53 protein-coding genes and 6 pseudogenes (1 of these 59 only partly in view) are annotated in these 57480 nt (G+C 66.4%); 26 read left to right on the plus strand and 33 right to left on the minus strand.

Annotation, left to right across the window (positions count from 1 at the left end; all coding sequences use genetic code 11):
- Positions 1–121 precede the first annotated feature (121 nt).
- Positions 122–394, minus strand: coding sequence for a GlsB/YeaQ/YmgE family stress response membrane protein (locus tag A5767_RS17870; protein ID WP_019289453.1), 273 nt, complete (start codon positions 392–394; stop codon positions 122–124).
- A 193-nt stretch (positions 395–587) separates the two neighbouring features.
- Between A5767_RS17870 and A5767_RS17875 the strand changes: the two genes are divergently transcribed.
- The 3 genes from A5767_RS17875 (at position 588) to A5767_RS23420 (ending at position 2848) form a co-directional block, all read left to right on the plus strand.
- Positions 588–1289 (plus strand): SIMPL domain-containing protein, encoded by a 702-nt coding sequence (locus tag A5767_RS17875; protein WP_033098183.1) that lies wholly within the window; start codon positions 588–590, stop codon positions 1287–1289.
- A gap of 208 nt (positions 1290–1497) precedes the next feature.
- A complete protein-coding gene (locus tag A5767_RS17880; RefSeq protein ID WP_082937738.1) occupies positions 1498–2268 on the plus strand; it encodes a helix-turn-helix domain-containing protein in 771 nt (256 codons plus the stop codon).
- Between the two features lie 124 nt (positions 2269–2392).
- Positions 2393–2848 (plus strand): hypothetical protein, encoded by a 456-nt coding sequence (locus A5767_RS23420; RefSeq protein ID WP_197483276.1) that lies wholly within the window; start codon positions 2393–2395, stop codon positions 2846–2848.
- A 66-nt stretch (positions 2849–2914) separates the two neighbouring features.
- On the opposite strand, the pseudogene A5767_RS17890 reads toward A5767_RS23420, so the two are convergent.
- Positions 2915–3679, minus strand: a pseudogene (locus A5767_RS17890) (NRAMP family divalent metal transporter); the annotation flags it as partial.
- A gap of 463 nt (positions 3680–4142) precedes the next feature.
- On the opposite strand from A5767_RS17890, the gene A5767_RS17900 reads away from it, so the two are divergent.
- Both A5767_RS17900 and A5767_RS17905 read left to right on the plus strand, forming a co-directional pair.
- Entirely contained in the window at positions 4143–5627 is a 1485-nt protein-coding gene (locus A5767_RS17900) for an adenylate/guanylate cyclase domain-containing protein (protein WP_064852838.1), read from the plus strand.
- Between the two features lie 24 nt (positions 5628–5651).
- Entirely contained in the window at positions 5652–6935 is a 1284-nt protein-coding gene (locus A5767_RS17905) for a competence/damage-inducible protein A (RefSeq protein WP_064852839.1), read from the plus strand.
- Positions 6936–6962: 27 nt separating this feature from the next.
- On the opposite strand, the gene A5767_RS17910 is transcribed toward A5767_RS17905, so the two are convergent.
- The gene (locus A5767_RS17910) at positions 6963–7610 is read right to left on the minus strand and encodes a pyridoxamine 5'-phosphate oxidase family protein (RefSeq protein WP_231780628.1); all 648 of its coding nucleotides are present in this window, start codon (positions 7608–7610) and stop codon (positions 6963–6965) included.
- Between the two features lie 130 nt (positions 7611–7740).
- Here A5767_RS17910 and A5767_RS17915 point away from each other — a divergent pair, with 130 nt between their 5' ends.
- The 3 genes from A5767_RS17915 (at position 7741) to A5767_RS17925 (ending at position 10218) form a co-directional block, all read left to right on the plus strand.
- The gene (locus tag A5767_RS17915; protein WP_064852840.1) at positions 7741–8424 is read left to right on the plus strand and encodes a TetR/AcrR family transcriptional regulator; all 684 of its coding nucleotides are present in this window, start codon (positions 7741–7743) and stop codon (positions 8422–8424) included.
- A complete protein-coding gene (locus A5767_RS17920) occupies positions 8421–9320 on the plus strand; it encodes an alpha/beta fold hydrolase (protein WP_064255629.1) in 900 nt (299 codons plus the stop codon). Before A5767_RS17915 ends, A5767_RS17920 begins: the two co-directional genes overlap by 4 nt.
- Positions 9321–9459: 139 nt before the next feature.
- Positions 9460–10218, plus strand: a complete 759-nt coding sequence (locus tag A5767_RS17925; protein WP_019289445.1) for a cutinase family protein — start codon at positions 9460–9462, stop codon at positions 10216–10218.
- Between the two features lie 248 nt (positions 10219–10466).
- Here A5767_RS17925 and A5767_RS17930 read toward each other — a convergent pair whose 3' ends face one another.
- Complete coding sequence (locus tag A5767_RS17930) at positions 10467–11948, minus strand: glyceraldehyde-3-phosphate dehydrogenase (RefSeq protein ID WP_071934991.1); 1482 nt, start codon at positions 11946–11948, stop codon at positions 10467–10469.
- Between the two features lie 588 nt (positions 11949–12536).
- Positions 12537–13013: a 5' nucleotidase, NT5C type gene (locus A5767_RS17935; protein WP_064852842.1), complete on the minus strand. Its 477-nt coding sequence runs from the start codon at positions 13011–13013 to the stop codon at positions 12537–12539.
- A 205-nt stretch (positions 13014–13218) separates the two neighbouring features.
- Between A5767_RS17935 and A5767_RS17940 the strand changes: the two genes are divergently transcribed.
- Complete coding sequence (locus A5767_RS17940) at positions 13219–13500, plus strand: hypothetical protein (protein ID WP_064852843.1); 282 nt, start codon at positions 13219–13221, stop codon at positions 13498–13500.
- A gap of 219 nt (positions 13501–13719) precedes the next feature.
- Here A5767_RS17940 and A5767_RS23425 read toward each other — a convergent pair whose 3' ends face one another.
- The 9 genes and pseudogenes from A5767_RS23425 to A5767_RS17985 all read right to left on the minus strand — a co-directional run bounded on the left by A5767_RS23425 (position 13720) and on the right by A5767_RS17985 (position 23780).
- Positions 13720–13923, minus strand: a complete 204-nt coding sequence (locus tag A5767_RS23425) for a hypothetical protein (RefSeq protein ID WP_197483273.1) — start codon at positions 13921–13923, stop codon at positions 13720–13722.
- 47 nt (positions 13924–13970) lie between these two features.
- Entirely contained in the window at positions 13971–14411 is a 441-nt protein-coding gene (locus A5767_RS23430; protein ID WP_197483274.1) for an ATP-binding cassette domain-containing protein, read from the minus strand.
- 361 nt (positions 14412–14772) lie between these two features.
- Complete coding sequence (locus A5767_RS17950; protein WP_064852844.1) at positions 14773–15903, minus strand: carboxylate-amine ligase; 1131 nt, start codon at positions 15901–15903, stop codon at positions 14773–14775.
- Positions 15904–15982: 79 nt separating this feature from the next.
- A complete protein-coding gene (locus tag A5767_RS22780) occupies positions 15983–16393 on the minus strand; it encodes a LapA family protein (RefSeq protein WP_024100963.1) in 411 nt (136 codons plus the stop codon).
- A 56-nt stretch (positions 16394–16449) separates the two neighbouring features.
- On the minus strand, positions 16450–17343 hold the full coding sequence (locus tag A5767_RS17960) for an ABC transporter permease (protein ID WP_064852845.1): 894 nt from the start codon (positions 17341–17343) through the stop codon (positions 16450–16452).
- 365 nt (positions 17344–17708) lie between these two features.
- The gene (locus A5767_RS17970) at positions 17709–18488 is read right to left on the minus strand and encodes an enoyl-CoA hydratase family protein (RefSeq protein WP_064852847.1); all 780 of its coding nucleotides are present in this window, start codon (positions 18486–18488) and stop codon (positions 17709–17711) included.
- Entirely contained in the window at positions 18485–20521 is a 2037-nt protein-coding gene (locus A5767_RS17975) for an acetyl/propionyl/methylcrotonyl-CoA carboxylase subunit alpha (RefSeq protein ID WP_064852848.1), read from the minus strand. Before A5767_RS17975 ends, A5767_RS17970 begins: the two co-directional genes overlap by 4 nt.
- Before the next feature lie 7 nt (positions 20522–20528).
- Positions 20529–22127, minus strand: a complete 1599-nt coding sequence (locus A5767_RS17980) for an acyl-CoA carboxylase subunit beta (RefSeq protein WP_064852849.1) — start codon at positions 22125–22127, stop codon at positions 20529–20531.
- Positions 22124–23780 (minus strand): annotated as a pseudogene (locus A5767_RS17985) (acyclic terpene utilization AtuA family protein). The gene A5767_RS17980 and the pseudogene A5767_RS17985 overlap by 4 nt, the downstream one beginning before the upstream one ends.
- A gap of 184 nt (positions 23781–23964) precedes the next feature.
- Between A5767_RS17985 and A5767_RS23195 the strand changes: the two are divergent.
- From A5767_RS23195 to A5767_RS18010, 5 genes and pseudogenes are all read left to right on the plus strand, one after another.
- Entirely contained in the window at positions 23965–24231 is a 267-nt protein-coding gene (locus A5767_RS23195) for a hypothetical protein (protein WP_138941536.1), read from the plus strand.
- A gap of 277 nt (positions 24232–24508) precedes the next feature.
- Positions 24509–24931: pseudogene (locus A5767_RS24205) on the plus strand (amphi-Trp domain-containing protein); the annotation flags it as partial.
- 353 nt (positions 24932–25284) lie between these two features.
- Positions 25285–26093 (plus strand): IS5 family transposase gene (locus A5767_RS22790; protein ID WP_371683064.1). Its coding sequence is split into 2 segments (ribosomal slippage): positions 25285–25632 and positions 25635–26093, totalling 807 coding nucleotides; the frame shifts between segments, so codons are not numbered across the junction.
- A gap of 109 nt (positions 26094–26202) precedes the next feature.
- Positions 26203–26550, plus strand: a complete 348-nt coding sequence (locus A5767_RS18005; RefSeq protein WP_019289432.1) for a hypothetical protein — start codon at positions 26203–26205, stop codon at positions 26548–26550.
- Positions 26551–26616: 66 nt separating this feature from the next.
- Complete coding sequence (locus A5767_RS18010) at positions 26617–27642, plus strand: hypothetical protein (RefSeq protein ID WP_231913216.1); 1026 nt, start codon at positions 26617–26619, stop codon at positions 27640–27642.
- 212 nt (positions 27643–27854) lie between these two features.
- Here A5767_RS18010 and A5767_RS18015 read toward each other — a convergent pair whose 3' ends face one another.
- Positions 27855–28331 (minus strand): hypothetical protein, encoded by a 477-nt coding sequence (locus A5767_RS18015; protein ID WP_231913217.1) that lies wholly within the window; start codon positions 28329–28331, stop codon positions 27855–27857.
- Positions 28332–28535: 204 nt separating this feature from the next.
- Here A5767_RS18015 and A5767_RS18020 point away from each other — a divergent pair, with 204 nt between their 5' ends.
- Entirely contained in the window at positions 28536–29108 is a 573-nt protein-coding gene (locus A5767_RS18020; RefSeq protein ID WP_039587306.1) for a hypothetical protein, read from the plus strand.
- Positions 29109–29347: 239 nt separating this feature from the next.
- On the opposite strand, the gene A5767_RS18025 is transcribed toward A5767_RS18020, so the two are convergent.
- The 3 genes and pseudogenes from A5767_RS18025 to A5767_RS18040 form a co-directional block, all read right to left on the minus strand.
- Positions 29348–29569: a glycosyltransferase gene (locus A5767_RS18025; protein ID WP_039587304.1), complete on the minus strand. Its 222-nt coding sequence runs from the start codon at positions 29567–29569 to the stop codon at positions 29348–29350.
- A gap of 69 nt (positions 29570–29638) precedes the next feature.
- Positions 29639–31573: pseudogene (locus tag A5767_RS18030) on the minus strand (SIP domain-containing protein).
- Between the two features lie 43 nt (positions 31574–31616).
- On the minus strand, positions 31617–32060 hold the full coding sequence (locus A5767_RS18040) for a hypothetical protein (RefSeq protein WP_231913218.1): 444 nt from the start codon (positions 32058–32060) through the stop codon (positions 31617–31619).
- 227 nt (positions 32061–32287) lie between these two features.
- On the opposite strand from A5767_RS18040, the pseudogene A5767_RS22795 reads away from it, so the two are divergent.
- Positions 32288–32404: pseudogene (locus tag A5767_RS22795) on the plus strand (VOC family protein); the annotation flags it as partial.
- Positions 32405–32481: 77 nt separating this feature from the next.
- Complete coding sequence (ppnP, locus tag A5767_RS18050) at positions 32482–32805, plus strand: pyrimidine/purine nucleoside phosphorylase (RefSeq protein ID WP_064852852.1); 324 nt, start codon at positions 32482–32484, stop codon at positions 32803–32805.
- Positions 32806–32901: 96 nt separating this feature from the next.
- Here the strand turns inward: ppnP and A5767_RS18055 are convergent, their stop codons facing one another.
- The 3 genes and pseudogenes from A5767_RS18055 to A5767_RS23825 all read right to left on the minus strand — a co-directional run.
- Entirely contained in the window at positions 32902–34389 is a 1488-nt protein-coding gene (locus A5767_RS18055; protein WP_064852853.1) for a DHA2 family efflux MFS transporter permease subunit, read from the minus strand.
- A gap of 77 nt (positions 34390–34466) precedes the next feature.
- Positions 34467–34907, minus strand: coding sequence for a hypothetical protein (locus A5767_RS18060; protein WP_231913220.1), 441 nt, complete (start codon positions 34905–34907; stop codon positions 34467–34469).
- 9 nt (positions 34908–34916) lie between these two features.
- Positions 34917–35186 (minus strand): annotated as a pseudogene (locus A5767_RS23825) (PadR family transcriptional regulator); the annotation flags it as partial.
- Positions 35187–35564: 378 nt separating this feature from the next.
- Between A5767_RS23825 and A5767_RS23435 the strand changes: the two are divergent.
- Positions 35565–35861: a hypothetical protein gene (locus tag A5767_RS23435; RefSeq protein WP_064852854.1), complete on the plus strand. Its 297-nt coding sequence runs from the start codon at positions 35565–35567 to the stop codon at positions 35859–35861.
- Positions 35862–36363: 502 nt separating this feature from the next.
- Here the strand turns inward: A5767_RS23435 and A5767_RS18070 are convergent.
- Genes A5767_RS18070 through A5767_RS18085 form a run of 4 tightly spaced genes read right to left on the minus strand, consistent with a single transcriptional unit; the run spans position 36364 to position 39507 of the window.
- Complete coding sequence (locus A5767_RS18070) at positions 36364–36627, minus strand: WhiB family transcriptional regulator (protein ID WP_006552065.1); 264 nt, start codon at positions 36625–36627, stop codon at positions 36364–36366.
- Entirely contained in the window at positions 36624–37247 is a 624-nt protein-coding gene (locus A5767_RS18075; protein WP_064060998.1) for a LutC/YkgG family protein, read from the minus strand. The genes A5767_RS18070 and A5767_RS18075 overlap by 4 nt, the downstream gene beginning before the upstream one ends.
- Positions 37244–38746 (minus strand): LutB/LldF family L-lactate oxidation iron-sulfur protein, encoded by a 1503-nt coding sequence (locus A5767_RS18080; protein ID WP_006552063.1) that lies wholly within the window; start codon positions 38744–38746, stop codon positions 37244–37246. The genes A5767_RS18075 and A5767_RS18080 overlap by 4 nt, the downstream gene beginning before the upstream one ends.
- Positions 38743–39507 carry a (Fe-S)-binding protein gene (locus tag A5767_RS18085; protein ID WP_024100947.1) on the minus strand — a complete coding sequence of 255 codons (765 nt, stop codon included), beginning with the start codon at positions 39505–39507 and terminating at the stop codon, positions 38743–38745. Before A5767_RS18085 ends, A5767_RS18080 begins: the two co-directional genes overlap by 4 nt.
- A gap of 200 nt (positions 39508–39707) precedes the next feature.
- Between A5767_RS18085 and A5767_RS18090 the strand changes: the two genes are divergently transcribed.
- Entirely contained in the window at positions 39708–41453 is a 1746-nt protein-coding gene (locus A5767_RS18090) for an L-lactate permease (protein WP_024100946.1), read from the plus strand.
- A 26-nt stretch (positions 41454–41479) separates the two neighbouring features.
- Complete coding sequence (locus tag A5767_RS18095) at positions 41480–42190, plus strand: FadR/GntR family transcriptional regulator (RefSeq protein ID WP_006552060.1); 711 nt, start codon at positions 41480–41482, stop codon at positions 42188–42190.
- On the opposite strand, the gene A5767_RS18100 is transcribed toward A5767_RS18095, so the two are convergent.
- The 4 genes from A5767_RS18100 to A5767_RS18115 all read right to left on the minus strand — a co-directional run bounded on the left by A5767_RS18100 (position 42163) and on the right by A5767_RS18115 (position 46476).
- Positions 42163–43431, minus strand: a complete 1269-nt coding sequence (locus A5767_RS18100) for a glycosyltransferase family 87 protein (RefSeq protein ID WP_064852855.1) — start codon at positions 43429–43431, stop codon at positions 42163–42165. The two genes, A5767_RS18095 and A5767_RS18100, sit on opposite strands and share 28 nt — an antisense overlap.
- Positions 43428–44654 (minus strand): Na+/H+ antiporter NhaA, encoded by a 1227-nt coding sequence (gene nhaA / locus A5767_RS18105; protein ID WP_019289414.1) that lies wholly within the window; start codon positions 44652–44654, stop codon positions 43428–43430. The genes A5767_RS18100 and nhaA overlap by 4 nt, the downstream gene beginning before the upstream one ends.
- 428 nt (positions 44655–45082) lie before the next feature.
- Positions 45083–45787, minus strand: coding sequence for a universal stress protein (locus A5767_RS18110; RefSeq protein ID WP_006552057.1), 705 nt, complete (start codon positions 45785–45787; stop codon positions 45083–45085).
- Positions 45788–45984: 197 nt separating this feature from the next.
- Positions 45985–46476 carry a MarR family winged helix-turn-helix transcriptional regulator gene (locus tag A5767_RS18115; RefSeq protein ID WP_006552056.1) on the minus strand — a complete coding sequence of 164 codons (492 nt, stop codon included), beginning with the start codon at positions 46474–46476 and terminating at the stop codon, positions 45985–45987.
- A 162-nt stretch (positions 46477–46638) separates the two neighbouring features.
- Between A5767_RS18115 and A5767_RS18120 the strand changes: the two genes are divergently transcribed.
- Together A5767_RS18120 and A5767_RS18125 are read left to right on the plus strand one after the other, a co-directional pair.
- Entirely contained in the window at positions 46639–47865 is a 1227-nt protein-coding gene (locus A5767_RS18120) for an MFS transporter (RefSeq protein ID WP_024100943.1), read from the plus strand.
- A gap of 39 nt (positions 47866–47904) precedes the next feature.
- Positions 47905–48735: an aldo/keto reductase gene (locus A5767_RS18125; protein ID WP_019289411.1), complete on the plus strand. Its 831-nt coding sequence runs from the start codon at positions 47905–47907 to the stop codon at positions 48733–48735.
- Positions 48736–48798: 63 nt separating this feature from the next.
- On the opposite strand, the gene A5767_RS18130 is transcribed toward A5767_RS18125, so the two are convergent.
- On the minus strand, positions 48799–51126 hold the full coding sequence (locus tag A5767_RS18130) for an arylsulfatase (RefSeq protein WP_064852856.1): 2328 nt from the start codon (positions 51124–51126) through the stop codon (positions 48799–48801).
- An 88-nt stretch (positions 51127–51214) separates the two neighbouring features.
- Positions 51215–52150, minus strand: a complete 936-nt coding sequence (locus A5767_RS18135; RefSeq protein WP_064852857.1) for a formylglycine-generating enzyme family protein — start codon at positions 52148–52150, stop codon at positions 51215–51217.
- Between the two features lie 105 nt (positions 52151–52255).
- Between A5767_RS18135 and ligD the strand changes: the two genes are divergently transcribed.
- Positions 52256–53224, plus strand: coding sequence for a non-homologous end-joining DNA ligase (gene ligD / locus A5767_RS18140; protein WP_064852858.1), 969 nt, complete (start codon positions 52256–52258; stop codon positions 53222–53224).
- Between the two features lie 22 nt (positions 53225–53246).
- On the plus strand, positions 53247–53648 hold the full coding sequence (locus A5767_RS18145) for a TIGR03668 family PPOX class F420-dependent oxidoreductase (RefSeq protein WP_064852859.1): 402 nt from the start codon (positions 53247–53249) through the stop codon (positions 53646–53648).
- Positions 53649–53652: 4 nt separating this feature from the next.
- Here the strand turns inward: A5767_RS18145 and A5767_RS18150 are convergent, their stop codons facing one another.
- Positions 53653–54498, minus strand: a complete 846-nt coding sequence (locus A5767_RS18150) for an alpha/beta fold hydrolase (protein ID WP_064852860.1) — start codon at positions 54496–54498, stop codon at positions 53653–53655.
- A gap of 299 nt (positions 54499–54797) precedes the next feature.
- Between A5767_RS18150 and A5767_RS18155 the strand changes: the two genes are divergently transcribed.
- Complete coding sequence (locus tag A5767_RS18155; RefSeq protein WP_033098161.1) at positions 54798–55097, plus strand: helix-turn-helix domain-containing protein; 300 nt, start codon at positions 54798–54800, stop codon at positions 55095–55097.
- 367 nt (positions 55098–55464) lie between these two features.
- Here A5767_RS18155 and A5767_RS18160 read toward each other — a convergent pair whose 3' ends face one another.
- Positions 55465–56343: a LysR family transcriptional regulator gene (locus A5767_RS18160; RefSeq protein ID WP_006552047.1), complete on the minus strand. Its 879-nt coding sequence runs from the start codon at positions 56341–56343 to the stop codon at positions 55465–55467.
- 138 nt (positions 56344–56481) lie between these two features.
- On the opposite strand from A5767_RS18160, the gene A5767_RS18165 reads away from it, so the two are divergent.
- A protein-coding gene (locus A5767_RS18165; RefSeq protein WP_064852861.1) for an MFS transporter crosses the window boundary here: on the plus strand, positions 56482–57480 show its 5' portion. It continues 366 nt past the right edge of the window; the window shows 999 of its 1365 coding nt (coding positions 1–999); it begins with the start codon at positions 56482–56484; its stop codon lies beyond the right edge, outside the window.

The raw sequence follows: 57480 nt of genomic DNA on the forward strand, positions 1-57480 counted from the left end.
GTCTTATAAAACCACGCCCGCTCCCTGTGGGTTCCGCTACCTTTGTTATTTAGGCCCCCCCCCCCAAACACCCGCGGGAGCGGTCGGGGGTTGTATCGGGGACCTCGTTGATGCAGAGCGGTCAGCGGCGCACGCCTCGGCCGGTGACGGCCTTGACGAGGAACAGCAGGATGACCGCGCCGAGGAGGCAGGTCAGGAAGCTGAAGATCAGTCCGCCGCCTTCGACATCCACCCCGAAGACCTTCAGCAGGAAACCACCGATCAAGCCGCCGATGACGCCGACGACGATGTTGAGAAGAATGCCCTGCTGGGCGTCGGTGCCCATGATCTTGCTGCCGATCCAACCGGCGAGACCACCGATGATGATCCAACCGAGGATTCCGAGTCCGAGCATGTGCAGTCCTTTCGTGAACACTGGCTAGTTCGACCCAACTCAGATACCCAGTCGTCCCACCAGTCACACCTCTCACTTCTGACAAGTTCAGAGTGGCACGAATGCGACGCCCGGAAGGTCGGATTCGACGGCTCCGACCGTGGCACGTGCCGTCTGCCCGACGGGGACGGCTCGCGCTGGCACACTCGTGCGCATGACCCAGCCTCCCGTCACGATCACCGTCACCGGCCACGCCGAGCGCACCGTCGCACCCAACCGGTGCACGGCGGTGTTGCGGGTGCACGCCGACGGCTCGTCGCGCAAGCAGGCCGCCGAACCGGTGACCGCGGCCGTCGCCACCATCACCGATCTCGTCACCGAACTGCACAAGCGCACCCCGAACCCGGTGAAGCGGTGGACCTTCGATCGGGTACGCCACAGCCGGCGGCGCCCGTTCAACCGCGAAGGCAAGAACCGGCCGTGGGTGTACAACTCGTCGGCGTCGATCACCGTCACCTTCCACGAGTTCGACGCTGTGGGTGCGTTCGTCGAGCAGGTCGCCGAACTCGAGGTGGTCACCGTCGCCGATCTCCAGTGGTGGATCACCCGCAAGGCGCGAAAGAAGCGACTCGCACAGGTCCGCGACCTCGCCGTCCGCGACGCCCTCGACAAGGCGAAGGCGTACACGACGTCCTTGGGTCTCGACACCGTTCGTGCGGTGGCCATCGCCGATCCGGGCATGCTCGGCTCCCAGCCCTCACCCGTCCACGCGGGCGGCGCTCCGATGATGCGCACCGCGATGCTGCGCTCGGATGCGATGAGCGCACCCGAGTCCGCCGAACCCGCGCTGGTCTTCGAACCCGACCGCGTCACCCTCACCGCCGACGTCGAGGCGCGGTTCGAAGCGTCCCCCTAGCGCCGATGAAACTTCGGTGTTCCGGACCCCGCTCAGCGAGGTCGAGAACACCGAAACTCGAGCACCCTCCGCTCGATTCCTTGCGCGCCTTGTACAGACGGTGGCACGATGCCAGCACGCCGCCGATCCGCGCGGCCACAATCGAATAAGGCCCGCCAGGAGTTGCAGCTCCCGACGGGCCGGATGTCCGACTGTAAGGGAGTCGAACGTGGGTCAGAATACCCTGGCCGGCGGGGTGCGTCGTGGACCGCGCCTTGCCGCCAACTTCACCGTCCTCAGCAATGCCGTCATCACCGACGAGCGGCTGTCCTTCCGCGCGCGGGGTGTGCTCGTCTGGTTGCTGTCCAAGCCCGACGACTGGCGCACCCGCGCCGACTCGATCGCGGCGCAGTCGCCCAAAGAAGGTCGCGACGCCATCCGCTCGGCATTGCGCGAGCTCGCAGACCTCGGCTACCTGGTACGCGAGAAGATCCAGAACGAGCTCGGCCAATGGATCACCATCCAGACCATCTACGAACGTCCCGCCACCGACCCGGCGCCTGAGAATCCGACCCGCGGCAGCGCGGACATCGGAGACCCAGGCGCTCTTTCAAGTACCGATACACCAAGGACGGAAACCAACCGCACACCGCGCGTCGCGAAGACACCGCTCGGTCCCACGGTGGTCGAGCTTGCGGCAGCATGCAGGCAGGCCGGACTCACCGCGACCTTCGTCTACCTCAAACCCGATGCGGCAGCGGCGATCGAAGCACTCGTCGCCACACACGGCGTGCCGGCTCTGGTTGCGGCAGCGAAATCCGTGCACAGACCGGGCAATCCGATGCGACTGGCGCACGGATGGTTGCCGTTGTGGCGGTCGCTGTCGACGCCCCGTGTCCTCCACCCGAAGTGCGGCGACTGCGACGAGTACGGGTGGCTTCCCGATGACGAGCAGGGGCGTGCCGTGCGGTGCGGATGTCGCGCGCCTGTTGCGGCCTGAGATCCGATGCAAAGGCGCTCGGCCGAATTCCGTTGACCGATCGGATGGATCGGTTGTCTCATGAGGGGGAGGTGACGTTCTGCGGTAGACAGTCTCGCCGAGCTATCGACGGCGAGGGATGGTGATGGTGTCGGGAACCCGTATCGAAGTGCCCGTCGACGACGGCGTGCTGTCGGGACTCGGTTTCGGTGGCCGTGGGCCGGAAGTGCTTTTGGTCCACGGCAGCGGACACAACGCCGTCACTCGTGATCGCCTGGTGTTCATTCGTGCTCAGCAGAATGGCGTAAATTCCATTGCCCCAGCACTTGTCGAGGAGTACTACTGGGCGCTGGCGAATTTCGAGATCCTCGAGGAGAAACACGGCGATGGCCACCACGATCGAACGGCCGGACGGCACGAGCATTCATGGTCCGGGCAAGCTGTCTGCGGAGCGCTTGCAGCACGAGCTGGCGTTGCGTCGACGTGCGCAGCGGATACCGGCAAGGCGACGTCACGACGGAAGAGGCGGGCGTCGGCAGCAGCGACGTGCCGCCGCCGGAGCGTGGTAACTCTGCCCAGCATCGTCGAGGCCGCGGCGTGATCGGTCAGCGGCGCGCCGGCGAGGCGAGAGGAGAATCCCGACGACCTCCGGCGACGGCACTCCCCCACTGGCCGATACAACCGGACGAGCAGGGGGCATCAGCACGATCGCCGACGGTGCGGCGATGGCCACCGAGAGGATGCCGCCGAGGGGAAATCCGACCAGAACGTTGAGCCGGGACTTCGCGAGATCCCGCACCGTCCACTTCTCTTCCACCGCTCCGGAGGAGAAGAAGAACACCTCGTACGGAGTCCTCGCCGCACCGAACAACGCGATCGCGTAATACCGATATGCCGCCAGGTTTTCGCTGTCCGCCAGGGATGGAGTGAACATCTGGTTCGCGAGCTGCCTCCCAATCCGGGCCGATAAGGAACACCGCCACTGCGAACATGACCAGGCACAGTCCGACCACCCCGGTGACGTTCTCCATCACCGAGAACTTCACCCGCCAGATCACCAGCCACACCGCCAGGGCGGCTACCGGAATCCACATCTTCGGGTTCACACTGCTCGCCAACTGCAACGCCAGCGCGATACCACCGATCTCGGCGGTCCACGTCGACAGGTTGATCAGAAGCGACGCGCTCAGATTCGCCACTGCGATGCGCGGCCCGAGAAGTTCGCGAATGATCTCGAAAGTGGCTCGGCCGCTGACCGCAGCGACGCGGCCGGACATCTGCGGAAGACACAGATTCCCAGCACGCCTACCGGCACCACCCAGGACAACCCGAAACGCGCGCCCACCACGGCATTGGTGACCAGATCACCGATGTCGAGAAATCCCCCGATCGCGGTGAGGATTCTGAGAGCGACGGCGAAGAGACTTTTCATCTAACCGTGTTCGCCGCCTGCAGGACCTCGGCGCGCAGGGTTCCCTGGCCGGGGGTGTCCACCTCTCGATCCGCGGTTGCCGAGACGGCCTGGTCGACCTCTTCGAGCATGTCCGACAGGGCGGTGTCCGTGGCGGCGGTGGTGTTGTGACCGTCGGCGAAACCTGCAGGCTCAGCTGAGCCGAGACCGCCGCCGAACCGATCTGCTGCGCTGCCCGACCGAAATTGCCTTCCACCCCGCCGCGCATCGAAGCGCACCCTGATGCGAAGACACCCAGGAGCAGCGCTGCAGCGACCACAGAAAGCAGCACACCCCTGCTCCGGCGTCCACCCGTCTCATGCGAGACGCGCCGTGAAGACCACGCTTTCCTCAGCAACCTCACGATAGAGGCCGGTTTCCGTCGCCGGTCGGTTTCGACAGCCGACACTCGCCGCGCTGTCGACCGGCGCCTATCGTTGTTCCCATGGATCCGCCCGTGACGCGGTACATCCAGCGCGACGGCGCCGCACTGGCGTATCAGATCGTGGGTGAGGGGCCACATCCGATCGCGTGGTTCTTCGAAGACATGATGCATCCGGATCTGATGTGGACCGATCCGCACTTCCACTACAACTTCGAACGTTGTGCCCGCTTCGCGCGTTCGCTGTTCTTCCAGCGACGCGGATTCGGACTGTCCGATCCCGTCGAGCACGTCCCCACGCTCGAGGAGCAGGCCGACGACGTCGTCGCGGTGCTCGACGACGCCGAGGTCGATCGCGCCACGCTCGTCGGCGCAGCCAGCACCTGCGGGCCCCTTGCCCTGGTAGCGGCTCGGCACCCCGACCGCGTTTCCGGGCTGGTCCTCGCCGAACCCTGGTCCGATACCCTGCTGTCCGACGGTGATCCGCCACCGGGATGGACTGCTGACGAGCGAGACCGGTTCGTCGAGTCGTATCGGGATGCGTACGCATGCTGGGGTCAAGGGAAGCTCACGTCCCTGGCGCACCCGACCCTCGATGTCCCACACAATCGACGGATCATGGCGCTGCTCGAACGCTGCTCCGCCACACCGAGAACTGCCCAGAAACATCTCGAGTGGGCTCTCCGCGCGAACTACTCCTTGATTCTGCCGGCAATCCAATGCCCGACGAAGGTGTTGCATCAGCCGGACACTCTGTTCGCTCGAGAGGCCGGCCGCAGGATGGCCGCGCAGATTCCGAACGGCCGCTTCTACGAGCTGCCACCGATCGCCCTCGGCGCAACCCTGGGTGAAGTGCTGATTCCTGTTCTCGACCACGTGGAGGAACTCGTCAGCGGCACGGACCATCCGGTCGAGGCCGATCGGTTCCTGGGCGCGGTTCTGTTCACCGATGTCGTCCGCTCCACCGACCTGCTCGCTGAGGTCGGTGACAACCGGTTCGCGAGGTTGCTGGGCGCGCACGACCGACTCGTGCGTGCGGAGGTCGAGGCCGGCGGAGGCACGCTGGTGGGCATCGCGGGCGATGGGACCCTCAGTGTCTTCGACGGTCCAGTGGCCGCACTGCAGTGCGCGCACCGGATTATCCGATCGACATCGACTCTCGGATTTTCTGTGCGCTCCGGCGTGCATGTCGGGTCGGTGACCCGCGCCGGTCCCGGGTTGACCGGAATGACGGTCCATATCGGAGCGCGGATCGCTGCCTCCTCCGGGCCTGGCGAGGTGCGATGCTCACAGGCGGTGCGCGAGCTTGCGGTCGGCGGAGATTTCGATTTCACCGACCTGGGCAGGCATCGGCTCAAAGGTGTGCCCGGTCAGGTCCAGGTGTTCAGGGCGACGGTCGGGGCCCGTCCTGCACAGCCTGCGCTGCCACCACGCCCGACCGTCTCGGACCGGGCAGTATTGACCATGGCGCGCCGGGCTCCCGGCATGCTTCGTGAGCTCGCCCGCCTCGCAGACCGTCGCAACAAGGCAGTGAGGCGTCCACGATGATCGTCGCCGACTAGGCTCGGCTCCGTGAGCGTGCGTGCAGGAATCATCGTGACCGGGACCGAAGTGCTAACGGGGAGGATCTCCGACCTGAACGGACCGTGGTTGTCCGACCAACTCCTGAAACTCGGCGTCGACGTCGCCCACATCACGATCTGCGGTGACCGGCCCGCCGACCTGACCGCACAGCTGCGTTTCCTCACCGAGCAGGGCGTCGATCTCATCGTCACCAGCGGGGGTCTCGGTCCCACCGCCGACGACCTCACCGTCCCCACCGTCGCCGAGTACTGCGATCGCGAACTGCTGCTCGACCCCGAACTCGAAGAACACATCGCAGGTGTCATCCGCCGGTTCCGCCCGGACACCCCCGATCTCGACACCGGGCCGACGCGTATCGGGATCCGGAAGCAGGCGCACGTGCCCGCCGGTGCCACCGCCCTGCCGCCCACCGGTACAGCGCCGGGCGTGGTCATCCCCGCGGTCACCGGCGAACGGCCGGTACCGACCATCGTCATCCTGCCCGGCCCGCCCGGTGAGCTGCAGGCGATGTGGCCGAGCGCGGTCGCCTCCCCCGCGGTCGCCGACGTGTTGGCGCGAGCCGACGACCTGCAGCAGCACACCGTGCGCGCCTACGGATTGCACGAGGCACAACTCGCCGAGACGCTGCGCCGGGCCGAATCAGAGATCGCCGGCCTCGAACGCCTCGAGATCACCACCTGTCTCCGACACGGCGAACTCGACATGGTGACGCGAGTCGCCTCCGGTGACGCGGATATCTACCATCGCCTTCTCGACGTCCTCACCGAACACCATGGACGCGAGATCTTCTCGACCGACGGTTCCACCATCGACGACCAGCTGATCGCCGTCCTCGACGGCCGCACGATCGCGACTGCGGAGTCGTGCACCGGCGGACTCGTCGCCGCGCGGCTCACCGACCGTCCCGGGTCGTCGGCCTATGTCATGGGTGGCGTCGTCTCGTACTCCAACGACGCGAAGTCCGATCTGACCGACGTACCGGCCGAGATGATCGCGGAACACGGGGCGGTGAGCGAGCAGGTCGCCGCAGCCATGGCCGAGGGTGCCCGACGGCGCCTGAAGGTCGACGTCGCGGTCTCCACCACCGGGGTCGCCGGCCCCGACGGGGGAACCGAGGCCAAGCCGGTGGGCACGGTGTGCTTCGGCGTCGCGATCGAGGGACGGCCGACGTACACGGTCACCCGCCGCTTCCCCGGAGACCGCGAACGGGTCCGGACTCTCACCACCACGGCGGCACTGCATCTGGTTGTCGGACAGCTCGGCCGGGATTGAGCCTGCACGCGCGCCCCTCGGCGGCCGTCAGTTCTCCCCCACCGCCTTCAGCTGTGCCCGAAGAGAATCCACTTCGGCTCGGAGGTCGTTGATCTCGTCGATGTAGGGACGGATCCGGGCGCGGACCGCTTCGTCGGTGTACTGCGGGATCAAGCTCCGTGAGCAGTTCCAGTCGAAGGCCTCGACATCGATGACGATGCTTCGCTCACATCGCGCCGAGATTCTCCGACCGTCACCGAGATCGCGCAGCCGGTCGAGAAGCTGCGGGTCGTCGTCCGCATCGACCACCCGCGCGGTACCGAAGACCTTCAACCGCCTCTTCAGCGGAAAGTCGGCGAGGAACAGCGCGACCCTCCCGTTGTCCGCGATGTTCCCGACCGAGACGAACTGCTGGTTGCCTCGGTGATCCGCAAACCCGATCGTCTGCCCACCGAGGTGGTGCAGGAACCCGACGGGTCCGCTGCGGTACTGGACATAGGGCCATCCGCTCGGGGTCACCGTCGCCATGTGGAACTGGAAGCTCTCGCGTACGAGAGCGAGTTCCCGGTCACCCAACGGCTGAGGTCCTCGGTCGGGTTCGTCGAGGTCGGCACCATAGGCAACGATGCTGCCCGCAGCTTCCTGACGAGCGACCGCCTCCGGGCCGAACGCCAGATGGTGATACCTCGATCCCATACCGATCTCCTCGCCGATGTCCGTTATGCCGACAGCGAGACAGTGCATCACAATCGACCGCGACCGGAAAGACGCGGGTGTCGACCCTGCAGTTCGCCGAACAGCGGCCGTCTGGTTTACGATACGGAACGTGTCGTATCTGAATGAGCCGCCTGCGCAACGCGGACGTCCACGCGACGCCGAACTCGAGCGTCGGATCACCACCACCGTTCTCGAACTACTGGCCGAACAAGGCTACGAGGGCGTGACGTTCGAAGCGGTCGCTCGACGTTGCCAGGCGTCGAAGGCAACGCTGTATCGACGTTGGCCGTCCAAGCGCGACATGGTGCTCGCAGCAGTGAAGGACGCCCCTGCGCATCCCTCGGCGGTTCCACTCCGGCGCGGCGACACACTCCGCGACGATCTGCTGATGCTTGCGCAACGCCTCAGCCTCACCATGTCCGCAACCGACAGCAACGCCGCCTTCATGCTGCTCCACGCGGGACTCGAAGACCCGGAGTTGTGCGACGCCATCGAGGAGACCGTCGGCCCCACAGGCGCACGCCTCCCCCAGGCGGTCCTCGACGATGCCGTTGCGCGAGGCGAACTCCCATCGGGCGCTCAACCATTCGCATACGAAGAGGTCGTGGGCACAGTCCTGCTCCTGCGACGAGCGAACGGTCTCACCGTCGACGACACCTACCTCGAAGCCCTCGTCGACACCGTCATCATTCCCGCGCTCACCGCGTCCGCCGGCCGAACGGACCTGCCCGCCGGGATCTTCTCCGGCCACCCCGAAACCTCCACCACGACTACGACTACGGAGACCCCATGACCCGCTGCACCATCGAGGACTTCACCTACCGCACGATCACCGGGGACGGCGGCGTGAAGCTCAACGTCGCCATCGGCGGGCAAGGTCCGGCCGTCGTCCTGCTGCACGGTTTCCCGCAGACCCACTACATGTGGCGCCACGTCGCCCACACACTCGCTGACGACCACACCGTGATCGTCCCCGACCTGCGCGGCTACGGCGCCAGCGACCAACCCCCGGCCGACAATCCCGAGTCGTATTCCAAGCGCACCATGGCGAACGACATCGTCGCGGTCGCCCGCGAGATCGGTTTCGACCACTTCGGGCTCGTCGGTCACGACCGCGGTGCGCTCGTCGCCGTCCGTGCGGGACTCGACCACCCCGACGCCGTCGACTACCTCGGCATCCTCGACGTCCTTCCCACGATGGACACCTGGGCCGTACTTCAGGGCGTGAACGCCAAGGTTGCCTGGCACCTCTACCTCATGGCCCAGCCCGCAGGGATGCCCGAGAAGATGATCGCCGCTGTCGCCCCGGAATTCTTCGGCTCGTTCCTCGATGCGTGGGACCCCACCGGAACCACCTTCACGCCCGAGGAGCGCGATCACTACGTCACCAGCTCGATCAACTCTGTCGACTCGATCGTGGCCGACTACCGCGCCACCGCCGGCATCGATCTCGACATGGACCTCGCCGACCGCGAACGCGGGGCTCGGCTCACCATGCCCGTCGCGGTCATCTCCCAGGACTGGGGCTCGCAACTGGGCTTCGACGCCTCGGCCCTCTGGCAGGCGTGGGCACCCGATCTCACCTACCAGGGCACCACCAGCGGCCACTTCATGGCCGAAGAGAACCCCGACGAGATCGCCGGCTTCATCACCGAGCTGGCCGCCCGCATCCCGGCCGACCAGCCCTGACGGACATGCCACCGGAGTCACCGGTCGGGGGTGACCACGATCACCGAAAAGCACGCATCCTTAACATGACGAACAAACGGGACATCGATATCATCGACCTCAGTTATTGTCTGGCGGGGGCACACGAGGAGAATCGCGCATGTCCCGGATCGATCGCAGACGCACACGCACCGTCGGCCTGCTCGCCGCAGGTCTGCTCACCGCAGGTCTGAGCGTCGCGGGTCCGGTCGGTTCCGCGTCCGCTGACCCGGTCCGCAATTGCCCTGAACGGTACGTCCTCGCCGTCGACGGAACCCGCGGCTTCGAAACCCGCGACTCGATCGACCCGGCATCCCCCTTGGCGAAGATCTCCGCTCGGTTCGAGTCTCCCGGCACCGTGGTCGAACACATCCGCTACCCCGCAGTGGTTGTGCCGTTGCCCGGGACCGGCTCGCACGACGATTTCGACGGCATCGACGACGACGGCACCATCGCCTACGACAGGTCGAAGCAGATCGGGCATCAGCGACTCCGCCAGACCATCACCGTCCGACACAGCACCTGCCCCGACTCGGACCTGTTGGTGCTCGGCTACTCGCAGGGCGCCTCGATCGCGGGCGATGTTCTCGCCGAGATCGCAGCCGACGGGTCCGTTCCCCCCGAACGGATCTCGGGCGTCCTCTATTCCGACCCCCGCGACGACCGCGGCGTCGAGACCCTGTTCCCGGGTCCCGTCGCTCCCGGTGTGACGCTCGGCGGCGGCCGGAACGACTTCGGTGAGATCCACGTCGAACGAGTCTGCATCGAAGGCGACGCGATCTGCGACGGTCGCACACCCGAGGACGGCAAGGACTGGCTCCGCGAGAACGTGACGGGGTACTTCCAGCTGCACACGAAGTACCCCGACTACCAGCCCTGACCGAGTCGGGCCGGAGAGTTCGCCGACCGCGCGGTGTGCATCAGTTCCAGAGTGACGAACTCGGGGGAGGTTGTGTGCGTGTTCTTCGCCGGAACCGCACACAACCTCCCCCGAGTTTCGACGGCCGCTACTCCTCCTCGACGCCACCAATGGCCCAACGCAAAAGGGAACCCATCCTCAGGTAAGGATGGGTTCCCTCGTCGGCGGGTCCCTAGCGGACTGTCGTTACTGCAGTCTGCGCAGGACTGTTATGCCTGTGCAGCGGCAGGTTCCTCGACGTGCTCCACGGGGCCGGCTTCCGTGACGGGATAGACGGGGTATTCCACACCCGACAGGTACTGGACCGTTCGCACGACCTGGCACGAGTAACCGAACTCGTTGTCGTACCAGACGTAGAGGATGGCGGTGTCGCCATCCACGATCGCTGCATTGGCGTCGATGATGCACGCCGCGCGCGAGCCGATGAAGTCGCTCGACACTGCGTCGGTGGCCGAGGTGTAGTCGAGGTTGCGGCGCAGCGCACCGGTAAGCGACTCCTGGTGCAGGTGCTCGAGCACCTCTTCCTTGGTGGTCTCACGAGTCAGCTGAAGGTGAAGGATCGCGACGGACACATCCGGCGTAGGAACGCGGATCGAGTTGCCGGTGATCTTCGCCTTCAGATCGGGAAGCGCCTTCGCGACCGCCGAAGCGGCGCCGGTCTCGGTGAGCACCAGGTTGAACGGCGCGGAACGTCCGCGACGGTCGGCCTTGTGGTAGTTGTCCAGCAGGTTCTGGTCGTTTGTGAACGAGTGCACCGTCTCGACGTGACCACGCACCACACCGAATTTGTCGTCCATGGTCTTCAGCGGCGGAACGATGGCATTGGTGGTGCAGGACGCGCACGACACGATCGTCTCGTCCGGGTCGAGGTCGCGGTGGTTGACACCGTGCACGATGTTCGGGAGATCACCCTTACCCGGTGCGGTGAGCACCACCTTGGCGATACCGGGGCGGAGATGCTTCGACAGACCGTCGCGGTCGCGCCAGATTCCGGTGTTGTCGATCAGGATGGCCTTGTCGATGCCGTACTCGGTGTAGTCGACGCTTTCCGGATCGTTGCTGTAGATGAACTTGATGACATTGCCGTTGGCGACCAAGGCGTTGTTCTCGGTGTCGACCTTGATCGTGCCGTTGAACTGTCCGTGGACGGAGTCGCGACGCAGCAGAGAGGCACGCTTGGTCAGGTCGTCGTCACCTCCCTTACGGACCACCACAGCACGCAGGTTCAGCCCATTGCCCGAGCCTGCCTTCTCGATGAGCAGACGGGCGACGAGCCGGCCGATTCGCCCGAACCCGTACAGGACCACGTCCTGCGGTTTCGCGGGGCTCGTCTGCGCGCCGCCGACCAGATCCGCGAGGCTCTCAGCGACGAAATCCGGGATGGATCGTCCGGCACCCTGGGCCTGATAATCCGTCACCAGCAGGCCGAGGTCGATCTTCGACGGCTGCAGGTCGAGGTCGGTCAACGCCTGGAGGAACGGGAAGGTTGCCTCGACCGACAGCTCGTCGCCGCGGATCTGACGCGCGAAACGGTGCGTCCGCAGAATACCGATCACCGACTTGTTCACGAGGGAGCGGCTGTGAAGCAAGATCGTGACCGAATGCCGGCGGTGCAGACCGCCGATGATCGGGATCATTGCTTCCGCAATAGCCTCTTGCGAGTTCCACTGTGCCAATTCCGGGGTGCTCACTGCGCTCCTCTGCCTTTCCGGCTCGTCTGACACGTCGCAGGCTGTTGGGTGCAGCCCAGACGAGACGCACGTCACTCGCCGGTCGGTGTCCGGATCGGTGGAACCGTACGCGACCGACGCCGATTACGGCGTGCGTACCGCCAAGCATATGAAAGAGCTCTCACGGTTCGACGCCCGGTAGGCGAATCGTGCCCGCGCGTGCGTGAAGCTGATCGTCTCTCCCCCGATAGGAAGACTTCGTCGGCACCCTGAGCTGTAGAAGAACCGGCGAGCTGCGTGTGTCGCCGGTCACAACACCTGTGGGGGTATGCGGGAAAACAGTTGCGACCTACTCGGATGGGAGCACTGAAACTCCGGCCTTTTCAAAACCTTCGAACCGCCAACAGATCTACTTGTCATTTCACACAACCGGGGCAGAGCCCAGGACTTATTCCGAGCTGCGAAAATCCGCTGCTCGCGCATGCCGATGCCAAGACCCTGCTGCACATGGCAAACCCGTGAGAAATGACGACGCCGAGGAAGACTTGCTTAGTGGGCGTTGCAGGTTTTTTGATCGTTTCGACCCAGTCCGCAGCCTACGGGATGGCGCTAGTTCCTGACTGCAGCCAGAAGATGGGCGGTTACCGCATCCCAGTCGGGAAACTCGGCGCTGCCGAATTTGACCAGTTCACCCGTGAAGTCCTTCGCGCCATTGTGGTCGCGGTCGTCGACCAAGAAGTCTCCGTGATTGAGGTTCTTGTGGTGCGACAGGATCAATCGCTTGTAGGCGACGGAGGTGGGCTCGATGCCGAAATGCTTCTGCACCCACAGCAGCTTGTCCGACCACGCTGACGGGTTCTTCCACGGAGCAGTCGAGAGTATGTACGCATCGAAGTGTTCGGCCAGCAGTGTGAATGCTTCGATCGCACCGTCGACGGGATCCATCAGCGCGAAGATCCCGGGTGCCTCGTCATAGCGGTCCTGGTATTCCTGGAAATCGGCAGCGCCGAGCCGATCGATTCCGGACTTGAAGTGAACCAGCGTGTTGTCGAGGTCGACGTAGAGGATCTTTCGACGATCAGTCACGTCGTGACAATACCTGCGGCATCGTGAGGCGGTGCGCTTACGCCCTGCGTTTCAGCGTGAGTTGAGCCCATTGGTTCACAGGGGCCCGTCCGTCATAGGCCGGCATATCGACGCGGAGGCAGTCCGCCGAGTGGGACGGTTCGGTGTACTGGCTAGTCGGGTCGACCCCTGTCTCCGGGGCCGCCTGCGACCTACTGTCGAGGCCATGAGCGACAACACCCTGCCTCCCATGGCCACCTCCGATGGCGTCAACATCCCACACCGGTGGAGTGAAGACCTCATAGGAGATCCCGTCGCACTCTGGACCCTGGTCGACCTCATGAGCCACGGGCCGGGGTACCCGGCGACCGTCGACGGACTACGCACCCACCCGGACACCAGCCGGGAGGAGTACATCGAGGCGCTCCAGACCCTCGAACATCGTGGATACGTAGTCAACGGGCAGCTGCGCGACTTCACCCCCGAGGACTTCGGCGAAACACCGTGACCAGGGGCGATCACGTATTTCTCCGGATGAGAACCGCTCCGAGGATGTGCGTTTCCCAGCGCCGGCAGTGAGGCTACCCAGACCGGAGGACGTGCCATCGCCCCAGTTCAGGACCGGTGTTAGACCCGTCCGGGCATCTCGGTACTCCCGACAACCGACCGGACCTTCGTAGCCTTCGGACGGGGTCCTGTCGGCAGGGCACCCGCCGTTCGGAACATCTCAGAGTCCCGGCCGGAAGTACGACTGCACCCGCGGGCTCGCGGAATCTGCTAGTTCCTCCATGGTCCCCATAGCGAGCAACCGTCCCTCTTCGACGATCGCGATCAGATCTGCGTAGCCGGTGGCAGTGAGCATGGGGACATCGCCGGTGACCACGAGCAGAGCCGTCCCGCTGTCAGCACACTCGCGAAGCGATGTCCACACGCCGAATGCGGTCCCCCGGTCCAGAGAGGCGGTCGGACCGTCCGCAATCAGAATGTCGGGAGCAACGAGCAGGCCGCCGCGAGGGCCGCGCGCTGAATCTGCCCAGCCGAATGGTGTTTCGGCAAAGACGCGAGAGCGTCCACCGGATAGTAGACCGCCTCACACGCTCGAGCGACGGTCCGCTTGCCCTGCGGCTGCTCGAGCTCCCGCAGTTGCTCACCGACGGTGCGGTCGGGGACGAAGGCGTCGATGCCGTCCTGGGGTATGTAGCCGACGGTGCCCTCGATCAGCACCTCGCCGGTGATCTGCGCGGTCACGGGCAGACGATCGGTGAGGACATAGGTGATCATCGTTTTCCCGGCACCGGGACCTCCCAGCAGGGCGGTGATACACCCGGCCGGAACCTCCAAACTCACCTCGGTGAGAACCGTCTCGCTCCAACGACCGGTGTCGATGTGCACGGTCACAGAGCGCAGTTCGGCTGGCATGAAATCAGTGTCGAGCCTGGTGCTCTGCTGTCAACAACGTCGAATCTCCGCCAGCTCGGCCCTTCGCATGTATGCGACCGACGCGCGCCGTGCCGTCGACGGCGGGGCAGATGGTGAGTTCGTAGTCGTCACCCTCGGACTCGACGAACGGTGCGGTGACATGACAGTCGGTTAGGAGCCGTTGCGCATGCTCGAGTGCGACCGGCGTCGCGGTGCCGATGCATCGACCTATCGAAGGCTCGGCCGACGCAGCAGGGCGAGAACCATCCCTCACTCGGGGGGTAATTCCATTTGATTCGAACTCGCGCCACGGTGTAGCAACAGGTGCGTTCCAGGCGCTGCCGGCAACCACGGCCGAGGGTCAACCCCCCACAGTGCGTCGCGCCGCGTCGGCAACCACCTCGGTGAAGGAACCACCGCTCTCGAGGACACGACGTTGCCGGATCGCGCCGTTGCCTCGGTCCAGGGTCACCGCCAGAGCGTCGTGCACGGAGGAATAGACGCCGAGTTCCTCGAGGACGGGCCGGAGCTGAGCGAGCAGGCGTCGGATCAGGTCGACAGCCGGAACCAACTGCGCAGAGCCGAGATCGACGCCGTGCCCCGCCAGACCGTCCCGGGCCGCTCTCCAGCACGCCGCGCGCAGCAGCTCCTGATCGACCGAAGGCGCCGCCTCACCGCGTTCGATCGACGCCGTCGCCTGGGCGACCAATGCATACACCAAGGTGGCCAGCGTGACGGTCTCTTCGACGGTCGCGGGCACGTCCGCGATGCGAATCTCGAGGGTCGGATGACGCGCGGAGATCCGCACATCCCAATAGACCATTCGAGGATCCAGGATCGTGCCGGTGGTGAGCAGCGATTCGACCGCCGCGTCGTATTCCGCGGCCGAGGCGCACTGCGGGGGCAGTCCCGCGCTCGGCCAGCGCCCCCACCGCAGGTATCGCCAGCTGGCATATCCGGTGTCCCGGCCGTCGGTGATCGGCGAGTTGGCGGTCAGCGCCAGCAGGGCGGGAAGCCATGGGCGCAGATGGTTGATGAGCTGGGCCGCGCGGTCACGATCGTCGACACCGATATGCACGTGGCATCCGCAGATCACGCCGTCGGTGACGCCACGATAGTGCTGTGCCATGCGTTGGTAGCGAGGCGTGACGGTGACCGATCCGCTCGGAGGTTCGAAGATCGGTGTGCCGACCGCTACGAGCCGGCATCCTGCGCGCGCTGCGGCGTCGGCGGCCGTCGCGCGGGAGCGGCGCAGCTCTTCGCGTAGGTCCTGCAGGTGTGTACATACCGTGGTGGCGGTCTCGACCTGACACGGGGAGAGCTCGACCTCGAGCTCGATGCCGAGTGTGCGTCCGGCCGCGAGCACGTCGAGACTGCGCAGGAGGGGACGACCGGTACGGGGATCGACCAGGACGAATTCCTCTTCGACGCCGATCGTGGCCGCCGCCCCGCCGCGCACAGGAGAGGTGTCGGTCGGTCCTGTGGCGGCCATGGCGTTCTCCCCACTCGAGATCTTTCACTCTACGAAGGAAGAGCGGCCGGCGTGGGTGTACTGCAGTCGGAGATCTGTCTTACCGGACGGTGCGTGCGCGTTGCCGGTTGGCGGCGTGGCGGAGCTGCAGAATCCGCAGACCCCCAGCGAGGCCGACGATCACCGCTCCGGCGATCGCAGCGAACAGCAGTGCCACACCCAGCGGCAACGAGAAGTCCCACGCGAACAGTTCGAGGGTGACGCTGTCCAGGTTCTGCAGGATGAACACCAATAGCAACAGCAGGATCAACACACCGACGATCAGGGCAGTCCACAACGCCCCGGTGCGGGTGCCTCTGATGCCTTTGCCCCGGGCGACGTCGGGATGCAGCCTGCTGGGAGCGTCCGGATCCGGTGTCGCCCCGGATGGCGGTACCGGAGTATCGCTACGTCGCGCGGGCGGCGAGAAATCGGGGTTCGAATCGCCAGGGCCCCTCGAGCTGGTCGTCATGTTCGATCGGGTACCCCGGCCCTGTTCCGGTTATCCCACCGGCAGAATCTTTGCGGTCAGTTCACGTCCCGGCTCCGCACCAGAATCCCGGTGGCGACCACTGCGACGGCAATGTAGGCGGCGACGGTGATGAGCGCCCTCGGTCCCGAGATCACATCCACCACCCCGGGTGTGCCCTCCCCTCCCCCGGTCACCGCGCCGACGAGCGATCCGGCTGCGGTTCCCGACAGGAAGGCCGTCACGTCCTCGACGAGCTGCAGCGCGGAGCCGACGCCTCGCAGCAGATTCTCGACGACAACCGTCCATACCAGCCCCAGGCCGACCGACAGCGCCGCACTGCGGGCGTAGGTGCCGAGGGCGAAGCCGATCGTTCCCCACATCATGAACACGAGGTACGCCGCACCCGCGGAGCGAAGAAGTGCGCCGGCCGACGGCATCGTGAGCGGTTGTGTTTCGATCGTGGCGAGCGAGACAGACACGACCGTGCACAGCACAGCGGTGACGACCACCATCGCGGCAACGATCACCGCAAGAGCGAGCAGGGCACCGATTGTCGGGCGCAGACGGCCGTGAGTGAACACGGTCTTCCACGTTCCCCAGCTGTACCCGTTCCCGGCAATGAGAGCACCCAGGACGAGCACGAGCGCACCACCGAACAACGGTGTGCCCTGGACCAGGAAGTCAGGGATCGATTCGGGCAGGACGCTCTGCAGCAACGCTTCGGTCGGCTCCCCTTCCGTGGGGAAGCCGGCCGTTCGGGTCGTGTAGGAGACGTACGGGAATACGTAGCCGAAAACCATCGCGAGCAGGAACCACGTGCCGACCGTCGTCCACATCGCCGGCCACGAACGCAACCGGTACAACTCGGCACGCAAGCTCCGAGCAACGGTGTTGTGCCGTTCGGCAAGTGAGGTGGAATCGGAGTGCGAGCGGAGTGTCGAGGCGGACATGTCACGCCCCCTTCGTGGGTGTGGAACGAGTGGTCATTTCGAGGAACACGTCCTCGAGGATGCGTTCGGCCGGTCCGACCGACAACACATCCACGCCGTCGGCGACGAGCGCGCGGACGACGTCGGGCCGCGATCGGGCGGCAGATCCAGCAGCACCGAGTCGCCGTCGATTTCGAACCCGTTCTCTCCGGCGAGATCCGATGCGATCGAGACCACCCGATGCCCGGGCGTGCCACGATCTTTCAGCACCGCGTCGCCGAGCAGGGTGGAGACGGTCGTTTCGCGCACCCGGCGCCCGGTGACGAGATCGGCAGGATCGGTATTCGCTCCGCACAAAATGACGCAGGGCCTCGGGTGACACCCTCTCACCGAATGTCCCACCACGGGCGCCGCTTCTGTAGGAACGCCGTCATCCCCTCCGCGGCTTCCTCGGAACCGAACATCCGCGCCGAACGTGCTGCCAGGTCGTCTCCGTAACGATCGAAGTCCTCGAGGATCCGCTGCGTGACGAGGCGTTTCGATTCGGCCAGACCCTGCGGTGAGCAGGCACGGATCTCCGCGAGCAACTCCACCAGGACAGCGTCGGTATCGGACACCGACAGGGTGACGAGACCCTCGGAGGACGCCTCCTCGGGACCGAACCGTTCGCCGGTCAGGAAGTACCGTGCCGCTGCGCGCGGCGACAATCGCGGGAGCACGGTCAAGGAGATGATCGACGCGGCCAGACCGAGCCGTGCCTCGGTAAGTGCGAACGTCGACGCCGGCCCGGCGACCACGATGTCGCAGGCACCGATCAGACCCATGCCGCCGGCGCGGACGTGCCCGTCGATGCGGGCCAAGACCGGCTTGGGGAGCTCCAGGATCTGCCGGAGCAAGGCCGTCATGTCGCGGGTGTGTGCGGCAGCCGTTTCCTGCGCGGATCCGGAAGATCCGCTCAGATCCGCTCCGGCACAGAATGTTCCACCGGTATGGGTGAGGATGACCGCGCGGACGGCGGGGTCGGCGGCCGCGTCGACGAGTCCGCGGCTCAGTTGGGTCAGCAGCGGTACGGACAGGGCGTTGCGGTTGTGCGGGGAGTCGAGGGTCAGTGTCGCAGCGCCGTGGTCGACGACGTAGCGCACCACCACCGGATCGGGTTCGGTCATGACAACTCCTCGATGTGGTGGCCCCCTTCGCTGTCGGGGCTCTCGACCGGTGCGGACACGTCGTGCGGGGTGAGGACAGCGAGGACGGTGCCGACGGCGACCTGATCGCCGACTTCGACGGCGAGCGTCGTGAGCGTGCCGGCAGTGGGTGCGGTGACGGTGTGCTCCATCTTCATCGCTTCGAGCCACACGAGCGGCCTCCCCGCTTCCACCACATCGCCGACGGCAGCGCCGAGCCGGATCACCGATCCCGGCATGGGTGCGAGCAGTGATCCTGCAGCAATTCGGGCGGTGGGGTCCACGAAACGCGGCACCGCAGTCAAGCGCACCGGTCCGAGCGACGAGTCGACGTGCACCGCGTCGCCGTATCGCGCCACCACAAAATGCCGGCGGACACCGTCGACGTCCAGAACCACGCGATCCGGGGCGAACCCGACGACACCGAGGTCGTCACGGCCGTCGACGTGGACACCGTCGCGGGTGACTCGGTAACGCACCACGTGGTCATTGTGGACGCCCGTGAATCGTGTGGCCTGCGGCTGCGAGGGCAGATTCCGCCATCCCGAGGGCAGTCCCGCATTCACCGTGGCAGCGGTGCGATTGGTGGCCGACTCCGCCAGAGCAGCGGCGATCGCGGACACCGCTTCCGCGTGCGCTGAGGCGAGCGGTGCCGACAGTTCCGTGAGTCCGTGGGTGTCGAAGAAGGCGGTGTCGGTCTCCCCCGCACGGAAGGCGGGATGTTTCAGCACCGCGACGAGGAGGTCGCGGTTGGTGACAATGCCGTGGATCTCGGTGCGCGTCAACGTCGATGCCAGCAGCCGCACCGCGCGGTCACGGGTCGGTGCGTACGAGATGATCTTGGCGAGCATCGCGTCATAGTGGACCCCGACCTCCGATCCCGCGAGGACACCGGAATCGACGCGCACACCGGTGTGCCGGAGCACGTCGAACTCGCGTGCCTCCTGCGGCAGCGCGAAACGGTGCACGGTGCCGGACTGCGGTTGCCAGTCTCGGGCCGGGTCCTCGGCGTAGAGCCTGGCCTCCACGGAATGGCCGTGTACCGGGGGTGGTTCGGGGTCGAGGAGGTCACCGTCGGCGATGCGGAACTGGAGATCGACGAGATCGAGCCCGGTCGTGCATTCGGTGACGGGATGCTCGACCTGCAGGCGCGTGTTCATCTCCAGGAAGTGGAACCGCCCCGAGCGGTCCGCGAGAAACTCGACGGTGCCGGCGCCCTCGTACCCGATGGCCTGAGCGGCGCGCCGGGCGGCGTCGAACAGGCGTGGGCGCATCCCCTCGATCGCGTCGACGAGCGGCGAGGGGGCTTCCTCGATCACCTTCTGGTGGCGACGTTGGATCGAGCATTCGCGTTCGCTCACCGCCCACACCGTGCCGTGGCGGTCCGCGAGGATCTGGACCTCGATGTGCCGCCCGTTCTCGAGATACCGCTCGCAGAACACCGTCGGGTCGCCGAACGCCGACGCGGCCTCCCGGCGGGCCGCGTCGAGTTGCCCAGGCAGGTCGGCCAATGTCCGCACCACCCGCATTCCGCGCCCACCGCCGCCTGCGGAGGCCTTGACGAGCACCGGGAGGTCGGCGTCGGTGATGTCGGCAGGGTCGAGTTCGGCAAGAACAGGGACACCGGTGTCGGCCATGATCTTCTTGGCCTCGACCTTCGAGCCCATCCGTTCGATCGACTCCGGGCGCGGTCCGATCCAGATCAACCCCGCCTCGAGCACTTCGCGCGCGAATCGTGCGTTCTCGGAAAGTAATCCGTAACCCGGGTGGACCGCGTCGGCGCCCGTCGCCAACGCTGCCGCGACGATCTTCTTCCCGTCGAGGTAGGCCTCGGAAGGGGTGACTCCCGCAAGTCGCACGGCGGCATCGGCGTCGCCGACATGCGGACTGTTCGCGTCGGCATCGGAGAACACTGCGATCGCCCCCAGTCCGGCCCGACGGCACGACGCGAACACGCGGCGGGCGATCTCCCCGCGATTCGCCACGAGCACCGTGGTGATGGTCGATTCGGTCACGGGAACCTCACATCCGGAAGACGCCGAAGGATTCGGCACCTGTGATCGGGGCGGTGGCAACAGCCGACAAGCACAGTCCCAGCACAGTGCGGGTATCGCGGGGGTCGATGATGCCGTCGTCGTAGAGACGACCGGACAGGAACATCGGCAGCGATTCGGCTTCGATCTGGTTCTCGACGGCCGCGCGCATCGCCTCGTCGGCGGCCTCGTCGAAGTCCTGGCCGCGTGCCTGCGCGGCAGCGCGTCCGACGAGAGAGATGACCCCGGCCAGTTGGGCACCGCCCATGACCGCAGACTTGGCGCTGGGCCACGCGAACAGGAACCGCGGTTCGAAGGCACGTCCGCACATGCCGTAGTGACCGGCGCCGTAGGACGCGCCGATGAGGATGGAGATGTGCGGCACCGTGGAGTTGGCGACCGCGTTGATCATCATCGCCCCATGCTTGATCATGCCGCGTTCCTCGTATTCCCGACCGACCATGTACCCGGTGGTGTTGTGCAGGAACAACAGCGGCGTATCGGCACGGTTCGCGAGTTGGATGAACTGGGCTGCCTTCTGCGATTCCTCGTTGAACAGCACGCCGCGCGCGTTGGCGAGAATCCCGACCGGATAGCCGTGCACCTGTGCCCAGCCGGTCACGAGCGACGACCCGTAGAGCGGTTTGAACTCGTCGAAGTCGGAATCGTCGACGACGCGGGCGATGACCTCACGCGGATCGAAGGGTTGCCGAAGATCCTCAGGGACGATCCCGAGCAGCTCCTCGGCGTCGTACCGCGGTTCGCGTACGTCCGTCGGGGGTGCAGGGCCGGCCTTGCGGTAGTTGAGGCGCCGCACAATGCTGCGACCGATGCGCACCGCGTCCTGTTCGTCGACCGCGAAGTGGTCGGCCAGACCCGAGATACGCGCGTGCATCTCGGCGCCGCCGAGCGACTCATCGTCGGATTCCTCACCGGTGGCCATCTTCACCAGCGGCGAGCCGGCGAGGAACACCTTCGACCGCTTCTCGATCATCACGACGTGGTCGGACATGCCGGGGATGTATGCGCCGCCGGCGGTCGAATTGCCGAAGACCACCGCGATCGTGGGGATACCTGCCGCCGACAACCGGGTCAGATCGCGGAAGAGCCGGCCACCGGGAATGAACACTTCTTTCTGCGTGGGCAGATCCGCGCCGCCGGATTCGACGAGGGAGATCAGCGGCATCCGGTTCTGCAGGGCGATGTCGTCGGCACGCAACGTCTTGCGGAGCGTCCACGGGTTACTGGTTCCCCCGCGCACGGTGGGGTCGGTGGCCACGATGACACATTCGACGCCTTCGACCACACCGATGCCCGTGACGACGCTGCCGCCGACGGGAAACTCGGTGCCCCAGGCCGCGAGCGGTGAGAGCTCGAGGAACGGCGAGTCGGGGTCGAGGAGCAGTTCGATCCTCTCCCGCGCAAGCAACTTGCCTCGGTCGTGGTGTCGCCGGACGTACTTTTCTCCCCCGCCGGCGAGGGCCTTGCCGTGTTCTGTGTCGAGTTCGGCCAGGCGAGCACGCATTGTATCGGCGGCTGCGCCGTATTCGGTGGAGCCGGCATCCAGGGTCGAGATCAAGGTGCTCACGTGTGCTTCTCCAGCAGGACGGTGGGGATGTCGAGGTATCGGGCGCGCAACCATTCACCGAGGCCCTTGGCCTGGGGGTCGAAGCGGGCACGGGAGGCGACGCCACGACCGAGGATTCCCTCGATTACGAAGTTCACGGCCCGCAGGTTCGGGAGCAGATGACGTGTGACAGGCAAGGGTTCGATCTCGGGGAGCAGGTCCTTCAGCGTGTCGACGGTGAGAGTGTTTGCAAGCCATTGCCATTCGTCGTCGGATCGGACCCACAACCCGATGTTGGCGTCACCGCCCTTGTCGCCGCTGCGGGCACCGGCGATCGTGCCGAGCGGAACGCGACGAGTCTGTCCGGGCGACAGCGGCGCGGGCACACTCGGGTCCGGCAACGGTTCGAGGGTCCGGGTGGTCGCCGCGGCCGGGATGTCGACGCGGGTGCCGTCGGGCAACACTGCAATGTGCGGCACGCGGGTCGCCTCGACGTACTCGGCCGTGTAGACACCGTAGGCGGTGCCCGGGCCGGGCGGAGCGGTGACGAAGAACCCGGGAGAGCTTGCAAGGGCGAACTCGACCGCCGTGGAGGTGAATGCGCGTCCGACGACGTCGGGATCGGGATCGCGCGCAGTGCAGCGCAGCAGAGCGCTCGCGGTTTCCTCCGTGTCGGCATCGGCATGGTCGGTGCGAGCGAGAGTCCATTCGAGTTCGGCAGGCCGCCTCGGCAGATTCGATTCCATCTGAGATCGCACCAACTGGGCCTTCGCGTCGATGTCCAGTCCGGTGAGGACGAAGACGACCTCGTTGTAGAACCCGGCGAGCGCGTTGAGGCACACCTTCAGGGTCGGTGGGGGCGGCTCGCCCTTCACGCCGGTGATGCGGACACGATCGGGTGCTTCCCGGCTCAGCGTGGCGGTGTCGATGCGCGCGGTGACATCGGGGTTCGCGTAGCGTCCGCCCGTCACCTCGTACAGCAGTTGTGCGGTGACCGTGCCGATGGTGACGGCTCCTCCCGTACCCGGGTGCTTGGTGATCGTCGCCGCGCCGTCCGCCTCGATCTCGGCGATGGGAAATCCGGGGGCGGACGAGGTCGTCGAGTTCGACGAAGAATGCATAGTTTCCGCCGGTCGCCTGGGTACCACATTCGATGACGTGCCCGGCGACAACAGCACCCGCGAGTGCGTCGAAGTCATCGGGTGCCCAACCGAAGTGGGCGGCGGCGGGACCGACGATCACCGAAGCGTCGGTGACGCGTCCGGTCACGACGATGTCGGCTCCGGCATCGAGGCACCGCACGATGCCCCACGCACCGAGATATGCGTTCGCGGTGAGCGGGCGCGGGTCGGCGACGAAACCGAACTCGTCGATGCGAGTGAGGAGATCGTCGCCTTCGACGTGGGCGATGCGTGGTGACAGACCGAGCCGATCCGCAACCGTGTGCAGCGCCGCAGCCAGACCCGCGGGGTTGAGACCACCGGCGTTCGCGACGATCCGCACCCCCTTGTCGAGAGCGAGCCCCATGCAGTCCTCGGCCTGCCGCAGGAACGTCTTGGCGTAGCCGAGTTCCGGATTCTTCAGACGGTCGCGACCGAGGATGAGCATCGTCAGTTCGGCGAGGTAGTCACCGGTCACATAGTCCAGTTCGCCGCCTTCGAGCATCTCGCGCATCGCCGACAGACGGTCGCCGTAGAAACCGGAGCAATTGGCGATTCGCACGACGCGGCTCACGCGATCCGCTCCTGAACCGTGCGTCCTGGCCGCTGAGGAACGAGCGGACAGAGATCGTCGAGAAGCTCACGCGACTCCACCATGTGGTCAGCGTCACATGTCGCTGCTCTTGGAGCAAGCACTCATGACTGTTTCACGCGGCCCCTGGTCGTACCCCTCACCGCCGATAACGGGCTCACCGCTGTGCGCGGCGACGACGCCTCCCATCCGGCACGTCGGATTGCCCGGCCGGCTCTGCGGCTCCTCGACTGCTCCCGAACTCGACGGCATCTGCGTCCGCACCTCGGCCGGTCAGTGCCTGCACCACCATCTCGAGGTCGTGCAGCGTCACCTCATCTGCCGACGAACGGCCTTCTTCATCTCGAACGGAACGGGCCATGACAACTCCTGACAGAAGAACCACCGACCGCACCGTCGACCGTCGCAACACGAACAGAACCATCGCCACACGAACCGGCACCGGCAAGGCACCGGGCCCGACATCATCGGCAGGCCTGCGACACCGGCAAGTCTAATCGCGCCCGGAAGTACTTTCGCCGCGATCGGTCGCGCGCACGTAACTTGCCAAGACGGCGAACCTCGAAATCGTCACGACTCCTCGTTCACGACTCCTGCCTACCCCGCGGCAGATACCGTGGATGCATACTTCACCGAGGTCAGGAGTTGCCGTGCCGGAGCTGGAGATCAAGCAGAAGGCCGAACTTTCCCGCAAGCAGGCATCCGAGCGGTTGATTGCACTCGGCCGCGCCTTGGCGACGGGATCCGAAGTGGAACTGGACTCGGGCGGTGACACCATTTCGCTCGTCGTCGCCGACCGACTCGAATGGGAACTCGAGATCGAGGTGGACGGCGACCAGGTCGAGATCGAGGTCGAATTCAGTTGGCGCGACGCACCATCCGACAGCCCAAAAGCCGATGCGGACGAGGAGGAGGACGAGGAACCGGACGAGGAAGCGGACACCGCCGAAGGTTCGGATGAGGACCCGGGTGAAGACGAGGACGAAGGCGAGCCGCAGCAAACCGAGCCGCGACGAAGAGCCCCGGTCAAGAAGACGGCGCGGCGTGGCCGGCCACGTAAGCGCGCCGCCGACCGATCGATACACAGCCCCCGGCGTCGCTCCTACCCTCGCGAACACCTCGGGGCCGACACCGCATTCCTTCCTGCCGCCCGACAGCGTCGGATCTTTTCGGGCACTCGACCCCGTCACTGCGGTCGGTCACCCGCTCGGACTGAGCGCTTGGCGCGCTCACGTACCCCCACTACCGCCCAGAACACAGCCGCCACGCGGTATGTTGTCCCTGGTCGAGCCCGGCGACCGATGCGTGCCTAGCGAGCTGAAAGGGATCTATGCGATGACGGTCCAGCGACATCGGGCAGTCATCGAGACCGACTTAGAGCATGTCTCTTATGGCCTAGATCGTTTGTGCGGCATAATGCACTGCCGTGGTCGATGCGTTGTCTTCCCGGCTGGTACCGGATGCGTTGTGGGAGATCGTCGAACCGTTGCTGCCCGGATTCCGGGCGCGGCCCCAAGGCGGCGGCCGGGCGGCGATCGATGATCGGGCGGTGTTCACCGCGATCGTCTACGTGCTCACCAGCGGCTGTGCCTGGCGGCACCTGCCACCGTCGTTCGGGGTCAGCGTTCCGACCGCACACCGCCGCTTCACCACCTGGGTTCGGGCCGGGGTGTTCGACGAACTGCACCGCCGGGTCCTCGATCGGCTCGGTGCCGGTGGGGACCTGGACTGGTCCGCCGCGATCCTGGACGCAGCGCACGTGCGGGCGAAAAGGGGGGCTCTCTGACCGGTCCCAGCCCGGTCGATCGAGGCAAGAACGGCTCGAAGATCCACATCCTCTCCGATGCCGACGGCATTCCCCTCGTCACGGCGGTGACCTCGGCGAACACCCACGACAGTGTCATGCTGCAACCCATGGTCGCTGCGATTCCGGCGGTGCGCTCACCTCGCGGTCCGCGGCGCCGCCGACCCGGCCGGTTGCGGGCGGACAAGGGTTACGACTATCCCGTGCACCGCCGGTGGCTGCGGGCCCGGGGCATCGTTCCGCGGATCGCCCGCCGCGGCGTCGACAGCAGCGAACGCCTCGGTCGTTACCGGTGGAAGATCGAACGCACCCTGGCTTGGCTGAGCGGCTATCGCCGGCTGACGATGCGCTACGAACGTCACGGTGAGAACTTTGCTTCCTTTCTCCAACTCGCCGCTGCGCTGACCTGCTTCAAGAAACTCACCAAATGAGACGTGCTCTTATCACCAGTTCCTCATCGAGGCCGGTCCACCACGTGAACCCATCCACGGCCGATACCCCGAACTCCCCCTCGCATCCTTCGCCGAGGACACGATCAGCGTGAAAGTCGGCATCAAGGCCGGACCGGTGAACGTCGCGGTGGAACCCCATGACACGCCAGCGGTATTCGACGGCACCGAGTGGGAGGATGTCGCCGAAGGCGATCTCCTCGCCACCGCAGACCACGCTGTCAACGTGCTCACGTTCTGGGACGACGAACCCGAGGCACCCAGCATCCGCGGCATCACCGAGACCGGCAACCATCGATACCGAGTCCGTATCTGCGCCCGCGGCAGCGATACTCGCCTCGACGGTGACCCCGTCGAGGACTACCTGATTCAGCCGTGGCCGACGACGGACGTGGCAACCCCGCGACAGATCAAACACACCTCGGGGTCGGTGATCTGACGCCGCGCCCCGGCATCGACATCTTCCACCCGTCACGGCCACGCCGGTAATGATCTACTGGACGCCATGAGCACGACACCGGACCCTCCGGCGAACCCGACCGAGGCACTGCTGGCGGGTCCACGCGGTCGTCGTCTACTCCTCGAATACGCGCAGATCGCCGACAACAATACGGGTGACGAACACACCCGGGAGTCGTTCTCCTCGGCAATTTTCTACGCCGCTTACCAGCTCGACGTGGCGCGCGGAACCGCAGGCGTCCTCTACGGGCCCGGCGCCGACCGACCCCTCCCGAACATCACCCCCGACGACGTAGCGCGACGGTTGGCGGACGTGCCGCTGCCGGACGTGACAGAAACCGACCTTCGCGCCGTGCTCGCCGCCACCACCGACTCCGCCCGATACTGGCAGCCACCCGACGGCGACGACATTCTCGCTGCGACGGAGCCGATGCGCCCGCACCTGCGCCGCATCGCCGAGCACCTCGCCGGATCGGAGCACACCTGGTGGTGGACCACCGAGATCGCGCGGGACGCACAGTGGTCACTGGGCTGGACCGAGCGGCAAAGTAGTGTTCCCCGGGTCGGTCCCGCGCTTGCTACCTGGCGGGACAAGGTCGTCGCCGAGGAACAGCGAGCCGCACACCAACGCCCCACCGATCCGACAGCCCACTGGTCCGGGGTGTGGTGGTCGGCGCCACTCGGCGTCCCCTGCTCCACACGGACACTGGTCGGCGGCTCACCCGCATGCTTGTGGTTCGTCGAAGACTCCGGAGGCGACAACCACGCCGGGGCGCGGCGGCATCTCGTTCCTGACACCGTCGACGTACTCGAGATTCACGGCCTCGACGACTGGGCGCAGCTCTGCCGGCGGTTTCCGCTCGAGGTCACCGCACAGAAACGCCACGACTGGTACCGCACCACCGGTCGCGACGGACGATGGGTTCTGCCCGACTGGCAGGCTGTGGCCGAGGTGTACGGCGGAGTGCACCTCACGGTCGCCGGTTATCTCACCGCAGCGGGCACTGCCATCGACGTCGACGGTGACGCGGCGTCGATGATCGCGGGATGGGCACCCGACGAGACATTCTAGCTCACCGATGATGTCCACGCCGATGGCGAGATCATTGACTGGATACGTGACCACCACGACAACACCTGGTCCAGGATCTGATTGCTCGGTTCGAATGGTGAACCGCCTCACGGCGATACCGGATCGCGACACGAACCGCTGACAGACCAGCCCGCCGTAGGGTCGACGTCCGGTCATCACCTCAGCGCGCTACCGCCGCCTACGGGCAGAGCTCAGAAACGTTCCACGAATCGATACCAATCGCCGCTGTACTGCTCGTACCCGATGTCGCCGTCGTGGCGGGGCTTACCCAGATACGGCGCGCCATCGGGCAGATACGCAAGTCCGATCGGGTCGATCAGCCCACCTTCGATGTAGAACAGACACCCTCCGTCGACGGGTTGAATCCGCCACACCTGATACACACCGATCCGCCGACCGTCCCAGGACGGCGCACATTGCGCCGACGCTGCGACCAAGGACCCCTTCGACACCGCAAACGCCACCGTTGACGGAACCGACAAAACTACCAGCACCGCGGTGGCAAGCACCAACGCCGGCGCGATCGCGCTCATGCGCAGAGCGCGAAACTTGAACCAGCCGAACAACCCGACCACCAACCACACCGCCCCCAGGATCAGAAGAACCCAGGACGCCAGAGCAAACCACGGGAAGAACACCACCGGCGGGGCGAACGTCCACACGATCACCCCGCACACCAACCCGACAAGGACCGCGGTCACCCCCGACAGCACAGTCCACCAACGAGCCGGACGCCCAGCGACAGTCATAACTCACCTTCGCACGAACCCTCGCACCAGAGCGCAACCACCGGACTGTGTCGGGCGAGCGGACCCCCTTCGGAGGATCCACGAAAAGCCGGCATCACCTCGGCAATCGGTACCATTCGAACCATGAGCCTTCGAGCGGCGACCCTCTCGGGGATCCTTGCTGCCATCCTGGCCGGCTGCTCGAGCACCGACACCGACGCGGGCACCGATCAACTCGACCCGTCCACGAGTCCCCCGCCACCCAGCGAGCAGTCACAGCTCTATGCCGCCGCCCTGCACCACCTCATCCTCGTCGACAATCCCTTCGCGACAGCACCGACCCCGATCGGGTCCGTCTACATCGTCGACGGCGCTGCCTCACGCAGCGCACACATGTTCACCGTCGCCGACGGGCCACCGTTCGACACGGAACTGAAGAACGAGATCACCGCGCAGTCCGCGGATCTGCCGCCGGTCGAGTTCACCACCGACCCACAGCAGTACGCAGATCGCGCACGGCAGGGCCTGACCGGGGTCGCACACGACGGCGTCATCGTCGGCCTGTCCCCCACCTGGCCGCAGGACGACGGAACAGTCCATATCGGCGCGGGACTCTGGTGCGGCATCGACTGCGGACTCGGCCTCACCTACGTCCTCGACCAGGTCGACGGACAGTGGACCGTGACCGGCACAACCGGACCGCTCTCCATTTCATGACCGAAGTTCACCTCGGGCAAGCGCGACCTCACCGCTATCGACGTCGACAGCGACATTGCCTCGGCGGGCGCCCAACTAAACGCGATATGCGCAGTACTTGTCGATCCGGACATCGACCAACGCTTCCGCCACTATCCCCAGCTCTACAGCCGCCTCGGCTTCTTGCACCGCTACCGGATTCTCGGGAAAGATGACTGCTCTTCGATCCTCGATCGCCGCGCAACACAGAAAACCGACGATCAGGCGTGATGCAAGGATGACCGCATGTCCTCGCAGCCGAGCATCGACCGGTTTCGTGTCAACTCGCGAAATGCGATACCGCAGGATTCGACGAACGAGCGGAACCGAGAACCGGTGAGGACAGTGACCTCGTGCCCTCGATCGCCGAGTGCGGATGCGACCGCCAGGATCGGAGTGACATGCCCTCCCGCGGGAGTGGCACACAGTAGATAGCGGGCCATCCTGGTCAGCCTATCCGCACCGCACTCGCCGGTGAAGACCGTCGGGGTCCCGGCTGTTCGTTCCCGCGTTCACGGCCTCCACGCGTGCCTCCCACCCGATGCCGCCGCTCCGATCTGCCACGCCGACGCCAAATCCCGCTGCGTCCAAAATTCCGCGAAACAACCACCCGCAGAAAGGAATTCGTCGACCGTTCCGCCCTCCGCGATCCGGCCGCGCTCGAGGAACACCATCCGATCAGCGGTCCGGATGCTCGCAAGCCGGTGCGCGACGATCACCCGCGTGCGCGACACCGGATCTGCCCCGAGCGCCTGCACGACCGCCGTTTCGTTCTCGGTGTCCAGCGCACTCGTCGCTTCGTCCAGGAGCAGCAGCGTCGCCGGCGCCATGCTTCCCGCGGTGATCAGCGCGGTGCCGAGTGCGGTGAGCAGCAGCAGGAACGTCGCGGGTCGGGTGGCGAGGTCGATGAGGGTCTTCTTGCCAGCCATCGGTCGCTGCCAGTCCACGAGGAACCGCACGTACTCCCCCAGCCGCGCGCGGAAGGTCGACGCGGCCGCGCCTCCGAAGACCCGGATCACGGGCTGCCCGTCCAGGTAGGCGGCGGCTTCGCCGTCCATGCGTTCGGCCCACCGCGCGGATTGCACTGTGCGCGGCCCGGACTGCGACATCATGACGGTCATCAGCACGAGGTAGACGAGGATCGGGAGGAACAGCACCAGGGCTAGTCGCCAGTCGACGGCGAACAGGTAGACGAGCACCGCGACGACAGCGGCGACCGCATCGGACACGGCATGGGTCACCAGGTAGTGCAGCGACAGCGTGTCGTTCTGAACGACGCGCTTGACCTGCCAGGAGTCGCGGGCGGTGAACCAGCCGAGGGGGATGGCCGACAGCGTACCGAGCAGACGGTGCCGCAGGTCGCGTTCGAAGCGCGCGTCGACGAGGTGCAGCCACTGGCTCAGGGCGGCCGCGAGCAGGGTGCCCACCGCGGTGAGTCCGATCGCCCAGAACCCGACGGACCACAGTTCCGAGTTCGGAGCTTCGGCGAGCAGGCGGCGGGCCAGTTCGGTGAGCAGCACGAACGGCACGAGCTGGATGAGGGTGATGACGGCCTGCAGCACCTCGGCGGCGATCAGTGTCCGCTTCAGTGGCGCGAGGAGCCGACCCCCACCCTGGGCCCGCCACGTGCCGCGTGCGGGTGTGGTCTCGGGTTCAGGGACCGGCGGAGCGGTCTCCGCCGGGTCCGGTTCGGCCTCGTGAGTGCGCTCCTTGCCCATGGCGCGTTCGTCGTGCCAGTACGCCTGGGCGTAGACCTCGGACTTGGGGAAACCGAACTCGTCGCGCAGACGGGTGCGCAGGTGTTTGAGCGAGTTCGATTCCGGCGCCACCCATGCGTACCAGTTCGACCAGTCGCGGTCCTCGACGGCGGCGGCGAACGATTCGTGGTCGCGGCGCGGCACCCAGTGCTTGCGCAGCAGCGGGTGGTCCGGTATTGGGATGAGTTCGTCGTTGTCGTCGCACTTCTCGAGATACAGCTCGATCGCGACGTCGCGCGGTAGTGCTTCGATGATGCTGTTGATGCCGGGGATCGACGCGGAATCGCCGATCAGCAGGTAACCGGCGGGACGTTCGTCGGGGATGTCGAAGCCGCGCGACCCGAACGAGGTGACACTGATGACATCACCGGGTTCGGCTCGCTGCGCCCACGTCGACGCCGGCCCGGCCGGTTCGTGCAGGACGAAATCGACGGCGAAGTCCCCGGTCTCCGGATCGCATTCCGAGAAGGTTTATCCGCGTTGGCATTCGGTGTCCGATCCGTCGGGGTCGGGAAACCAGATCCGGATCCACGCGGTCGGTCCGGGAACGACGTCCTCGAACAACGACGGGGACGACATACGCACCCGGCGGAAGTGCGGCGCGATCTGTTCGGTGCCCGTGACCACAGCGTCGTGATCACGGGCATCGAACCCGCGCATCATCATTCCCTGAAATCCACGGCGAGCCATCACTTCCCCAATCCTGTCGTCGCGAGATCGGCGACCACTTCTTTCAGGGCCGCCCCGGTGGAGGGACCGCTACGAGTCCACGAATCGTGGTGGCGAGAACGAGCTTGGAGAACTCCCCGGCGTCGACGGCGGGTAGTTCACGGTGGGCCTCGGCGGGCCGGTCGTCGGTGTCGAGTTGCTCGCTGACGGCGCGGCGCCGTTCGTCGAGGCCCTCGACGCGCAGCCGCTGGGTTTCGTCGGCGACGGTGGTGTTGATGGTCGATCCCGCGACGACGCTCGCGACCGACACTGCGACGTCCGGGTTGTATCCGGCACGGCACAGTGCCACGATCTCGTCGGCCATGAGGCGACGTCCCGCGTCGCCGCGTGGGAACAAGATCTGCATGTAGGTGCCGAGACCGGGGTGGTCGAGCACGAACGCCCGCAGTTGCAACCCGAAGGACAACAGGTGCCGTTCGACCGTGTGGTGGGGATCGTGGTGGAGCACGAGGTCGCCGAGGATGTTCTCCCCCGCGAGCCGAGCGCGCGACCGACCCGGACGATGTCGTCGAGGTCGATCTTGCGTGCGCGTCTGCCCAGCTGAGCCACCCGATCCCCTCCCCCGAAGCGTTTAAGTTATACCTCATAACTTAGGTGAGTCCAGCAGGCCTTCTCGTTTCCGGATGCAAGACGTATCGCGCGGAAGGTCCACAACCGAAAAGCGAGGCTCACATCACCGAACGCGGCCCCGGGTTCGTCACCGCCTCGGTCGTCGACCCGTTCGGCAACGTGCTCGCGGTGATGTACAACCAGCACTATCTCGACATCGTCGATTCCGTGAAGGTTGTCTGAAATACACCTCGCGACGGACGTGCGCACACCGACCCCGGCGACCGGCGACCTGCACCCGCCTCGCTACGCTCCAGCTCATGAGTGAGCCGACTTCGACCTACGCCAACGTGACGCTCGACCCGCGTGCCAACGTCTACTTCGACGGCAAGTGCGTCAGCCACAACTTCCACCTGGCGGATGGAACCCGCAAGTCGGCCGGCGTGATCCTGCCCGCGACCCTGAACTTCGGCACCGTTGATCCCGAGGTCATGGAGCTGCACAGCGGCGCGTGCCGCGTCCGGCTCGCCGGCAGCGAGGACTGGACCTCCTACGGCGCAGGCGACTCCTTCTCGGTGCCCGGCGACTCGTCGTTCGACATCGAGGTCACCGAAGCCGTCAGCTACGTCTGCCACTACGGCTGACCACACCCTCAGCATGCGAGAACGCTCCCACCGAGTCCTGCTCGGTGGGAGCGTTCTTCCGTTCGTGGCGACCGGGCCACTACATACGAACCCGACTCAGCCGGTGACCTCTGCGCGGTCGGCCGAAGTGCCGGCCTGCGCCTTCCGCTGCGACGAGGCGTGGCCGACGAACATCGCCGACGCCACGATCCCGATGATCAGGACCGAGGCGGGCAGGAGCATCGACTGGCTCAGCACGATGCTGAACTTCTCGGCGATCTGCTCCGGGAGACCGGCTCCCATCGCGGCTCCGCCGCCCTCACCGGCCTGCACCTCACCCAATCCTTGGACGGCCATCCGCGACGAGATCAGAGCACCGATCGCGGCGCTGCCCAGCACCGAACCGACCTGGCGGGTGGTGTTGTAGATGCCGGCACCGGCGCCCGCCTGGTGGATCGGCAGGTTGTGCGTGGCGGTGGAGGCCAGCGGTGCCCAGATGCACGAGTTGGACATGCCGGCGATACCGGCGATGAGCAGGAACAGCACGATGGGGCTGTCCGGCGTCATGAGCACCGCGAAGCCGAAGATCGTCGCGGAGAAGAGCGTGAAGCCGACGGTGGGCAGCACCCGGGGCGGCATCCGGTCGGAGAACTTACCGATGAGCGGTGCCGTCAGACCGGTGACGATCGCCATAGGGGCGAAGATCAGTGTGGCTTTCGTGGGCGAGAATCCGCGGACCGTCTCGAGATAGAAGTAGGCCGGAACCATCAGGGCGGTCATGGCTGCGCCCATCGACGAGATCGCGATGTTCGACATCGAGAAGTTCCGGTCGCAGAACAGGGCCAACGGCACGAGGGGTTCGCCCTTGTTGCGCGCCTGGTTGAAGACGAACAGCACCATCACCGCGATACCCGCGAGGATCATCGTCCAGGTCCATACGTCCCAGTCGCGGCTGGAACCTTCCTGGATTCCGAAGACCAGCAGGAACAATCCGACGCCGCTGAGGATCACGCCGACGACGTCGAACTTGTGCGGTTGGGTCTCGAGACTGGGCACCAGCCATGCCGCCAACACGAAGGCGATGATGCCGACCGGGACGTTGATGTAGAAGATCCAGTTCCAGCCCTGCCAGTCGACCAGTACACCGCCGACGAGGGGCCCGAGCAGCGAGGCCAGTCCGGCGACCGCGCCCCACAGACCCATGGCGGCGCCACGCTTGTCGGGCGCGAAGGTGCGGGTGATGATCGCCATCGTCTGCGGCGTCATCAGCGCCGCGCCGAGTCCCTGGACGGCGCGGGCGGCGATGAGCATCTCGATGGTGCCGGAGGTCGCGCACCACAGCGACGCCGCGGTGAACACCACCAGGCCCGCGAGATAGACGTGCTTGGGTCCGAACCGGTCGCCGAGACGACCGGTGAACAGCAGGGGCACCGCATAGGTGAGCAGATAGGCGCTGGTCACCCAGACGACCTGATTGATGTCGGCCTGCAGGTCGGCCATGATCGCCGGGTTGGCCACCGCGACGATGGTCAGATCCAGCAGGATCATGAAGAACCCGACCACCAGGGCCGACAGGCCCCACCACGGATTACGTTCGGTTTGCATCGATTTCGTTCCTGTTCGTACCGGTCGAGCACGACCGGCGATCTATTGGGTCGAGGTGTCCCGGTTCGGTCGTTGCGTTACGACCGACCCGGACCGCTACTTTCCGCACTGCTCCTCCGCAGTTCGGCGAGAGTCTCGTCCGTCAGCGCCGCACCCCAGTCGCGGCCGAGATCACGGGGCGGGTCCGGAAGTCGTCGATCGGCGGCATCGACGCTCTGCCACACCAGGGAGCCGTCGCGGATCTCCTCGATCAGTCCACGAAGCCACTCCGATTCGTGGGCGGTCCTGTCCCGGAGGAAGTCGACGGCCACCCAGTAGCGACGCGGCACGCCGTTGTCCGCGGCCCACGTGCGGATCGCGTCGAACTCGACAAGTTCCTCCTCGAGCCTGTCGATGCGCTCGCCGAGGAGGACGACGACCTCGTCGGCCGGAAGGTTGTGCGATTCGGCGAGGCCGAGGGGAAAGATCGGATACTCCCGCACCGGGCGTCGGATGATCTCGGCGAGGCGGTCCCGCACGGTCGCGGCACCGGCCTCGGTGATGCTGTAGGTCGTCCGCTCGGGCCGATTACCTGCGCGTTCGGTGCCCTCCTGCCGGATCAGTCCGCTTTTCGCGAGACGGGAAACGGTGTGGTACAGCGAGCTCGGCCGGAGCTTGATCAGGTTGTCCTCGCGGCGCCTGAGCAGAAACTGGGTCGCTCGACATCGGCACGCTCGAGCGACCCCGGAATCGGCGCGTCCGGGTGGCAGAATGCCTGGGGGTGGAGGCCGATTCGCCGACGCACACCTGATGGGCACGTCCGAAGGAAGGACTTTCGAGTAGTCCGATACGCATGATTCCGCAGCACCGAGGGTGATGCTTCATTCGATGCCGCTTCCGGAGCAGGAGAGGATCCGTCATGGCCGACCTGGACTCCCCATCGACCCGCGAGGTCTGCGGAACGCCGGACAGGACAGCGCGCACCGGCCCCGACAGGTGTCGGGAGCATTCCGGTCGTCGTTCACGTCGCGCATGATCCCGCGTCGCCGTCCCAGATCCTCAACTACGCCCAGTTCCCCGGCGGACCGGCAGCCACCGACGGTGTCGTCATCGCCCACTCGTGCTTCGGGACCACCGGCACAGCGCGACCTCCCTTCCATCTCGGTCGCACCGCGACATACGAGATCGGTCGCTGGTTGAGCCTGCGCCCCATCTGGGGCGACGACGGCGATGCGATGCTCATGTTCACCGCCGGGCAGTCGCTCCGCATGCGGGCGTACCTGGAAGGACCGCGTGCGCCGTTCCTGCTCGGGGCGATGGACCCGGCCCAGACGGCCCCACTCGCGCTCGGTCCGTCCGGCAACGGCGGGACACGAGCCGATACCTCGGCACTTGTGTCACTCGACGGCGAGGTGGACGAGCTGCGACGTCAGATCGCCTCGCTCCGGTCGCTTCTCGATCAGATCGGCGCAATCCTGGACCGCGTCGGCTGATCACCCACCACGGACCCGTCAGGACGCACTGTGAGCGAACCGTCGTCGATCATCGGTACCTGGTTCCATTCCTACGAGGAGGACACCGACACCGCGAGGGTCTACCGCCCTCGCGGGTTTCCGTTTCCTCGCTCACGAGGTCCTCACGTTCGAATCGGGGCAACCATGAACCTGAGATGAGCGGTTCCGGCCGATGCGACGCACCGGCCGGAACCCGTCGTTCGAATACGGTCACGATCTGTGCAGCCACACATCGACGCTGCCGAACCCCATGTGTCCGCGCGACCGTCCCCGGTTGTATCCACCAGGAACCGCGGGGATGCCGATCGATGCGCCACGATCCGGCGTTGTACCCGAAAATGTTGACGGCGAGCTGCGGCACCCATACGAGGTGCCCGCGAGTGAAGCCGCAGACAGTGAACGTGTTGCCCTTCATCAGGCACGGGACGCCACCTGCGGCCGCGCAGTTCTCGAGGTCGGAAAGACCGAAGATCGTGTGCGGTCAGTGGTTGAGATGTTGCAGCCGTTCGTGTTCCGACAGTCCACCCCACACTCCGTGCGGTTCGCCGCTGAGTATCGCGTGGGTGCGGCACTCGGCCAGCACCGGGCAGTTCGCGCAGATGCGCTTCGCGACGACCTCGCGCCGCCTGCGGATGTTCGGTGGTTCGCCCTCCGGGGCGAAGAAGAAGTACTCGTCGGAGGTCCGGCAGTTGGCATGCTGCTGCCATCCGAGTCGCGGCCGGACACGCTCGGTCAGCATGGTCATCCGACCATCACCACCTCCAGTGTGCGGGGGCCGTGCACGCCCTCGACGCGTTCGAGTTCGATGTCCGACGTCGCGGACGGTCCGCTGATCATCGTGATCGGCCGCTCCGGGACGAGCCGGGCCAGCGCTTCGGGCACTCCCACCTCGACGTCGCCCATCGCCACCACACACACGTGCAGGTCGGGGACCAGTGTCAGCGCGCGTCGCCCCTGGTCGGGGTTGCCGTCGAGGAAGATCGTGCCCGTCTCGGCGCAGGTGACCGCAGAGCCGGTGACGACCCCGTCGAGATCACCGAGGTCGGCTGCAGGTCGGTCGGTGGAGTCGACCACCACCTCGCCACCGAACTCCGCCATCCACGAGCGTTCCAGGCCCTCCGGGATCCCGACGCGGCGCACCCCGCGATCCGTGAGAATCTTCGCCAGCACGACGGGTAGATCCTCCGGCGTGCTCTGGTGCACGTGGGCCTTGTAGTCGACCAGTCGGTCGACCAACAGCTCACGGCGTTCGGCGTCCGGCAGGGTGCGTCCGAGACGGTAGTCGCGCGGTACCTCGACCGGTACCGGCGGTGCCAGGGTCTGCGCCGAACGGATCCGGCCGAGAATCGCGTCGCGACTGCTCATCGCTGCTGTCCTTCCTCGCGTGCCTTCGCGAGCGCGGCACGTCCTTCGTCGGATGCCCACCATTGCCGGAAGGTCTGTTTCGGCGGGGCCGGCATGTCGCGGGCGTCTGTCCAGCCGGCCAGTGGACCGGGAAGATGGGTGATCTTTCCCTTTTTGCCGGCGAGGACGCGGCCGAGCCCGGCGGCCTTCTGCGCGGCCGTCCAGCGTCGTGAGGTCGACATGGCCAGCGAGGCGGCCTTCATCGCCGCGGCCTCGGGTCCGAAGCGGGCGTGTTCGACCTTCTGGTGGCGCAGTTCCACCAGCAACGAGGGGATGTCGATCTTGACGGGGCAGGCGTCGTAGCAGGCACCGCACAGGCTCGATGCGAACGGCAGGCTGGCGTTGGGGTCGTCGGGTTCGTCCATCCCGGCCAATTGCGGGCTGAGGACGGCGCCGATCGGGCCCGGATAGGTCGAGCCGTAGGCGTGGCCTCCGGTGCGCTCGTAGACCGGGCACACGTTCAGGCAGGCCGAGCAACGGATGCAGTGCAGTGCTTCACGTCCGATCTCGTCGGCGAGCGCGGCGGTGCGGCCGTTGTCCAGCAGTACGAGGTGGAATTCCTGCGGGCCGTCGCCGGGGGTGACACCGGTCCACATCGACGTGTAGGGATTCATGCGCTCTCCCGTCGACGAGCGCGGCAGCAGCTGCAGGAACACCTCGAGGTCGCGGAAGGTGGGCAGCAGCTTCTCGATACCCATGACGGTGATGAGCGTCTGCGGCAGCGTCAGGCACATGCGGCCGTTGCCCTCGGATTCGACGACGGCGAGGGTGCCGGTCTCGGCGATGCCGAAGTTCGCGCCCGACACCGCAACCGGCACCGTCATGAACTTGTGTCGCAAGAATTTTCGTGCCGCGGCTGCGAGATGGCGGGGGTTGTCGTCGAGGTCGGGGTCGACGTCCGGCATCTCACGCAGGAAGATCTCGCGGATCTCGGCGCGGTTGCGGTGGATGGCAGGCACGAGGATGTGCGAGGGCTTGTCGTGGCCGAGCTGGACGATGAGCTCGGCGAGGTCGGTCTCGTAGGCCGCGATCCCTTGTTCCTCGAGGTGCTCGTTGAGTCCGATCTCCTGGGTGGCCATCGATTTGACCTTGATGACCTCGTCGGATCCCGTCTTCCGGATCAGGTCGGTGACGATGGCGTTGGCCTCGGCGGCGTCGGCCGCCCAGTGCACCACGCCGCCGCGCGCGGTCACCGCCTCCTCGAGCTGGGTGAGCAACTCCGGGAGGCGGTTGAGCACGTCGGTCTTGATGGCGGCGCCGGCGTCGCGCAGTTGCTCCCAGTCGGGCAGTTCCCCGGTGACGTCCAGTCGCTTGGCACGGATCGTGTGGGTGGCCTTGCCGATGTTGCGGCGCAACTGCGGGTTCGCGAGTTCCTGGTGCGCTGCGTCGGGAAACTTCCTGATGCCGCGCAGATTTCCGGATCCACGCGGCGGGACGACGGGCATACCGAGTGCGGTCACGCGGGCACTCCCTTGGGGGCGACGGCCGGTTCCACGGAGGCGAGGATCTCGGCGAGGTGGATGGTGCGGGTACCGGTGCGCAGTCGTGTGAGACCGCCACCGATGTGCATCAGGCACGACGAGTCGCCGGCGCTGCAGTATTCGGCACCGGTGGCGGCGACATTGTTCAGCTTGTCGGCGAGCATCGCGGTGGAGGTCTCGGCGTTCTTGATCGCGAAGGTGCCGCCGAATCCGCAGCACGAGTCGGCCTCGGGCAGTTCGACGAGGTCGATCTCGCGCACGGCCCGCAACAGCTGGAGCGGCTTCTCCCCCACTCGCAGCATCCGCAGCGAGTGGCAGGTGGGGTGATAGGTCACCCGGTGGGGGAAGTAGGCGCCGACGTCGGTGACGCCGAGGACGTCGACGAGGAATTCGGACAACTCGTACGTCTTGGCCTTGACGGTGTCGACCCGCCCGCACAACGACGCGGAACCGTAACGGGAGGCGACGATTTCGTGCTGATGGCGAACGGATCCGACGCATGATCCGGAAGGGGCGACGACGGCGTCGATACTGGTGTCGTCGAAGGCGTCGACGTAGTTCTCGACGAGCGGCAGCGCGTCGGGTTGGTAACCGGTGTTGACGTGCATCTGGCCGCAGCAGGTCTGGCGTTCGGGGAAGACGACGTCGTGCCCGAGCCGGGTGAGGAGCAGGGCGGTGGCCGAAACGGCTTTCGGGAACATCGTGTCGCCGAGGCACGTCGCGAACAGGGCGATTCGCATGGAGATCTCCGCATCGGGGGTGTGGTCTGACCACATTGAACCACACGTTCCGGAGATGCGCCGCACATTTTCGGATATCGACCGCACATTCCGTCAGGGGGTCGACTGTGACGCGGACCATGGTGTACCTTCACGTGGTCTGACCACATCGGTCGAAATCACATCCGCCGCCGACAGCGGCGCAACCACAGGAGTTTCGTGTGGCAACCCGTATATCGGCGGTGACATTCACTCCCGCCACTGACGCCATCGCAGGCAGCCTCACCGCATCGGCTCTCGTGGGCCTTGCGCCGCTGCTGACATTCTTCGTCCTACTCGCCGGCTTCAAACTCAAGGCCTGGTATTCCGGACTCGGTGCCCTCGTCGTCGCGCTCGTCGTCGCGATCATCGGTTTCGACATGCCCGCGCCGCTGGCCGGCCTGTCCGCCCTGCAGGGCATCACCTTCGGGCTCTTCCCGGTGATGTGGATCGTGATCACCGCGATCTGGTTCTACGAACTCACCGTCGTCAGTGGCCGGTTCGAGGATCTGCGGCGCATCTTCAACTCGATCGGTCACGGCGACATGCGGATCCAGGCGATGCTCATCGCCTTCTGTTTCGGCGGCATGCTCGAAGCACTCGCCGGATTCGGCGCACCCGTCGCGATCACCGGCGCCATGCTCGTCACCCTCGGTATGCCCGCCCTGCGGGCCGCGGTCACGGTCCTGATCGCCAACACCGCACCGGTCGCCTTCGGCGCCATGGCCATCCCGATCACCACCGCCGGCGCCCTGACCGACATCCCCGCCACCGAGATCGCTGCCGTCGTCGGCCGTCAGACACCCGTCCTGGCGCTCTTCGTGCCGCTGTTGCTGCTCTTCCTCGTCGACGGTCGTCGCGGTGTCCGGCAGGCCTGGCCGATCGCACTGGTCACCGGCACGACCTTCGCACTCGCCCAGTTCTGGTGCTCGAGCCACTTCTCGTACGAACTCACCGATGTCGTCGCCTCGCTCGCCGGCCTCACCGCAGCCGTGCTCATGCTCCAGGTCTGGAAGCCGCGGACCCCCGAGGACCAACTATCACGCACCCGCACCCGCACCGATGCCGTCGCGGTCCAGGCCGGCAAGGAGGGACCCGGAGGCGCTCACGCTCCGCAGCGTCCCGTCGCCGACGAATCGCTGACCGCTTCGCGCGTCGTCATGGCCCTGTTCCCGTATCTACTGGTCATCACGGTGTTCGGTATCGCGAAGCTGTGGACCGTCGGTGTCGATCTGCCGGAGCGTCTCGCCGCCACCGACGTCAAGATCGAGTGGCCCGGCCTGTACGGCAATCTGATCACGGGCAACGGCGACGCATCGAGCAGCGCGGTCTACACGTTCTCGTGGCTGTCGTCGCCGGGAACACTGCTGCTGCTCAGCGGCGCGATCGTCACCCTCGTCTACGCACGGTGGGACAGCGGTGGCATGTTCCCGCTGACCGTCCGCCGGGCCGCGGCCACCTTCGGCACCACCGTCGTGAGGATGAAGCTCGCCATCGCCACGGTGGCCACCGTCCTGGGTCTGAGCTACGTGATGAATCAGTCCGGCCAAACCGTCGCGATCGGCACGTGGCTCGCCGGAACCGGCGCGATCTTCGCCCTGTTCTCCCCGATCCTCGGTTGGCTCGGCACCGCCGTCACAGGCTCGGACACCTCCGCCAACGCCCTGTTCGCCCGCCTGCAGCAGGCCGCCGGGCAGACCGCCGGCATCGACCCGACTCTGCTGGTCGCGGCGAACACCTCCGGTGGTGTGGTCGGCAAGCTGATCAGCCCGCAGAATCTCACCATCGCTGCCACCGCAGTCGATCGGCCGGGCAGCGAATCGGTGTTGCTGCGCAAGGTGATCGGCTACAGCGTCGCGATGCTCGTCATCCTCTGTGTGCTGGTCTACCTGCAGTCCACCCCGGTGTTGTCCTGGATGCTTCCCTGATCCGGAATCGATTAGGCTCTGAAGTCATGTCGTCGTCCGAGGGTCGTGCGTGGGAGCAGGTGCTCAACCACTTGGAGCAGATGCTGGTCACGGGAGAACTCGGCCCGGGCCAGCGTCTGCCCCCGGAGCGCACGCTCGCCGCACAACTCGGCGTCGGCCGGTCCTCTGTTCGTGAGGCGCTGCGGGTGATGGAAGCCCTCGGTCTGCTCAGCACCCACACCGGATCCGGGCCGAACGCCGGCGCGATGATCGTCTCGCGACCCACCGGCGGGATGTCGATGCTCATGCGCCTGCAGGTCGCCGCGCAGAACTTCCCGGTCTCCGACATCGTCCGCACGCGCCTGGTGCTCGAGACGGAAGTGATGCAGACTCTGGCCGACCGGACCCCGGCACCGGAACTCATCCAGGCCGAGGAACTCTTGGACGCGATGGACGATCCGGAGTTGGCCGCACCCGAGTTCCTGGTTCTCGATGCCCAGTTCCACGTCGCGATGGCCGACGCGGCGGGCAACCTCGTCGTCGCGGCGATGATGGCCGGTCTGCGCGACTCCATCGAGAGCTACGTCCTCGCGGGCGCACCAAGTACCGACTGGCCCATGACCTGCGTGCGGCTGCGTCACGAGCACCGTGGTCTCGTCGACGCGGTCCGCGCCGGCGATGCCACGCTCGCCCGCAAGCGCATCGTCGAGCACATCCGCGGTTACTACACTCAGAGTTTCGGCGCCGACGCGTTCTGACGTCCGACTCGGGCGATGTCCACCGAAGGGTCTGTGACCGGTTCGGGGACGCGTGTGGATCGTCGGCGATCGACCAGCACCGCGAATACCACGATGAGCAGCAGCGACCACCCCCAGGTAGGGCGCATGTACTCGGCATACCGTCCCGCCTCCACCCATCTGCCCGAGTACCATTCGTCGGCACTGAGGAAGCCGTACACCGCCAGCCAGGCCGGCCAGCTCCGCATCACGGACTGTGGGAGGACCACGCTCATGAGCAACGGGAACAGGAGCATCGAGTAGTACATCTGCCCGAGCGAACCGAGCAGGAACGACGCGGTCATCAGCACGCCGGCACCGGTGACGACGAAGAACACCTCGTCGTGCCGGTGGTAGCGGTGGAGCAGATACATCGTGGCCGCGGCGAGGAACGCGAAACCGATGCGCAGCGCGAGGATCAGTGGTTCGGGCAGACCGTAGTAGGTGCCATTGCCGGTGATCGAACTGTTGAAGTAGTCGCGGGACTGCAACAGATACGGAACGGTGCGTTCGACGAACTGCCACGGATCCGCAGCCCACGGCCACGCCAATGCGGTGAGCCCGACCGGCACCAATGCGGCGGTCAGGAGAACCTTGCTCTGGCGGCGCAGCACGGGAAGCAACAGCAACGGCGCGAGAATCGGTTTGATCGCGAAGGTCACCCCGATCGCCGCGCCCGCCCAGAGGTCCCGCCGCGCCAGCAACAGCGTCAGGAACGCCACCTGGCCGAGCAGGATCACCCCGTTGATGTTGGTGAACACCAGGGTGTTGATCAGCGATTCGGACGCGAAGGCGACCGTCACCGCGATCGGGAACACCGCCGATCGCGCCGTGTACCCGAACATCCGCACGACGAGATACACGGCGACGAGGACGGCCGCCGCGTTGACCCCGATGAACGCCCATCGCGAGAGTTCGTGTTCGAGGACCGCGAACGGTGCGATCAGCAGCGAACCCGACGGCGGGTAGAGGTAGTGCGGGTCGACGTGTTCGTACGTCGCTGTGTAGACCGGTTCACGGTTCCAGAAGGCGACGGCTGCGCGGTAGACGCCAGTGAAGTCGTCCGTGCGCGCACCGTCCACGGCGCGGATCACCGTGCGATGGACGACGAGCATCACGGCGACCGGCCAGAAGACACACTTCAGCAGAGCCTGCGGTGACCGCACGGTCGGCTGGACCCACCACGGCCCACCGTCCCGACCGCGATCCGAGCTCTCGCTCATCGCTGATAAACGTCGGGAATCCCGTCGCCGTCCTCGTCGACCCGCTCGGCTGCCGTGATCCTGCGGTAGGCACGGTTACGGGCGACGAGAACAGTCGAGGCCAGAGCGGCGCTGAGCAACGATCCGCACAGCACGGCCACCTTCACGTGATCGGCTGCGACGGTGCCTGCACCGTAAGCGAGGTCGCCGATGAGCAGGGACACCGTGAAGCCGATACCGCCGAGCAGGGACACACCCAGCACGTCCACCCAACTCAGCTCGTCGTCGAGATGTGCTCGGGTGAAGCGCGCCACCAGGTAGCTGACCCCGAAGATTCCGACGACCTTGCCGACGACCAGACCGGCGATCACCCCGGCGGAGATGGGATCGGTGAGGGCGTTCGCCAGGCCGGTGAATCCGCCGACGGTGACGCCGGCGGCGAAGAAGGCGAAGACCGGCACGGCAATTCCGGCGGACAGCGGCCGGATCCGGTGTTCGACGTGCTCGGCGACCGGAATCGTGCGGTCCCCCACCTGCCGGGCGACGGGAACCGCGAAGCCGAGCAGTACACCGGCGATGGTCGCGTGCACACCGGATTCGTGGACCAGCCACCAGGTCACTGCCGCCAACGACGCCAGGAGCCACCAGGCACCGAAGCCGCGTCGGAGCGCGATGCCGAACAGCGCCAACGGGATCAGCGCCCCGCCCAGGTAGAGCAGGTTCACCTCGTCGGTGTAGAAGACCGCGATCACGGTCACGGCGAGCAGGTCGTCGACCACGGCGAGGGTGAGCAGGAACGTTCGCAGCGCCGACGGGAGATGACTACCGATGACGGCGAGAATCGCTACGGCGAACGCGATGTCGGTGGCCGTCGGGACCGCCCATCCGTTCAACGCGTTGGCGCCACCACGAAGATTGATGACGGCGAAGATCACGGCCGGGACGATCATGCCGCCCAGGGCGGCGGTCACCGGCATGGCGGCACGCCGCAGGTCCCGCAGACTGCCTTCGACGAACTCCCGTTTGAGTTCGACGCCGACGACGAAGAAGAACACGGCGAGCAGTCCGTCGGCCGCCCAGGTGCCCAGGGACAGGTCCAGGTGCCATGACGCCGGACCGATACGGGTCTCCCGCAGGGCGTGGTAGGAATCCGACCATCCGGTGTTCGCCCAGATCAATGCGATGACGGCGCCGATGAGCAGCAGGACACCGCCGACGGTCTCCTTGCGGAGGATCTCCGTCACACGGCGTGTGTCCTCCCATGTTCCGCGAGAGAGGAAAGGGACTCCGGAGAAGATGTTCGGCATCACAGGTCCTCGGAATTCTCGACGGCACGCGGTACGCGAACGTGGACCGGCTGGGTCGGATGCACCCGATCCGCATGGGCGGCAGTATGTTCCGATCCTCGGAGTGGAATCGGATACCGAAAACTAGGGCATCCCTGCGATTTCGGTGTCGGACGCCGACACGCAGCAGGGAGGCCGATGCGACCTCCGGCGCTGCGGTGGGAATGCCTCGCGACAGTGCCGCTCACTGCGCCGGCCGCAGAGCTCGGGCGCGACGGGTGGCGACGGGACAGACGGGTACAGACACGGGTCCTCCGGTTCGACGACGTAATTCCTTCTGCCGACCAGACTTCCCGGCGCACCGAGATCGACCATACCGCATCGGGTCAGTTCGACGCGGTGCCCGTCACGTTCTCCTCGGGAGCGACCCGAACGGCGACCGTGGGTTCGTTCGTACCCCCATCCGGCGAGATGACGGTGGGATCGACGACGAGCACAGGCACATGAGAGTGCCCGATGAGGTATTCGGCGACGCTACCGAGCATCCGGGAGGACATGCCTCGTCCGCGGCGCCCTACGACGAGAACGTCGGCGTGGTGTTCCTCGGCGAACCAACCCAGGCATCGACCGGCCGGGCCGGCGAGGACGGCATATCCCACCGAAATATCACCCATCGATTCGACGGCCTGCTCGAGGCGTCGTCGCACCGTGGCGAGAAGTTCGGAGTCGGGATCGCCGGCGTCGTCGTAGGAGATCACGACGACGAGTTCGAGCACTCCACCGGCGGGGCCGAACAGTCGTCGCGCCGCATCCAGCGCATGCTTGGCCTCGGTGGATCCGTCGTAGCCGACCATCACGCGAAGTCCGCCCTTGTCGACCTCTCCGGCGTGCTGCCGGGCCACCGTCGTCACTTCGACGGACCGGGGAACACGCTCGATGCGCTCGAAGGCGATGGGGACGAACAGCGGTCCGAGGATGACGGCGATGATCGTCCAGCGAGGGTCGTGGCCTCGACGTGCCATCCACAGACCGGTCACGAGTCCTGACAGCACCCATACGACGAGGAAGGCGACGAAGACTGCCCAGTTCATGGCGTGCCCCCAGATGCGTGCGCCGAGAAGAGGTGTACCGCTGCGTTCATGTCATCCTCCGGGGTCGTCGAAGAAACCTGTTCCCGCCGACCAGTCTTCCCGGCACACCAGGGGAGACGATACCCGACCCGGCCGCGTGATCTCACCTGTTGTTCCGACAGGTCTGTGCGGAGGACGTCGCCGCGAGATCGCCCCCGTCAGCGTCGAGTCGGACCCCCGGCGGTATCCGCCCGATCACTGTCCTGCAACTGCCGGATGGCATCGACCAGCGGCGCCAGGACGGGTTCGGTTGCGGCCTCGTCGAGCGCCTCCCGGAGGGCGGCGTTGTGGGTGGGCCGGGCCTCTTCGAGCAGGCGCCGACCGGCGTCGGTGACGTCGGTGTAGATGCCGCGGCGATCGGTGGGACACAGATAGCGCGCGAGCAACCCACGATCCTCGAGCCGGGTGACCAGCCGCGTCGTCGCGCTCTGACTGAGGACCACAGCGTCGGCGACCTGGCGCATCTGCAGGTGCCCGCCCTCCCCGTCGTGCTGACGGTTGAGCACGTCCAGCAGCGAATATTCGCGCACGCTCAATTCGTGGCCGGACTGCAGAGCGCTCTCGATCCGGTTCTCGATTCGCCCGTGCAGGAGCGACAGCGCCGACCAACTGTTGGCCAACGCGGTCATCGACGGGTCCGTGGCGGTCATGGTGGGCTCCTGGGTCGGCTCGTACGAACAGGTGACGCGGACGGCATGCCGACGTCGCCACATCGCTCACTATACCCGCGCTTGCAGTTAGTCGTCGTCTGCAATTATTGTCTACGCCAGTAAAGCGCGTCTGCGTCTCTTCTCGATCGAAGGATCGTTCTCATGCCACTCGCCCTGCTGGCCCTGGCCATCGGTGCCTTCGGAATCGGCACCACCGAGTTCGTGATCATGGGGTTGCTCCCCCAGGTCGGATCGGATCTCGGAGTGTCGATCCCCACCGCCGGATATCTCGTCACCGGCTACGCCCTCGGCGTCATGATCGGCGCCCCGATCATGACGGCGCTCGGCACCAGGATCTCCCGTAAGAACATGTTGATGCTGCTCATGGGCCTGTTCGTCCTAGGCAATGCCGTCTCTGCCCTCGCGCCCACCTTCGCCGTCATGCTGATCGGCCGCGTCGTCGCCTCCCTCGCTCATGGAGCGTTCTTCGGCATCGGCTCGGTGGTCGCCGCGGAGCTGGTGGCACCGCAGAAGAAGGCCGCTGCCATCTCCCTGATGTTCACCGGACTGACGGTTGCCAATGTCGTCGGCGTCCCACTGGGTACCTTCGTCGGCCACACCGCGGGCTGGCGGGCGACGTTCCTGGTCGTCGCCGCGCTCGGCGTCGTCGGTCTCGTGGGCGTCACGAAGCTCGTCCCCGACGTACCCCGACCCGAGGGCGTCCGGCTGCGCCACGAGATCGCGGCGTTCAAGAACGTCCAGGTCGTGCTGGCCATGACCATGACCGTCCTCGGCTTCGGGGGCGTGTTCGCCGCGATCACCTACATCGCACCGATCCTGACCGATGTCGGCGGTTTCGCCGAGTCCTCCGTCCCCTGGCTGATGGCCGTGTTCGGAACCGGCATGGTGGTCGGCAACCTCGTCGGGGGACATTTCGCCGACCGCAATCTCATGCCGATGCTCTACACCGCCCTGGCCGGCCTGGCCGTGGTGCTCGGTCTGTTCACCTTCCTGGCCTCCGACAAAACCGTGTCCGTCGCGGCGGTCTTCCTGATCGGCGCTCTCGGTTTCGCGACCGTCCCGCCCCTGCAGAAGCACGTGCTCGACCATGCGCACGGCGCCCCGACCCTGGCGTCCGCCGCCAACATCGGTGCCTTCAATCTCGGCAACGCTCTGGCCGCCTGGCTCGGCGGCATGGTGATATCCGCCGGATTCGGGTACACGGCACCCAACGCCGTCGGGGCCGTCCTGGCCGCGTCCGCTCTGATCCCGGCGGTCCTGTCCCACCGACTACAGCGAAAGGACGATCACGCCAACGCAACTCGCCCATCCGCAGAACCCGACCTCCACAGCACCTCCCGTACTGCCGTCGACCCCGTCCGACTCTGATCCCGAACTACGCGAACACCCCCGAAGGAGCACCATCTCGTGACATCGTCCACGATCCCCACCGTCACCCTGAACAACGGCGTCGAGATCCCCCAGCTCGGCTTCGGCGTCTTCCAGATCCCCGAGGACGAGACCACTGCGGCCGTCAGTTCCGCACTCGAGACCGGCTACCGCCACATCGACACCGCCGCGATCTACGGCAACGAGGCCGGCGTCGGCCGCGCGCTGGCGGACTCCGGACTGTCCCGCGACGAGCTGTTCATCACGACGAAGGTGTGGAACTCCGATCAGGGCTACGACGCCACCCTCCGTGCCTTCGACACGAGCCTCGCCGCGCTCGGCCTCGATCGTCTCGACCTCTACCTGATCCACTGGCCGACCCCGGCCCGCGACCTCTATGCCGACACCTGGCGTGCCCTCGAACGCCTCGTCGAAGAAGGACGCCTCCGCGCCGCGGGCGTGTCGAACTTTCAGCCCGCCCACCTGCAGCGCCTGCTGGACGGCAGCTCGCTCGTCCCGACGATCAACCAGATCGAATTGCACCCCGGTCTGCAGCAGAGCGAACTGCGCGCCTTCCACGCCGAACACGGCATCGCCACCGAGGCATGGAGCCCGCTCGCCCAGGGCGCCGTGCTGAACGACGAGGAGATCACGTCGATCGCCGAACGCACCGGCAAGTCGCCGGCCCAGGTGGTGCTGCGCTGGCATCTGCAGCTCGGCAACGTCGTCATCCCGAAGTCGGTCACGCCGTCCCGGATCCGGGAGAACTTCGAGGTCTTCGACTTCGAGCTGACCGACGAGGACATGTCGACCATCGCCGGTGCCGATCGCGATCTGCGCACCGGACCTCATCCGGACGAGTTCAACTGACAGACCTCGCGGCTCCGGGCGGATCCACCGCCCGGAGCCTGTAAGGCGCTCGAAGAGCTGCGTTCAGGTGTATTCGACGGTCATCCTGTCGATGCTCCCGTCGAACGGGAACGGTGCCCGGTCGAAGTAGTCGAGCGAAACCGGTGAACCCAGGCAGGTGCCGATGTCCAGGCAGTCGTTGGCCGTGAACAGCAACGGCGCACTGACCGGCACGACGGTCTCCCCCACCGACTGCCCGTCGACTGACATCCGGACGTTCAACGGACCACCGGGGCGCACTTCGGCGTACTTGGTGACCACCTCGACGAGGTGGTGCCCGGGTGCGATGCGGGTCGCCGAACGCATCTTCGTCCGCATCAGGATGAAGAGGTTGTACTCGTAGCAGAGGTAGCCGTCGTCGGCGAAGCACGTCAGGCCACCACCGTTGGCACCCAGCGCATATAGGACGCCGTGCGCCCGCTCCGGGAAGGTCACCTCGATGCAGACCCGGTTGTTCTTGTTTCCCAATGCGGGAGCGCAGAATTCGGGCATACGCGTGACGTCACCGGTGAAATCCCAACTCGTGTACGGCGTGGTGATGCGTTGCTCGGGATGGATTGCCGCGACCCAGAGGCCCCCACCGATGGGAAGGGCGTTGTTCTTGGCCGCTTCGATCGCGAACATCTCCCGCATCTGGGCCAACTTCTCGGGGTACTGCTCGGCGAGGTCGCGGTTCTGCGTCCAGTCCTCGTCGAGGTTGTAGAGCTCCCAGGTGTCGTCGTCCGGGCTCCAATCGCGGATCCCGCCGGGCAGGCCGGGCAGCCACGGTGCGCGGGGCCCGAAGGCCGACGCCATCCATCCGTCGTGGTAGATCGCTCGGCTGCCCATGACCTCGAAGTACTGGGTGAGTTTGCCCGCCGGCGCGTCACGGTCCACGAAGGTCCGGGCGAAACCGGCGCCGTCGATCGGATCCTGCGGAATCCCGTTGACGGTCCGCGGCGGTGTGATGCCCAGTAGCTCGTAGAAAGTCGGTACCAGGTCGTTGCAATGCAGGAACTGGGTGCGTGGGGTGCGCTCCGGCGTGATGCGCGCAGGCCAGCGCACCACCATGGGATTGCGGGTTCCCCCGAGATGGGAGGCGAGAAGCTTCATGCCCTTGTAGGGTGTGCTCCCCGCCCACGCCCACCCGGCGTGGTACATGTTGTCCGTTTTCGGGGAGCCGAGAACATCGAGTCCGCCGAGTTCGTCGAGGGCCGCGATGTGCTGGGCCGTGGTCGTGGGGATCCCGTTCTGCGCGAGCAGTTCGCTGATGGTGCCGTTCTGGCCCTCACCGGACGACCCGTTGTCGCCCCAGATGTAGAAGACCAGGGTGTTGTCGCGATAGCCCAGCCGGTCGAGTTCGTCGAACAGCCGCCCCACCTGGACGTCGCAGTGTTCGGCGTATCCGGCCGCAACCTCCATGAGGCGTCGTTGGAAGGGCTTCTCGTCGTCGGGTATGTCGTCCCAGGCCGTCATGGTGGGATGCCGCTCGGTGAGTTCGGCCTCCGGTGGGATCCAGCCCTTCTCCTTGGCCCGCTCGAACACCCGCTCGCGATAAGCGTCCCATCCGTCGTCGAACTTGCCCGCATACCGGTCGGCCCACGGCTTCATGATGTGGTGCGGCCCGTGCAGACAACCGCTGGCCCAGTACATGAAGAACGGCCGGGACGGATCGAGCGCCTTGTGGCGGCGCAACCAGCCGATCGCGTCGTCGGCAAGGTCCTCACTGAGGTGGTAGCCCTCCACGGGAGTCTTCGGAGGCAAGACGACGGTGGTGTTGCGGACGAGATTCGGCTCGTACTGCGACGCCTCGCCGGCGAGGAAACCGTAGAAGTAGTCGAAACCGACTCCGGTGGGCCAGTTGTCGAAGGGACCCGCTGCGGTGGTCTCCTCCGCAGGAGTGTTGTGCCACTTGCCGAAAGCCGCTGTGGTGTAACCGTAGTGGCGCAGCACCTCGGCCCCGGTGGCGCTCGATTTCGGGATGTGCCCGGAATAGCCGTCCCAGTCGTTGGCCAGTTCGGCGATCTGCCCGTTTCCGACGCGGTGATGATTGCGTCCGGTCAACAACGATGCGCGGGTGGGCGAACACATCGCCGTGGTGTGGAAGCGGTTGTAGCTGATGCCTTCGTCGAGCAGGCGGTCGAGCGTGGGTGTGCTCACCTCGCCGCCGAATGCGCTCGGCAGACCGGGGCCCGCGTCGTCGATGAGGACGACCAGGATGTTCGGGGCGTCGTCGGGAAGGCGACGGTGCTGTGCGCGTGGGCTGTAGACCGATTCCTGCATGGTCCGTCCTGCGATGCTTCCCGACGGCACCGGTGGGAACGGCAGAGTTTCTCCGCCCGGGATCGGATCCGGACGCAGATCCTGGCTCATGGTGGATGCCTCTTCTCACCCCATCCGTTCCCAGTACACCACCGGTATCGGGCCGCACACACCCCTGATCAGGGTGAAACCTGCCCTGTTACGGGCGAATGATGCAGCGGAATCCGATATGGCACGTCGCGGTCTCCTCGGTGTCACCTTGACGGGCCGCGGGTCGGTACCGCAGGCAGTAGTTCGGGGCGCAGAGATGCGATCCGCCCTTGATGACACGGCGCGGATACGCTTCGCGCGGATCGTGTTCGGCCGTGTCGACGCGGGGGTTCGTCGGGATGCAACACGACGACGCCGGCGCGACGTTCTTGCCGCTCGAAGCATGGTTGGCGGTGAAGTAGTCGGCGGTCCACTCCCACACGTTGCCCGCCGTGTCGTGGAGACCGTACCCGTTCGGCCGGAAGTGTCCGACAGGTGAGGTTCCGGCAAATCCGTCCGTTTCGAGGTTCTGCCACGGGAATTCGCCCTGCCAGACGTTCCCGCCGGGCCGGCCCTTCGGTTCGTGCTCGTCGCCCCATGTGAAGGCCTTGCGGTCGAGTCCGCCGCGGGCGGCGAACTCCCATTCGGCCTCGGTCGGCAGTTCCTTGCCGGCCCACTCGGCGTAGGCGCGGGCATCGAACCACGACACGTGGGTGACGGGATGGCGTTCCCGCCCGCCGACGGTGCTCCCCGTCCCTTCGGGATGACGCCAGTTCGCGCCCGGGACGAACGACCACCACCTCGTGTAGTCATCGAGCGGTACCGGCCCCGGAGGCGGCGTGAACACGAGCGAGCCGGGCGCGAGCAGGGACGGATCGGCGCCGGGATAATCGGCGGGGTCGGGCGCGACCTCCGCGGTGGTGACGTATCCGGTGTCCTTCACGAAGCGCCGGAACTCGGCGACGGTCACCGGGTGCGTGTCCATCCAGAACCCGTCGACCGTCACCTGGTGGACCGGTCGCTCCTCCGGATAGAAATCCTCCGACCCCATCCAGAACATGCCTCCGGCGATGAGAGTCATGTTCTGTGTCGCAGCACGCGTCATGACGTCAGCCTCGCACGGCCCGGGTCGGGGCGCGAGGGACGCACCGACGCGACGAGACCGCGCATTCACCGGTCCCGTCCCTGCCCCGTACCGCAGACTCGGGATATGCCCTCCACGACGACGGAACTGTCCCCGATGCTGGCGACCCTCGGTCCGCCGCCGACAGGGAACTGGACGTTCGAGATGAAATGGGACGGCCAGCGCACCCTCGCCACGGTGACCGACGGACAGTGCCGGCTGACCAGCCGCACCGGGAACGACATCACCCGGAGCTTCCCCGAACTCCCCCACCTGCTCACCACCGCGACGGGCGGCCGGGACTGCATCGTCGACGGCGAGATCGTCACCCTCGATTCCGAGGGTCGGCCGTCCTTCGCCCGGTTGCAGCGCCGCATGCACGTCCACCGTCCCACCGAGGAGCTACGCGCCGAGCTACCGGTGCTGATCTACCTGTTCGACGTCCTCGCTCTCGACGGACAGTCCACGACGGAGTTGTCCTATCGGCAGCGCCGGGCCGTCCTCGACGATCTGATCGTCCCCGGACCTCGGGTTCAGCTGTCGCCCTACTGGACCGATGTCGACGCACCGACCATGCTTACGGTCGCGCGCGAACACGGCCTCGAAGGGATCGTCGCCAAGGACCCGGACGCACCGTATCTACCCGGGACCCGCAGCGACGGCTGGATCAAGACGCCGCTGCGTCGGAACACCGAGGTGGTCGTCGTCGGGTGGCTCCCCGGATCCGGCAAGGCTGCCGGCGGCATCGGTTCACTGCTGCTCGGCGCGCACGACGACGAGGAACGGTTGGTGTTCATCGGCCGGGTCGGGACGGGATTCACCGCCGCGACCCGACGTGAGTTGCGATCGCAGCTGCGTCCCTTGGAACGACCGACGACCCCACTGGCGGTTGCGCCGCCGGCACGGGAGACCCACGGCGCCCACTGGGTGGAGCCCATCCTCGTCGGAGAGGTCGAGTACCGGGAGTACGCGGGCGGAAGCCTCCGGCATCCGAGCTGGCGAGGACTACGCACCGACAAGACGGTGCCGGAGGTCGATCTCCCGGGCCGCCACTGACCGTCCGGTTACCGTGAGGCGCATGGATGTCCGTCGCAGTGTCGCCGATGCCCGAGTGGCCCGCCTCGCCACCGCCGACGGGTCCGGCGAGCCACACCTCGTCCCCATCGTGTTCGCCATCGACGGCGACGTGATCCACACCTGCGTCGACGACAAGCCGAAATCCACCCGGCGCCTCCGTCGACTCGCCGACATCGCCGAGAACCCGCGGGTGTGCGTGCTCGTCGACCACTACAGCGACGACTGGTCGCAGCTGTGGTGGGTCCGCATCGACGGCATCGCCACGGTCCACGACGCCGATACGCCCGAAGGAACTGCGGGCATCGACGCTCTCGTCCGCAAATACCCGCAGTACCAGGCGAAACGACCACCGGGACCGGCCATCACCATCGACAGGCTGCGCTGGCGGTCCTGGTCGGCGTGAGCAACTACCGGTCCAGCGTGAGCATCGCCTCGGCGATCTCGTCGACCGCCGCAACGGGGACCGCGGTGCCGGCATCGTCCAGGACGAGCAACCGCGCTCCCAGGATCTCGCGTGCGATGGCTTCTCCGTTGCCGACGGGGAAGAACGGATCCCGGCGACCGTGCACGACGAGGGTCGGGACGTCGACCTGGGGCAAGCGTTCCCGCCAGCGGGGCGTGCAATCGAGTCCGGCGAAGACCGTTCCGAGCTGATTCGCGGCCTGGACCGATGGTTCGTCGTTCGGGGTGCGGTCCCAGATGCGCCCGGCAACCACGCGCGCGGCGTCCGGATCGTTGCCGAGGACCGCGGCGCCGGTAGCCGCGAACTCCGCCACGGCCGTGCGATCGGCCCAGTCGGGCATCGGGAGCGCGAACACCCGCTTCATCGTCGCCGCGTCGTGATCGGGAAGGTCGAGATCGCACGGGCCCGGTGCTACCGGACGTGTCCCGACCAAAGTCAGTGCCCGGAATGCGTCGGGATGGTCGAGCACGGCGACTTGGGCGACCATGCCGCCGACGCCGATACCCGCGAGATGCGCCGGCCTGCCATCGAGCGCGTCGACGAGGGCTGCCGCATCGTCGGCGAGGTCGCGCAGGGTGTAGCCGGGCGCGTCCGGGTCCTTCGTCGTCGACTCCCCACAATCCCGCAGGTCGTATCGCACGACACGACGCCCACCCGCGGCGAGCCGTGTGCACAGTTCGTCGGGCCACGAGAGCATCGTCGTGCCGCCGACGAGCAGGACGAGTGGTGCGTCATCGTCGCCGAAGAACTCGACGCCGAGGTCGACCCCGTTGGCGCTGATGGTGGTCATGACTCGCTCGAGCTTCCGGTGTGCAAGGTCGAGTCCTCGTAGCGGGTGCCGTCGAGCCGCGGTCGATGTCCCATGGTCTCGTCTCCTTCTCGATCGGGTTCCGTCTTGTCCGAATTTGCGTGAACGAAGTCCACGACAGTGGCCACGAGTGGTGGCGTTGAAAGGACAGACCGGAGCAACTCCTCGATCTCATCGGTCCGGCCGTCGAGGTCTACAGAACCGACCGGCCATATGGCATCGCGTATCGACCTCGAGTCGACTCGAGGTGCTGTCCGCACACCGACACTCCTGGAGGAACCGTGATCGCTCTCGGACCACAACTCATCGGCCCCACCGAGAAGACTCTCAACGCTCTGCTCCACGACACCACCTACGCACCGGACACTGCGGAGGTCGTCGATTCCCTGATCGCTCGGAGCCTGATCCGCGACGACCGGCTCAGCGAATCCGGACGAGAAACCGTGGCAAGGATCGAACATCGCACCGAGGAGCTGACGTCCGGTATCTGGGAGGCCGTCTATCCGGCCGACCGTGTCGCCGCCGAACGTGCGCTGAACACTGTGCTCGACCGTGCCCGAGCGGTCCTTGTGAGTCGGTAGTTGTCAGCGCATCAGTCCTGTCGATTGCCGCGAGCGAGGCACCTTCTCGACGAGTTTGCAGGACGGCTCGTCGACGTCGAGAGCCACGATCGAGATCGTCCTGGGTGTGCTGTTGTCGGTCGTCGGTGTCCGGCAATGGCGCAGTCGCCGCGCCGAACACGACGCTCCGGCCTCAATGGCTTACCGATAAGATGTAACCTGCAGCACTCGACGTCCGTCAACCGTTGACTTTCCGTCCCGCATGACCCATGCGGGCACAGGCACCGTCGGGTCACCTCCTCCGCTCGAGCGTCGGGCCCTTCGAGGGTGCCTTCCACCTTGACACGCCCGCACTACCCGCAGGGCAGATACCAGGGCGCGGCAGCGGTCAGTTCACATGGGCGCGCAGCACATCCACCACCCGCCGGACCGCCGGTGCCGGGTTGTCGCGGCGCCACGCGAGCGCGATCGGCAGCACCGGACTGTTCCGCAGCGGGACGTATCGCACGCCCGTCACGGTGATGTCGGTGGTCGACGCGACGACGACCGCTACCCCCACCCCGGCTCCGACGAGGGCCAGCAGGCTGTAGGGATCCGGCGCCTCCCGGGCGATCACCGGGGTGAATCCGGCGGAGTGACACACCGTGAAGGTCATCTCCCGCACGCTCGACCCGTGTGCGGCGGGATACACGACGAACCGCTCGCCGGTCAGATCGGCGGCATCGAGTTCCTCCCGCGCCGCCAACCGATGGTCGGCCGGCAGCGCGACCATGAGCGATTCCTGCCGCACCGTCTCGGTGGCGACGTCCCGGGGCACCGGGAGGCCGACGATCCCCATGTCGAGCAGTCCTTGCGAGACGAGATCGAGCACTTCCCCCGTGTAGGTCTGCGGACGCAGATCCAGCTCGATGCCGGGACAACGCTCCTCGAGCAGCCGGGTCAGCTGCGAGATCACCGTGTATCCGCTCGCGCCGCCGAACCCGACGCTCACCACCCCGGTGACACCCGAGGCCGTCGACCGCACGACGGTCCGGGCGATCTCGATCTGCGCGGCGATCACGCGTGCGGGTCCGAGCAGCGATTCACCGGCCGCGGTGAGTTGCACCGAGCGGGTGGTGCGGGCGAACAGCTCGGCGCCGAGTTCGCGTTCGAGCGCGCGGATCGTCTGACTGAGCGGCGACTGGGCGATGTGCAGTCGCTCCGCTGCGCGTCCGAAATGCAACTCCTCGGCCACCGCCAGGAAGGCCTGCAGTTGCCGAAGTTCCACGCCGGCCTCAACTTTGTCGGTTGATCTACACAATCGTGCTCGATTAGGTCTTGGACTTTACACGGTTGCGCCGGTGATAGTGATCCACGACTCATTCATCCGCGGACCGAGTCCGCTCGACGCCTTCGGAAGTGCAGCGTGAATACTTCGTCAGAGCACACCGCGCCCCCGCCGCCACGCCCGACGCACGACACCCGGGCCGCACGCCGCGCCGGTGTGACCGCCTTCGTCGGCACCACCATCGAATGGTTCGACTTCTACATCTACGGCACGGCCTCGGCTCTCGTCCTCGGGGCACTGTTCTTCCCCGACGCCTCCCCCGCCGTCGGCACGCTCGCCGCCTTCGCGACCTTCGCCGTCGGTTTCATCGCCCGCCCTCTCGGCGGGATCATCTTCGGCCACTTCGGTGACCGCTTCGGCCGCAAGAAAGCGGTCATCATCACCCTCGCGCTCATGGGCGCCGGGACCGTCGGTGTGGGCCTGTTGCCGACCTACGACCAGATCGGGATCTGGGCTCCGGTCCTCCTCGTCCTCCTTCGGGTGCTGCAGGGCATCGCGATGGGCGGCGAATGGGGTGGCGCCGTCCTCATCGCCACCGAATTCGCTACACCCGGCAAGAAGGTCCTCTACGGGGCATTTGCACAACAGGGTTCACCGGTGGGCAATCTCCTTGCCACCCTTGCCTTTCTCGGATTGACCGCGATGTCCGACGCCACCTTCGAAGGGTGGGGCTGGCGTATCCCGTTCCTGGCGTCCGCCGCGCTGGTGATCGTCGCCCTCTACATCCGAGTGCGGATTCAGGAGACCCCCGAGATGCGGGTGGCCGCGGCCGCCCAGGAACGTACGAAGCTTCCGCTGGTGGAGGTCCTCCGCTCCCATCCGGCTCCGCTTCTCCTCGGCGTCGGCGCCGTGGTGGCGGGCGTGGCGATCACCTACGTCAAGACGACCTTCGCCCTCGCGTGGGCCACCACCGACCTCGGGTTCACCCGATCGGACTTCCTGCTCGTGATCACCCTCGCCCTGGTCGCGCAGGTGCTCGTTCAACCCTTCGGTGCGGTTCTCGCCACCAGGATCGACGCGCGACGCGCCGTGCTGTGGATGCTCGGACCCGAGCTCATCGTCCTGCCGCTGATGTTC

Source organism: Rhodococcus sp. 852002-51564_SCH6189132-a, assembly GCF_001665495.1.
In the GTDB taxonomy this organism is placed as follows: Bacteria; Actinomycetota; Actinomycetes; order Mycobacteriales; family Mycobacteriaceae; genus Rhodococcus; species Rhodococcus pyridinivorans.

What these genes read in the sequence shown, in the direction of transcription:
- A5767_RS18150 (WP_064852860.1), bottom strand. Translation starts at nt 54,498, where the DNA reads ATGACCACCATCAGCGCCAACGGGGTCGACCTCGGCGTCGAGTTCTTC.
- A5767_RS17920 (WP_064255629.1), top strand. Translation starts at nt 8,421, where the DNA reads ATGACCCGCTGCACCATCGAGGACTTCACCTACCGCACGATCACCGGG.
- A5767_RS18120 (WP_024100943.1), top strand. Translation starts at nt 46,639, where the DNA reads ATGCCACTCGCCCTGCTGGCCCTGGCCATCGGTGCCTTCGGAATCGGC.
- A5767_RS17870 (WP_019289453.1), bottom strand. Translation starts at nt 394, where the DNA reads ATGCTCGGACTCGGAATCCTCGGTTGGATCATCATCGGTGGTCTCGCC.
- A5767_RS18130 (WP_064852856.1), bottom strand. Translation starts at nt 51,126, where the DNA reads ATGAGCCAGGATCTGCGTCCGGATCCGATCCCGGGCGGAGAAACTCTG.
- A5767_RS18100 (WP_064852855.1), bottom strand. Translation starts at nt 43,431, where the DNA reads ATGAGCGAGAGCTCGGATCGCGGTCGGGACGGTGGGCCGTGGTGGGTC.
- A5767_RS17940 (WP_064852843.1), top strand. Translation starts at nt 13,219, where the DNA reads ATGAGCGACAACACCCTGCCTCCCATGGCCACCTCCGATGGCGTCAAC.
- A5767_RS17960 (WP_064852845.1), bottom strand. Translation starts at nt 17,343, where the DNA reads ATGTCCGCCTCGACACTCCGCTCGCACTCCGATTCCACCTCACTTGCC.
- ppnP (WP_064852852.1), top strand. Translation starts at nt 32,482, where the DNA reads ATGAGTGAGCCGACTTCGACCTACGCCAACGTGACGCTCGACCCGCGT.
- ligD (WP_064852858.1), top strand. Translation starts at nt 52,256, where the DNA reads ATGCCCTCCACGACGACGGAACTGTCCCCGATGCTGGCGACCCTCGGT.
- A5767_RS18025 (WP_039587304.1), bottom strand. Translation starts at nt 29,569, where the DNA reads ATGGCCCGCTATCTACTGTGTGCCACTCCCGCGGGAGGGCATGTCACT.
- A5767_RS18055 (WP_064852853.1), bottom strand. Translation starts at nt 34,389, where the DNA reads ATGCAAACCGAACGTAATCCGTGGTGGGGCCTGTCGGCCCTGGTGGTC.
- A5767_RS18115 (WP_006552056.1), bottom strand. Translation starts at nt 46,476, where the DNA reads ATGACCGCCACGGACCCGTCGATGACCGCGTTGGCCAACAGTTGGTCG.
- A5767_RS17910 (WP_231780628.1), bottom strand. Translation starts at nt 7,610, where the DNA reads ATGGGATCGAGGTATCACCATCTGGCGTTCGGCCCGGAGGCGGTCGCT.
- A5767_RS23430 (WP_197483274.1), bottom strand. Translation starts at nt 14,411, where the DNA reads ATGCCAGCCGAACTGCGCTCTGTGACCGTGCACATCGACACCGGTCGT.
- A5767_RS17970 (WP_064852847.1), bottom strand. Translation starts at nt 18,488, where the DNA reads ATGACCGAACCCGATCCGGTGGTGGTGCGCTACGTCGTCGACCACGGC.
- A5767_RS17950 (WP_064852844.1), bottom strand. Translation starts at nt 15,903, where the DNA reads ATGGCCGCCACAGGACCGACCGACACCTCTCCTGTGCGCGGCGGGGCG.
- A5767_RS18085 (WP_024100947.1), bottom strand. Translation starts at nt 39,507, where the DNA reads ATGCGAATCGCCCTGTTCGCGACGTGCCTCGGCGACACGATGTTCCCG.
- A5767_RS17925 (WP_019289445.1), top strand. Translation starts at nt 9,460, where the DNA reads ATGTCCCGGATCGATCGCAGACGCACACGCACCGTCGGCCTGCTCGCC.
- A5767_RS22780 (WP_024100963.1), bottom strand. Translation starts at nt 16,393, where the DNA reads ATGACGACCAGCTCGAGGGGCCCTGGCGATTCGAACCCCGATTTCTCG.
- A5767_RS18145 (WP_064852859.1), top strand. Translation starts at nt 53,247, where the DNA reads ATGGATGTCCGTCGCAGTGTCGCCGATGCCCGAGTGGCCCGCCTCGCC.
- A5767_RS23195 (WP_138941536.1), top strand. Translation starts at nt 23,965, where the DNA reads ATGACTGTTTCACGCGGCCCCTGGTCGTACCCCTCACCGCCGATAACG.
- A5767_RS18095 (WP_006552060.1), top strand. Translation starts at nt 41,480, where the DNA reads ATGTCGTCGTCCGAGGGTCGTGCGTGGGAGCAGGTGCTCAACCACTTG.
- A5767_RS18075 (WP_064060998.1), bottom strand. Translation starts at nt 37,247, where the DNA reads ATGAGCAGTCGCGACGCGATTCTCGGCCGGATCCGTTCGGCGCAGACC.
- A5767_RS18020 (WP_039587306.1), top strand. Translation starts at nt 28,536, where the DNA reads ATGAGCCTTCGAGCGGCGACCCTCTCGGGGATCCTTGCTGCCATCCTG.
- A5767_RS23420 (WP_197483276.1), top strand. Translation starts at nt 2,393, where the DNA reads ATGGTGTCGGGAACCCGTATCGAAGTGCCCGTCGACGACGGCGTGCTG.
- A5767_RS17900 (WP_064852838.1), top strand. Translation starts at nt 4,143, where the DNA reads ATGGATCCGCCCGTGACGCGGTACATCCAGCGCGACGGCGCCGCACTG.
- A5767_RS18010 (WP_231913216.1), top strand. Translation starts at nt 26,617, where the DNA reads ATGAGCACGACACCGGACCCTCCGGCGAACCCGACCGAGGCACTGCTG.
- A5767_RS18110 (WP_006552057.1), bottom strand. Translation starts at nt 45,787, where the DNA reads ATGAACTGGGCAGTCTTCGTCGCCTTCCTCGTCGTATGGGTGCTGTCA.
- A5767_RS18070 (WP_006552065.1), bottom strand. Translation starts at nt 36,627, where the DNA reads ATGACCATGCTGACCGAGCGTGTCCGGCCGCGACTCGGATGGCAGCAG.
- A5767_RS17875 (WP_033098183.1), top strand. Translation starts at nt 588, where the DNA reads ATGACCCAGCCTCCCGTCACGATCACCGTCACCGGCCACGCCGAGCGC.
- A5767_RS18135 (WP_064852857.1), bottom strand. Translation starts at nt 52,150, where the DNA reads ATGACGCGTGCTGCGACACAGAACATGACTCTCATCGCCGGAGGCATG.